This is a genomic window from Pantoea sp. 18069 (genome assembly GCF_902706035.1).
Taxonomy (GTDB): Bacteria; Pseudomonadota; Gammaproteobacteria; order Burkholderiales; family Burkholderiaceae_C; genus Comamonas.
Window position 1 is genome coordinate 55237 of the sequence record NZ_CACSJA010000004.1, and the last position, 56211, is coordinate 111447.

The window sequence follows — 56211 nt, forward strand, 5'->3', positions numbered from 1 at the left end:
CATCCTTACGGGAGCCGCCGAGCATGCAAGAGCAGACCCTGGCATTGAAACGGGCGAAACGGCAGGCGCTGGGCCTGCTGATCGCGGTCGCGCTGGTGTTTGCCGTCACAAGCTTTCTGACGCCCAGCCTCTGGGTGCGCTGTGTGCAGGCCGTGGCCGAAGCGGCGATGGTCGGGGCCCTGGCCGACTGGTTTGCGGTGACGGCGCTGTTCCGGCGCATTCCCCTGCCCTGGGTGGGCCGGCACACGGCCATCATTCCGCGCAACAAGGACCGTATTGGCGACAACCTCGCGCACTTCGTGCGCGACCGTTTTCTCGACCCGGCGTCGCTGCTGGCGCTGATCCGCAAGCACGATCCCGCGCAGTGGCTGGCCGGCTGGCTCACGGCGCCGGCGCACAGCGTGCTGCTGGGGCGGCAGGTCGCACGGCTGGCGCTGGCGGCGCTCGAACTCGTGCAGGACCGGCAGGTGCAGCGATTTCTCACGCAGTCGCTGCGCGCCGTGCTGTCGCAGGTCGACCTGTCGCGCGCCGCGGCCTCGCTGCTGACGGCGCTGACCCAGGGCGGGCGCCACCAGGCGCTGCTCGACGACGTGCTGGCGCGCATCGCCGCCGTTTTGCAGACCGCGAACACGCGCGAATTCATCGCCGCGAGCATCATCGAGTGGCTCAAGCGCGAGCACCCGCTCAAGGAGAAGATGCTGCCCAGCGACTGGCTAGGCGACAAGGGCGCGGAGCTGATCGCGCAGGCGCTCGAAAGCCTGTTCGACGACATCGCCCACAACCCCGCGCACCGCGTGCGCGAAGCGCTCGACGCGGCCGTGGCGCGGCTCATCGGGCGTCTTCAGACCGACCCGGACTTCGCCGCCCAGGCCGAGCAGTTGCGCCACTACCTGCTGCACGACGAAAAGCTCGCGGGCTACCTGCAGGCGCTGTGGACGCAGCTGCGCCAGCGCCTGCAGGCCGACCTCGCCGACGAGCACTCGCACATCGCGCGCAAGGCCGCGGCCATGGGCCGCTGGCTCGGGCAGTCGCTGGCCGCCGACCCGGCGCTGCGCGCGTCCATGAACGCGCGTCTCGAGCGCTGGGCCGTGACGCTCGCGCCCGATGTCGCGCAGTTCCTGGCCGAGCACATCAGCGACACCGTCAAGCGCTGGGATGCCGGGGAGCTGTCGCACCTGGTCGAGCTGCACATCGGCAAGGACCTGCAGTTCATCCGCATCAACGGCACGCTGGTGGGCGGCGCCATCGGCCTGCTGCTGTTCGTGCTGGCCCAGCTGCCGCAGTGGTGGAGTGCGCTCTGAACGGTGGCATGCAGGAGCGCAGTGCCAACAGGACTGCGCACGACGGCTGCGCTGATCGTGCTCGCTGTTCACGCAGCAAAGCAAATTCGATGGCGCATGGATGGCCATTAAGGGTTGACGACAACCATGGAGCCTCTCGAGAAGCAGCTTTTTTGTCAAATACATCAAGGACGTGGAAGGCTGCCCATTCGAGAGAACAGCGGCGATGGATGGTCTGCTCTCAAAAGACCGACCCTTCGACAAACCAGCAACGCCTGATGCACCACAGGGCGCCGCATGACCAATGTGCAGGAGGCCTGCTTCTAGCCTCGTGCATCCCCCTGCGGCACATCCGCATCGCGCTGCTGCAGATGCTTTGCAATTTGTGCCCAGGCCTGGGCGGCTTCATCGTTTTGCGCCCAGGCATGGCAGCTGGCCGCCATCATGGCCGTGGGCGCATGGTCGGGTGCGAGATCGAAGGCGCGCTCGCACTGGGCCGCGGCATTGGTCCACATCACGGCCGCGTGGGCCGAGCCTTGCTTTTGCAGCGCATGGGCTTCGGCCATCCAGGCCTGGCCCAGGCGCAGCGCGGCCGCGTGCTGGTCGGGGTCGGCCTGGTGGGCTTTGGCAAAGAAGGCGCCGGCCTGTTGCCACAGCGCACGCGCCTGCGCGAAGTCCTGGGTGGCCAGGGCCTGGGCCTGGGCGACCAGGTCGTTGCCGGATTGGAGAAGGTGGGCGTAGTCAGCAGCAGTCATGGCGGGCAGAAGATCGGCGAAACGGAAATGCCGCCGATTGTCCGCCAAAGCGGCCGGGCCGAGCGCAGCTGGGGTTTCGCGCGCCGCGGGCCTGGCGCGGCATTGCCTAGGGGGCCGCAGCGGGGCGCAAAATGCCGTTCAAGAGCGGCTCCACCGCACGGGCGCATCCGCGGCCCACGCGCTCTCCCATCCATGCAGAGGACCATTGCCCCATGCCCCACGATCTTTACTTCCCACAAGACCATTTGCTGGCGCTGGCCCAAGCTGCGGGCACGCAGCTGGGCCTGAGCCCGGCGCATGCCCAGGCCATTGCCCAGGTGGTGGTCGCGGGTCAGCGTGACGAATGCCATTCGCACGGGCTTTACCGCCTGCTCACCGTGGCCCAGACGATACGCGCCGGCAAGGTGCGCTGCGATGCCGTGCCGGTGATGACGCAGCGGGGGCGGTCCATCATCCGCGTGGATGCACAGTTCGGCTTCTCGCCGCTGGCTTTTGAAACCGGCCTGCCGGCGCTGGTCGCGGCAGCCAGGGAAAACGGCCTGGCCGCGCTGGCCATCAACCACTGCGTGCACTTCACGGCCTTGTGGCCTGAAATCGAGGCGCTTACCGCCCATGGGCTCGCGGCCCTGGCCTTGACGCCCTCGCACGCGTGGGTGGCGCCGGCCGGGGGCAAGCAGCCGGTGTTTGGCACCAACCCCATTGCCTTCGGCTGGCCGCGCCCCGGCCCCTACCCCTACGTGTTCGACTTCGCGACCAGCGCCATCGCGCGTGGTGATCTGGAGCTGCACCGGCGGGCCGGCACGCAGTTGCCGGCGGGCTGCGGCGTGGATGCCCAGGGCGCGCCTTCGCGCGATCCGCTGGAGATCATGCAGGGCGCCATGCTCACCTTTGGCGGGCACAAGGGGTCGGCGCTGGCGACCATGGTGGAGCTGATGGCCGGTGCCTTGATCGGCGACTGGAACAGCCAGCAATCCCTGGCGCATGACGCGGGCGCGGGCGCCGCCCCGGCCCATGGCGAATTGATCCTGGCCTTCGATCCCGTGGCCTTTGGCAACCGTCCCTTGCCCGAGTTGCAGCAGATGGCCGAAAGCCTGTTTTCCTCGATAGAGGTGCAGGGCGCGCGGCTGCCGTCGCAACGCCGGTTTGCGGCGCGCGAACGCAGCGCGCAGGCAGGGATTGCGGTATCCGCCGGGCTCTATGCGGAGATCCAGGCGTTGCGGTCTTCGCCCTGATCCCCGGACACCGTGCGCGGGTTCAGTGCAGCTTGAGCCGTGGCTCGGTCCTGCGGCCGATGCGGTCGCTGAGCATCAGCAAGGCGGTGCGGAACACGCCGCACAGCGCGACCTGGTGCATGCGGTACAGCGAGATGTAGAACATGCGCGCGAGCCAGCCTTCGACCTTGACCGTGCCCATCAGGTTGCCCATCAGATTGCCCACGGCCGAGAAGTGCGACAGCGATACCAGCGAGCCGTAGTCGCGGTAGCGGTAGTGGGGCAGGGGCTCGCCGCGCAGGCGCCTGGGCAGCGACTGCGCGAGCAGCGAGGCCTGCTGGTGCGCGGCCTGGGCGCGCGGCGGCACGTTCTTGCCGCTGCCGTCGTCCATGGGGCAGGCCGCGCAGTCGCCGAGCACGAAGATGTCGTCGTCCAGCGTGGTCTGCAGCGTGGTGCGCACGACCAGCTGGTTGATGCGGTTGCTTTCCAGCCCGTCGAGGCTCTGCAGGAAGTCCGGGGCCTTGATGCCCGCGGCCCAGACCTTGATGCTGGCCGGAATCACGCGCCCGTCGGCGGTTTCTAGCTGGTCGGCGGTGACGCGGCTCACGGCGGCTTCGGTGATGACCTGCACGCCGAGCTTTTCCAGCGTCTGGTGGGCATCGCGGCCTATGCGCTCGGGCAGCGCGGGCAGCACGCGCTTGCCCGCGTCGAGCACGGTGATGTGCAGGTTCCCGGGCGCGATATTGCCCAGGCCGTAGTCGGCGAGCTGCTGGGCGGCATTGCGCAATTCGGCCGCGAGTTCGACCCCCGTGGCGCCCGCGCCGACGATGGCGATGCGCAGCTGGGCCTGCTTGTCGTCGCCCGCATGGGCCGCGAGGTACTTGCCCAGCAGCAGGCGGTGAAAGCGCTCGGCCTGCTCGGGCGCGTCCAGGAAGATGCAGTGCTCGGCCGCGCCGGGCGTGCTGAAGTCATTGGTCACGCTGCCTATGGCCATGACCAGCGTGTCATAGGCCAGCTTGCGTGCCGGTGCGGCCTGGCTGCCATCGTCGTGCAGCAGCGGCGCGAGCTCTATGGTCTTGCTCTTGCGATCGAGGCCGCACATCCGGCCCATCTGGAACTGGAAGTGCTTCCACTTGGCCTGGGCGATGTAGTTGAACTCGTTGTCCGACAGGCTCAGCGAACCCGCGGCGACTTCGTGCAGCAGCGGCTTCCACATGTGGCTCAGGTGGCTGTCGACGAGAATGATCTCGGCCTGGCGGCTTTTGCCCAGGCGCTGCCCCAGCCGGGTCGCCAGCTCCAGTCCGCCGGCGCCGCCGCCGACGATCACGATGCGATGGGTCATGGATGATTTCCTTGGTTGCCGCCCGCGTCCGGCGGGCCGGCACAGGCTCGGGCGCTGGCCCTGGGCCGGGTCTCGAGCGGATTCCTGCGCGGCGCGGGGCTTGCCCGCGTGCAGCCCCAGAAGATAAGCCCAGATGGCTTGTGCCCCGATGTTTGCCGCCATTGCCCCGGAAGGGTGTAAGGGAAAACCCTGTGTTTCCGTGCGCCTCAATCCAGTGTGATTTCCACCATGGTCTCGCCCGCGCCGCTGTGGATGCGCAAGGCCGCGCCTATGGTGCGCGCGCGCTCCTGCAGCGACAGCAGGCCATTGCGCACCGGCCGGCCGGTGTCGAAGCCCTGGCCGTTGTCGACGATGCGGATCACCACGCCCGCGGCGCGGGCCTTGGCCTCGATGCGCAACCGGCTGGCCCGCGCATGCTGCAGCACGTTCGACAGCGACTCGAACACCATGTACTGCAGATGCCGCATGCCGGCCGCGTCCAGGCGCTCGACGGGCGCGAGCCAGTCGACATCCCACAGCAGCTCGATATCGGCCGCGGACAGCTTGGGCTCCAGCCGGTAGCGCAGATTGGCCAAAAGGCCCGTCACATCGCCCGCGGGCAGGTGCATGGCGTCTATCGACAGCTTGATCTGGTCCAGCGAGTCACGCAGCGTCAGCAGCACGTCGTCGTGGCTGGCCTTGCCCGACTCGAGCTGGCGTATGGCCGCGCTGATATGCGCACCCACGCCGTCGTGCAGGTCGCGCAGGATGCGCGTGCGCTCGGTGACGCGCTCCTGCTCGCGCGCCAGCAGTTCCACCTGCGCATAGCTCGCCTGCAGCGCACGCTCCTTGGCCGCGACCTGCGCCGCCATGGTCGACAGCAGGTGGCGCACCTGCGCGGCGACTTCGCGAAAGCGCCGCAGCACGATGTAGATCAGCAGCAGGCCGAACAGCAGCGAGGAATAGCGCATCAGGGAGTTGCCGCCCAGCGCCATCTGCAGCCGGAACACCGCCCAGTCGCGCACGCCCACGCAGACGTTGAGGATCAGCGCCGCGGCGATCAGGCGATGCACCAGGGAGCCGCCGCGCACCGCGGCCCAGGTGTACTCGGCGACGAAGGCCAGCGCGACGATGCCCAGGCAGGCATACCAGCCGGTCAGCAGCCACAGATGGCCCCATTGCGCGCCCACGGCGCAGCCTATGCCCAGCACCAGCAGGACGCCCAGGGTCTTCTGGAGGGCGGCCAGGGAGAAGCGCCCGCGCCAGTCCACGGCCAGCGCGCTGAACATCAGCATGGCCGCGATCCAGACGCCGATGGCTTCGGTGAACAGGATGTCCCACCAGAAGCGGGGCAACGGCGACTGGGCGAACAGCACGTTGCCCACGCGCAGGCTCCACATGTATTCGGCGATGGCCGCGAACAGATACAGCGGCTCTCTTTGCCGGCCCGCGGGCAGCGACGGGTTTACCTGGGTCCACCACAGCGCCAGCGCCACGGTGCCGACCAGCAGGCCCATGATGACGGCGAACTGCGTGCCCGTGACGCGCTGCAGGTATTCCTGTTCGTACAGCGGCATGATCTCGGCGCGCGTGCCGACCCACGGGCTGGCCAGGCCCGCGCGCCGCGCGCGGTCGGCGCGTATCCGCACCTCGAGCCGGTTGTCGTGGCCGAGCACGCCGGCCGGAATCGTCATCAGCCGCGGCACCATGGCGTAGTCGTTGCCGTCGAAGCGGTCTAGCCGCCCGCGCCTGTCGAGCAGGTTGCCGTTGAGCCGCACTTCATAGGCATTGCCCAGGCGCATGAAATATACGAGTACCGGTTCGGTCGGCACTTCGGCCAGCTGCAGCGCGATCTCGAACACCGCCTGTCCCTGCCGGCCCTTGTGCCAGCGGTCCCAGACATAGGGCAGGGTGGCGTCGAACGACTGCTCGGCGCCATCGATCACGACGCTTGCCCGCGCCTGCGTCAGCAACTGCGGCTCGGCGCGCGCGCCGGCCGCCAGGCCCAGCCACAGCAGCCAGCCGAATGCGCAGCCGGTGAGCGCCCTAAGCAGGCCAGCGCTCACCATCTTCAGCCCAGCGGCTGCGGGCCATAGCTGGGCAGCAGGCCGAGCTTGGCGGCCTCGAACACCGCCTCGTTCTTGGAGTGCACGGCGAGCTTGCCGTAAAGGCTCTTGATGTGCGAGCGCACGGTGTGCACGCTCACGTTCTGCAGCCGCGCGGTCTCGGCATAGGAGAAGCCGCGCGCGATCAGCTCGAGCACCTGCTGCTCCTTGGCCGACAGCGGCGCCGAGCCGGCTGCCGCGGCACCGGACGCCGCGGGTGTGGACGGCACCGGCAGCGCGCGCGTGGCGTGCAGGCTCAGGTACTTGGAGAGCACGCGCCGGGCGATCATCGGCGAGATCGGCGACGCGCCGAGCTTCATCTGCACCACCGCGTCGGCAACGTTCTCGGGCGTCGAGTCCTTGTGGATATAGCCGAGCGCGCCGGCCTCTATGCTGGCCAGCACGTTGTCCTCGTCGCCGAACATGGAGATCACCAGCGGCTCGCATTCCGGATGCGCTTGCCGAGCGAAGCGTATCACTTCGAGGCCGCTGCCATCGGGCAGGCCCAGGTCGATGAGCAGCACATCGACCGCATTGCCGGGCGTGGCGAGCCAGGCACGCGCTTCGGCCACGCTGCCCAGGCTGGCCGCGAGCGCGAGCTGTGCGCAATGGGACACGCTGGCCGCGAAGAACTCGCGGGTCTGCACGTCATCTTCGACAATCAACACACGCCACATCGCGCACTCCTTGCACCGCAACCCGCTTGAACATGTAACCTCGGCGCAGCATAAACGCAGCCTGTGCAAACCGCCAGCCGTCCGGCGGGCGGGCGCGGCAAAGCGGGTTTTTTTCCCATATTCATGGGGCCCGCAGGGCGCTCAGAATCTGGGCAGATCCGGGTGGCTGATCTGCCCGCCGCGCACCAGCATCTTGCCGTATTCGGCGCAGCGGTTGAGCGTGGGAATCACCTTGCCCGGGTTGAGCAGGCCCAGCGGGTCGAACGCGGCCTTGAGCGCGAACATCTGCGCGTTTTCCTCGGCGCTGAACTGGGTGCACATGGAGTTGAGCTTTTCCACGCCCACGCCGTGCTCGCCCGTCACCGTGCCGCCCATCGCGACGCTGGTCTCGAGGATGTCGGCGCCGAACAATTCGCAGCGGTGCAGCTGGTCGGCATCGTTGGCATCGAACAGGATCAGCGGGTGCAGGTTGCCGTCGCCCGCGTGAAAGACGTTGGCGCAGCGCAGCTGGTATTTCTGCTCCATCGCCTGGATGGCCAGCAGGATGTCGGCCAGGCGCTTGCGCGGAATGGTCGAGTCCATGCACATGTAGTCGGGGCTGATGCGCCCGCTCGCGGGAAACGCGTTCTTGCGCCCGCTCCAAAAGCGCAGGCGCTCGGCCTCGTTCTCGCTCACGGTGATGGCCGTCGCGCCCGCGTCGCGCAGCACGGCGCTCATGCGCTCGATTTCCTCGGCCACCTCTTCGGGCGTGCCGTCGGACTCGCACAGCAAAATGGCTTCGGCCGTGAGGTCGTAGCCGGCCTGGACGAAGTCCTCCACGGCCGCGGTCATGGGCTTGTCCATCATCTCGAGCCCGGCCGGAATGATGCCCGCGGCGATCACCGCCGCCACCGCGGCGCCGGCCTTGCGCACGTCGTCGAAGCTGGCCATGATGCAGCGCGCGAGCTGGGGCTTGGGGATCAGCCGCACCGTGACTTCGGTGACCACGGCCAGCATGCCTTCGCTGCCTATCACCGCGGCCAGCAGGTCGTAGCCCGGCGTGTCCAGCGCCTGGCTGCCGAAAGTGACGGGCTCGCCGGCCATGGTGAAGCCCTTGACTTCGAGCACGTTGTGCACCGTCAGCCCGTACTTGAGGCAATGCACGCCGCCCGAGTTCTCGGCGACGTTGCCGCCTATGGTGCAGGCGATCTGGCTTGAAGGATCGGGCGCGTAGTACAGGCCGTAAGGCGCTGCGGCCTCGCTGATCGCGAGGTTGCGCACGCCGCACTGCACGACCGCCGTGCGGCTGTAGGCATCGACCTGGAGAATGCGGTTGAACTTGGCCAGCGACAGCACCACGCCCAGTGCATGGGGCATGGCGCCGCCCGACAGCCCCGTGCCCGCGCCGCGCGCGACCACAGGCACTTCCAAGGCATGGCAGGCCTGCAGCACCGCCTGGACTTGGGGCTCGGTTTCGGGCAGGCAGACCACGAGCGGGCGCTGGCGGTAGGCCGTGAGGCCGTCGCACTCGTAGGGCGTGGTGTCTTCGCTGTGCCACAGCAGCGCGTGGGCTGGCACATGCGCGCCCAGCGCCTGGACTATCTGGGCCTGGCGGCGCGCGCGCTCGGAGGGCGTGGCGGTGGCAATGCGGTCGGTGTTCATGGCTTCAGACTGTAGGCCAAGGCGTGGCGCAGTGGCGTGAGTTTTCTTGCAGGCCGGCATGAAAATTACCGCGGTCGCGTGGCGGCCGTTTCTCTCAGGCTGTCCATCAGCAGCTCGCTGGCCGGTGTTTTTGCCCGCCCGCGCAGCGTGATGATGCCCACATGCGGCAGCTCTATGGGCACCTTGAGCTTGAGGATGCGCACCAGCCCTTGCTGCGCGAAGTGCTCGGCGACGCTGCGCGCCAGAAAGCCTATCGCGGGCCGCTGGTGCATGCCCGACAGCGTGGCCAGGAACGACGAGGTCTCGATGATGTCCGCGGGCGGCTCAAGGAAATGCTTGTGGAACATCTGCGCCAGCTTGGAGCGCGACGAGGCCCAGGGTGGGGGCACGACCCAGGGCAGTTCGGCGAGCATGGCCCAGCTGGGCTTGGCCGCGCCGGCCAAGGGGTGGCCGGGGCTGACCACGATGCACATGGGCTCGGCGTAGAGCGACTCGGTCTCGAGATCGGGCGAGGCATAGCCGGGCTCGAGCCGCCCGACGATCAGGTCGAGCTCGCCCACGCGCAGCCGCGGCAGCAGCCGCGTCAGATCGCCTTCCTCGACCATCACCGTTGTGCGCCGCGAGCGCTGCTTGACGCGCAGGATGGCCGGCATCAGCAGGCTGGGCAGCGCGACCACCATCGCGCCCACGCTGGTGCGGCCCACGCCGCCGCTGTCGGCGGCGCTGATCTCGTCACGCGTGCGCTGGTAGTCGGCCAGCACCGAGCGCGCGAAGCGCACCACCGTGACGCCGTGGGCCGTGGGCTCGGTGCCGCGCGTGGAGCGCGAGAACAGCTGCAGCTCGAACATCTTCTCGATTTCCACGAGCATCTTGGAGACGGCAGGCTGGGTGATCGACAGGAATTCCGAGGCTCGCCCGAGATGGCGGAACTCGTCGAGCGCGACCAGCAATTGCAGATGGCGCAGCTTGAGGTTGGAACGAAGAACGCGATCGATCTGGCTCATGGGGCAGGGGCAGCGCTTCTTTCTTCATAACTTATTCATTATGAAGACAGTCCGCTATTTCATTGGAAAGCAATCATTATCTTCAGAATAATCGGCGTGGCTGACCCTATAACAACCATTCGGAGACAACGATGAAGACTTCCCGTTCCCTGGCACGGCGCCAATTCGTGCTCGGCGGCCTGAGCGCCGCTGCCCTGTCCGCAGCGCCCACCCGCGTTCTTGCCTCCGCATACCCCGAGCGCCCGATCACGTTCATCTGTCCCTGGCCCGCGGGCGGCACGGCCGACCGCTCGATGCGCATCATCTGCCAGATCGCGGCGCGTGAGCTGGGTCAGCCTATCGCGCTGGAAAACCGCGCAGGGGCCTCCGGCATGATAGGCACCAAGGCGCTGTCCTCGGCGCGGCCCGACGGCTACACCATAGGCCAGATCCCGATCTCGGTGACGCGCTTCTCGCAACTGGGCACGGTGCAGCTCGACCCGCTCAAGGACTTCACCTATCTCGCGCGCACCTCGGGCCAGACCTTCGGCATTGCCGTGCCCGCGCGTTCTCCCTTCAAGACCCTGGCCGACGTGGTCGCCCGCGCCAAGGCCCAGCCCGGCACCGTGACCTATGCGCACGCCGGCATAGGCGGCGCGACCCATGTGGGCATGGAGCAGTTCGCCCAGGCCGCGGGCGTGCAGTTCAATGCGATTGCCTACAAGGGCGGCTCGGCCGCGTTGCAGGACGTGCTGGGCGAACAGGTCGAACTGCTGGCCGACAGCAGTTCCTGGGCGCCGCATGTCGAAGCCGGCAAGATGCGTCTGCTCGCGACCTGGGGCGAGGCGCGCACGCCGCGTTTCCAGGACACGCCCACGCTCAAGGAGCTCGGCTTCGACGTGGTCGTGGAAGCGCCCAACGGCATAGGCGCGCCCAAGGGCCTGCCGCCCGCGATCGAGAAGCGCCTGCGCGATGCCTTCCGCGCGGCCGTCAACAGCGAGGAATTCCGCAAGGTCGCCGAGAGCATAGACGCGCCGGTCATGTACCAGGACGGCCCCGACTACCAGAAGTACATCCAGACCGTCTACCAGCAGGAGACTGACCTGATTCGCAAGCTCAATCTCAAGGAGCTGATGGCCAGGGGTTGAGTCCCTGTCCGTTGGTTTTTTCCACTTCGCTTGCCGTTTCACCATGAACCACAGTCCCCTGCTTCGCCTGCATCCCAACGACAACGTGCTGGTTGCCAAGACTGCCATTGCCCTGGGCGAGGCGATCGCCGAATTCGGCGTGCGCGCCCGCGCGCAGATTCCCGCGGGCCACAAGATCGCGGCGCGCGCCATTGCCGCCGGCCAGGAGGTGCTCAAGTACGACACCGTGATCGGCGTCGCTTCGCGCGACCTCGAGGCCGGCGACTATGTGCACAGCCACAACCTGACGCTGGTCGACAGCTACCGCGACCCGGGCTTTTGCCAGGACGTGCGCCCCGTGGACTTCGTGCCCGAGGACCAGCGCGCGACCTTCATGGGCTTCGAGCGCGCGGGCGGCGGCGTGGGCACGCGCAACTTCATCGGCATCCTGTCGTCGGTGAACTGCTCGTCCACGGTGATCACGCGCATTGCCGCGCACTTCACGCCCGAGCGCCTGGCGGCGTTTCCCAATGTCGACGGCGTGGTCGCGTTCGCGCAGACCAGCGGCTGCGGCATGTCGTCGCCCAGCGAGCATTTCGACGTGCTGCGGCGCACGCTCGCGGGCTATGCGCGCCATCCGAATCTCGCCGGCGTGCTGATCGTGGGCCTGGGCTGCGAGCGCAACCAGGTCAGCGCGCTGGTCGACTCGCAAGGGCTTGAAGCCGGCCGCCTGATGCGCACCATGGTGATGCAGGAGGTGGGTGGTACGCGCCAGACCATAGAAGCCGGCATACGCGCGATCGAGGAAATGCTGCCCGAGGCCAATGCCGCGCAGCGCACGCGCGTGAGCGCGCAGCACCTCAAGATCGGCCTCGAATGCGGCGGATCGGACGGCTTCTCGGCGATCACCGCGAATCCCGCGCTGGGCGCGGCCATGGACATCCTGGTGCGCCACGGCGGCACGGCCATCCTGTCCGAGACGCCGGAAATCCACGGCGTGGAGTTCATGCTCACGCGCCGCGCGATCACGCCCGAAGTCGGGCAAAAGCTGCTCGACCGCCTGGCCTGGTGGGAGCGCTACGCGGCCGGCCAGAACGCGCAGTTCAACGGTGTCGTAGGCCACGGCAACCAGGCCGGCGGCCTGGCCAATATCTTCGAGAAGTCGCTGGGCTCGGCCATGAAGGGCGGCACCACGCCGCTGCGCGCGGTCTACGAATATGCCGAGCCGATCACCGAGCCGGGCTTCGTGTTCATGGACTCGCCGGGCTACGACCCGGTCGCGGCCACCGGCCAGATCGCCAGCGGCGCGCAGCTGATCTGCTTTACCACCGGGCGCGGCTCGATGTTCGGCAGCAAGCCCGCGCCGACGATCAAGCTCGCGAGCAACACGCCCATGTTTCTCCGCCTGGAGGAAGACATGGACATCAATTGCGGCGTGGTGATCGACGGCGAGCTGTCCGTGCCCGAACTGGGCCAGCGCATTTTCGCGCAGATCCTCCGGCACGCTTCGGGCGAGCCCACCAAGAGCGAACTGCTGGGCCTGGGCGACAACGAGTTCGTGCCCTGGCATCTGGGCATCGTGAGCTGATGGCCGGACCCTTCCACCCCTATTTTCCAGACCCGCCATGCCTCTGACCCTTTCACGCCCCGATTTGCAACGCACGGCCAACTTCATCGCCGGCCAATGGCTTGCGCCCGAGCCCGGCCGCAGCTTCGATGTGACCGACCCGGCGACCGGCGCCGTGATCGCCGCCGTGCCCGACTCCAACGCCGCCGACGCGCGCGCCGCCGTGGATGCCGCGCATGCGGCCTTTCCCGCCTGGCGCCGGGCGCCGGCCAAGCAGCGCGCGCAGATTCTCAAGCGCTGGAACGATCTGGTGCTGGCCCACCAGGAAGACCTGGGCCGGCTGATCTCGCGCGAGCAGGGCAAGCCCCTGGCCGAAGGCCGGGGCGAGGTCGCCTATGCGGCCAGCTACATCGAATGGTTTGCCGAGGAGGCCACGCGCGCCAACGGCGAAGTGATTCCCGCGCCTGTGCCCGGGCGGCGCATGTTCGCGCTGCGCGAGCCCGTTGGCGTGGTCGCGGCGATCACGCCCTGGAACTTCCCCGCGGCAATGATCGCGCGCAAGATCGCGCCCGCGCTGGCAGCGGGCTGCACCGTGGTCTGCAAGCCCGCCGAGGACACGCCGCTGACCTCGCTGGCGCTGGTCGCGCTGGCGCACGAAGCGGGCGTGCCGCCGGGCGTGCTCAACATCGTCAGCGCCTCGCGCGAACGCACGCCCGAAGTGGTCGATGTGTGGCTGGCCGACGCGCGCGTGCGCAAGATCACGTTCACCGGCTCCACGCCCGTGGGCAAGCACCTCGCGCGGCGCTCGGCCGACACGCTCAAGAAGCTGTCGCTGGAACTCGGCGGCAATGCGCCGTTCATCGTGTTCGAGGACGCCGACCTCGAAGCCGCCGTCGAAGGCCTGATGGCGGCCAAGTTCCGCAACGGTGGCCAGACCTGCGTGTGCCCCAACCGCGTGTTCGTGCATGCGTCGGTGCATGACCGCTTTGCCGCACTGCTGGTGGCGCGCGTCGCCGCGCTGAAAGTCGGCCCGGCCACCGATCCGGCTTCGCAGATCGGCCCGATGATCAACGACCGCGCGGTCGAGAAGATCGAGCGCCATGTGCAGGACGCGGTGGCGCGCGGCGCGCGCGTGCTGACCGGCGGCGTGCGCCTCACGGCGCTGGGCGCCAACTACTTTGCGCCCACGGTGCTGGCCGACGCCGATGCAAGCATGGCCTGCGCCTGCGAAGAGACGTTCGGGCCGGTCGCGCCGCTGACGCGCTTCAGCGACGAGGCCGAAGTCATTGCCGCGGCCAACGACACGCCGTTCGGCCTGGCCGCCTATTTCTATTCGCGCGATGCGCGCCGCATCTGGCGCGTGGCCGATGCGCTGGAGACCGGCATTGTCGGCATCAACGAAGGCGCGCTGGCCGCCGAGGCTGCTCCTTTTGGTGGCGTGAAGGATTCGGGCTATGGCCGTGAAGGCTCGGTGCACGGGCTCGATGACTACCTGCACACCAAGTACGTCTGCCAGGGAGGGCTGGACGCCTGAGCCGGCGGCCGCAGCGATACGGCCCGCCCGCCCCTGCCTGACGTAACGAGCAAGCCAAGACCACAGCACCGAGATCCAACGCAGAGCCCGCAGCATGGAGCGGGGCTCTGCGCACCCGGGGAACCGCCCCATGCCGCAAGAGCAATCACAACAGGAGACAAGCACCATGAATTCTTCCACCTCTTCCCGACTGAGCCGCCGTGGCCTGCTGCTGTGCGCCGCAGCCCTGGCCTGCCCGCTGGGCGTGCCGCTGGCCCACGCCGAAAGCGCCTACCCCGCCAAGCCGGTCACTCTGCTCGTGCCCTACCCCGCCGGAGGCGCCAACGACGCGGTGGCGCGGCTCATCGGCCTGAAGATGGGCGAGAACCTCAAGCAGCCCGTGGTCATCGACAACCGGCCCGGCGCGGGCACAACCATAGGCACGGCGTTGGCAGCCAAGGCACAGGCCGACGGCTATACCCTGGTGCTGGGCTCGCTGGCCAGCCATGCCGTCAGCCCGCATCTGTACGCCCGCCCCGGCTACGACGCGGTGGCCGACTTCGCGCCCATCGGCATGATCGGCGTGGTCCCCCTGGTCCTGGTCGTGGCCCAGGACTCGCCCTACACCGACCTGAAGTCCCTGGTGGAGGCGGCGCGCAAGCAGCCGGGCCACCTCAACTACGGCTCCTCCGGCAACGGATCGCCCCTGCACCTGGGCGCCGAGCTGTTCAAGCAGCGCGCCCAGCTGCAGATCAACCATGTGCCTTACAAGGGCGGCAACGCCCACACCATGGACCTGATGGGCGGGCGGCTGGACATGATCATGGACACCTTGACCAGCGCCTCGCCGCTGCTCAAGAGCGGCAAGGTGCGCGCCCTGGCCGTGGCTTCGGCATCACGTCTGCCCGAGCTGCAGAATGTGCCCACCTTCGCCGAGGCCGGCTATCCGGGCTTCGAGGTCAACGCCTGGTATGCGCTGTACGCCCCGGCCAAGACCGGCAAGGAAGTGCTGACGCGCCTGAACGCCTCGCTCACCCAGGTGCTCAAGCTGCCTGACGTCCAGGAGAAATTCGCCCTGCTCGGCGTGCGCACCCGGGCCGGCTCGCCCCAGGAGCTGGCCAGCTTCACCACGGACGAATGGAGCCGCTACGGCAAGGTGATCCAATCGGCAGGCATCCGCATCGACTGAGCTTTGCACCCATGTCCCCACACTTCCACGTTCTCGTCACCGCGCCGCACTGGGCCGAGCCCGCGCAACGCATCATTGAGCAGGCCGGTGGCCAGTTGCATTTTCTGCCCGGCAGCCTCACCGAAGACGCGCTGGCCGCACGCCTGGCCGAGACCGGCGCGCAGGCCATCGTGCTGCGCGGCTCCCCTCCCATCACCGACCGTGTGCTGACAGCGTCGCCGCAGCTGCGCATCGTGGCCAAGAACGGCGCCGGCGTGGACAGCGTGGACCTGGAGGCGGCGCGCGCACACGGCATTGCCGTGGCCGTGGCACCCGGCGCCAATGCCGGCGCAGTGGCCGAGCATGCCGTGGCCCTGATGCTGGCGCTCACGCGCCAACTGCCGCAGCTGGACCGCATGGTGCGCGCCGGCGAATGGGCCGGCAGCACCTGGCAGGGCCGCGACTTCCGCGGCGCCACGGTGGGCATCATCGGTTACGGCAGCATTGGCCGCGCGACCGCGCAGCTGGCCAGTGCCCTGGGCGCCCGGGTGCTGGTGCTGCGGCCCCAGGGCCAGGCCGACGGCTTTGCCACCGAGGCCGAGCTGCACCGCCTGCTGCCCCAACTCGACATCCTGAGCCTGCACTGCCCGCTGACCGAGCGCAGCCGGGGTCTGATCGGCGCACGCGAGCTGGCCCTGCTTCCACGCGGCAGCCTGCTCATCAACACCGCGCGCGGTCCCGTCGTGGACGAGGCCGCACTCATCGAGGCATTGCGCAGCGGCCAGCTCGGCGGCGCCGGGCTGGACACCTTCGATACCGAGCCCCTGCCCGCCGACCATCCACTGGCAGCACTGGCCCAGGTGCTGCTCACCCCCCATGTGGCGGGCGTGACGCGCGATGCAGCCCTGCAGGTCGCCACCATGACCGCGCACAACATCGTGGACCATCTGGCCCACACCACACTGCCCGCCCTCCACCGGGTTGCCTGAGACGCTTTTGCGCCCGAACTCCACCAACCGATCACATGCCCGCAAAAAACCTCTTCAAGGCCGCACTGGCCGCTCAGCAGCCCCAGGTCGGCCTCTGGCTTTCCATGGCGGATCCCTACATGGCCGAAGTCAGCGCCAGCACAGGCTTCGACTGGCTGCTGATCGATGGCGAACACGCGCCCAACGACCTGAAGTCGACGCTGGGCGCGCTGCAGGCCGTCGCGCCGCACCGGGCCCACCCAGTGGTGCGCGCGGTGCAGGGCGATACGGCGCTGATCAAGCAACTGCTGGACATAGGCGCGACGACGCTGCTCGTGCCCATGGTCGATACCGCCGAGCAGGCGCGCGCCCTGGTCTCGGCCACGCGCTATCCGCCGCTGGGCATTCGCGGAGTCGGCAGTGCCGTGGGCCGTGCCTCGCAGTGGAGCGCGCGTGCCGACTATCTCGACGTCGCCGATGACGAAGTCTGCCTGCTGGTGCAGGCCGAGACCGTGGCGGCGCTGGACAATCTCGAAGAAATCTGCGCGGTCGATGGCGTGCATGGCGTGTTCATAGGCCCGGCCGATCTTGCCGCGTCCATGGGCTTTCGCGGCCGGCCTGGCCACCCCGAAGTGCAGGCCGCGATAGAAAACGCGATGCGCACCATCATTGCTTGCGGCAAGGCCGCCGGTACACTCACTTCCGACCCGGCGCTGGCCCGCCGCTATCTCGATCTCGGCTGCACGTTTGTTGCGGTCGGTGTCGACGTGCTGCTCTACGCCAAGGCGGCGCGCAGCCTCGCGGGCGATTTCCTGGGCAGCCCGGCCGAAACACCGGCGGCAGCCGACACACGCGGAGCGTATTGAAAATGTCCCCCATTAGCCCAACTCCCTACGCACTGGTGCTCGAAGGCCTGCGCGCCATCGTCGGCGAGAAAGCCTGCATTGAAGTCGCCAGCGACATGCAGCCGTTCACCACCGACTACCGCAAGCTCTACCACGGCAAGGCGCTGGCCGTGGTGCTGCCTGCCAACACGCAGCAGGTCAGCGAAGTGCTGGCGCTGTGCTTCCAGCACAACGTGCCGGTGGTGCCGCAAGGCGGCAATACCTCGCTGATGGGCGGGGCCGTGCCCGACGCCGCGGGCGATGCCGTGGTGCTCAACCTGCGGCGCATGAACCAGGTGCAGGAAATCGACACCGTCAACGACACCATGACGCTGCAGGCCGGCGTGACGCTGCAGGCCGCGCGTGCCGCGGCCGAGGACGCCGGGCGCCTGTTTCCGCTGCGCATAGGCTCCGAAGGCTCGTGCCAGATCGGCGGCAATCTCTCGACGAATGCCGGCGGCACGGCCGTGCTGCGCTACGGCAACATGCGCGACCTGACGCTGGGCATAGAAGCCGTGCTGCCCGATGGCCGCATCTACTCGTCGCTGCGTGGCCTGCGCAAGGACAACACCGGCTACGACCTCAAGCAGCTGTTCATAGGCTCCGAAGGCACGCTGGGCATCATCACCGCCGCCGTGCTCAAGCTGATGCCGCTGCCCAGCGCCAGCGCCGTGGCCTGGATTGCCGTGAAGGACCCGCATGCGGCCGTGGAACTGCTGACCGAAGCCAAGCGCGCGGCCGGCCAGGCCGTGACGGCCTTCGAGCTGATCTCGGGTCCGGCGCTGGCGCTGGTGCTCGAATCCATGCCGCAATTCAATGCGCCGCTGCCCGGCGCGCACGACTGGATGGTGCTGATCGAGCTGACCTCGGGCGGCGACTCGCAAGGCCTGGACGCGATGCTGATGTCCATTCTCGAGCAGGGCATGGAGCGCGGCCTGGTGACCGACGCGGCCATTGCCGCGAGCATTGCCGACGCGCGCGCGTTCTGGCAACTGCGCGAAGAGATCTCGGATGCCCAGACGCGCGAAGGCGGCAGCATCAAGTGCGACATCTCCATTCCGCTGTCGAAGATCGCCGACTTCATCGCCGACGCATCGGCCCAGGTGCTGGCGCTCGCGCCCGATGCACGCATGGTGATCTACGGCCACATGGGCGACGGCAACGTGCACTTCAACCCCTTGCGACCCAAGGGCGCGCCCGCGGCGGCGTTCCTCGCCGAAAACTACGCACGCGTCTCGCATGCGGTCGACGGCCTCGCGACGCGGCAAAACGGTTCGATCTCGGCCGAGCACGGCATTGGCGTGGCCAAGCGCGACGACCTGGTTCAGTGCAAGTCGCCGGTGGAGCTGGAACTGATGTGGCAGATCAAGCGCGCGCTCGATCCGCGCAATCTGCTCAATCCGGGGAAGGTGTTGCCGGCGTCGGAGGGCGGGGCGTAACGCGGCACAGATGGCTTGCGGAAGTCTGCTGAGGGCGTGCGGTTTGATTTGGCGTGACGCTTACTCTCCCGTTCGTCCTGAGCTTGTCGAAGGATGAACGCACGGCGTCCAGTCTTGGCGCAATCTGTTTTGCGGCGCAGTCACGGGCTTGCCGCAACGCCCTGAAACGCCCTTCGACGGGCCCGCCCAGGGAGGCTCAGGGCGAACGGTATTTATGTGCGTGAAGCTGTTCCCGTCAGCTCAGGGCGAACGGTGTTTATTTGCGTGAAGCTTCAGGAAACCGCCTGGCTCAACCATTGCGCAAAAGCCGCACATTCCCATCTATCCATGGTCCCCGTATGCCAGCACAGGTAATGCGCATGCGGGCTGGCCACGTCAAGCGGGAACAGCCGCACCAGCGTGCCGTTGTCCAGCCAGGGCGCGCCCAGCTTGAGGCGCACGGGGGCAATGCCCATGCCTGCGGCCGCGGCGTCGCACAGCAGGCCGATGTCGTGGAACTGCGAGCCTTCCACGGGTTCGGGCCAGGCCAGGCCCGCGGCGTCGAACCAGCCGCGCCAGGGCTCGAGCGGGCTGCGCAGCAGCGGCAGGCCTTCGAGGTCGGCGGGCTGCTCGAACGGGCCGTGGGCGCGCACGAACGCGGGCGAGGCCAGCGGCGTCATCACGTCGCGCGCGATTTCCACATGTTCCATGTCGGCGTAATGGCCCGGGCCGAAGCGCACGATCAGGTCGGCGTTTTCAGCGACCACGTCGAGCAGCGGAATGCTCACATGCAGTTCCAGGTCGATTTCGGGATAGGCGTCGGTGAACTGGCTCAGCCGTGGAATCAGCATGCAGCGCGCAAACGTCGGCGTGACCGCGAGCTTGAGGCGCCGGCGCCCCGGCACGGCCGAGCTGCCGGGAAAGCGCTGCAGCGCGCCCAGCCCCTCACGCACATGCGACAGATAGGCGCTGCCTTCGCTGGTCAGCGAAAAATCGGCGCGCCCGAACAGCCGGCTGCCGAGCATCTGCTCGAGCTGGCGCACGCGGTGGCTCACGGCGCTGGGCGTCACGCACAGCTCCTCGGCGGTCTGCGTCACGCTGCGCAGCCGGGCGAGCGCCTCGAACGTCAGCAGGCACTGGATGGGCGGAATGCGCCGCGCGGCAGTGGCCGCCACCGCTTTCGGCGCAGCCGGGCTGGCGGGAGGCGTGGGGGCTGCGGGCGGCATGGGGCGAGATCAGCGGAAGACGACGGTCTTGTGGCCGTTGAGGATCACGCGGCGTTCGCTGTGCCACTTGACGGCGCGTGCCAGCACCTGGCTTTCGGTGTCGCGGCCGCGGGCCGTGAGGTCTTCGACGGTGTCGGTGTGGTCGGCGCGGGCCACGTCCTGCTCGATGATCGGGCCTTCGTCGAGGTCGGCCGTGACGTAGTGGGCCGTGGCGCCGATCAGCTTCACGCCGCGGTCATGCGCCTGGTAGTAGGGCTTGGCGCCCTTGAAGCTGGGCAGGAAGCTGTGGTGGATGTTGATGGCCCGGCCCGCGAGCTTGGTGCACAGATCGTTCGAAAGCACCTGCATGTAGCGCGCCAACACCACGAGTTCGGCGCCTTCTGCCTCGATAATCTCGAACTGCCGCGCTTCGGCCTGGGCCTTGGTGGCCGCCGTGACGGGAATATGGTGGAAAGGCACGTTGTAGCTGGCCGCGAGCTGGTAGAAGTCGCGGTGGTTGCTGATGATGGCCCGGATGTCGATCGGCAGCAGGCCGGACTTCCAGCGGAACAGCAGATCGTTGAGGCAATGGCCTTCCTTGCTGACGAGCAGCACGGTCTTCATGTTCTCGGACTGGGAATGCAGGCTCCAGCGCATCTCGAAGCGCGCCGCGAGTTCGGCCAGCGCCGTCTTGAGCGTCGCCGCGTCGGTGTCGGTGCAGACGAACTGCACGCGCATGAAGAACAGGCCGGTGGCGCTGTCGTTGAACTGTGCGGCTTCTTCGATGTTGCCGCCCTGTTCGAGCAGGAAGCCGGAAACAGCGTGCACCAGCCCGCGACGGTCGGGGCAGGATAGGGTAAGAATATAGGCTTGGGTCATAGCCTTGCGATTGTCGCAGCAAGGGCCGTTGATTGTGGATTGAGGAAATACATGCAAAAAGAGGGCGCAGCCCAGCCGGTCTGGCCATACTGGATTCTGGCGCTGTACACGCTGACCGCGCTGCTGTGGCTCGCGGGCAGTGAGCGATTGCTGACGCAATGGACCCAGGATGCGTCGCAGGTCGCACGCTGGAAGGACTGGCAGGGCTATGTCTCCATCTTCCTGAATGCGCTGATGGCCGGCTGGCTGCTGCAGCGTCTGCTGCGCGCCGAGGCGGTGCGCCGCGCCGCGCTCGAGCGCAGCGCCAGGCTGCAGCGCGAGCAGGAAGAGCGCCAGCGCCTCGCGGCGACGGTGGTCGACAACACCATCGAAGGCGTGGTCGTGACCGATGCGAACAGCACCATCTTGTCGGTCAACGCGGCCTTCACGCGCCTGCTGGGCTTTACCGAAGAGGAAATGCTGGGCCAGACACCGCGCATGTTCAAGTCGGGCCTGCACGGCCAGGCGTTCTACGAAGCCATGTGGGACAGCATGCGCCGCACCGGCCACTGGCAGGGCGAGATCTGGAACCGGCGCAAGAATGGCGAAGTGTTTCCCGAGCGCATGTCGCTGAGCGCGGTGCATGACGACCATGGCCGCGTCACGCATTACGTCTGCATGTTCACCGACATTTCCGCGGAAAAGGCCCAGCAAAAGCGCCTCGAGTACCTCTCGCGCAAGGACCCGCTGACCGGGCTGGACAACCGCGCGTGGTTCGGCAGCCGGCTTGAAAAGGCCTTGGAGACGGCCGGGACCAAGGCCGGCCAGCTCGCGGTCATGCTGATCAACATCAGCCGCCTGCGCGATTTCAACGACAGCTACGGCCACGCCGTCGGCGACCAGGTGCTGTGCCATGTCGCGGCGCGCGTGCAGGCGGTGCTGCGGCCCGGGGACCTGATAGGGCGCATGGCCGGCGACGAGATTGCCGTTGCCGCGCTCGACCTGAGCAGCGAAATCGACGCCGCGCAGCTCGCCCAGCGGCTGATCGCGGCGGCCGCGCAACCCTGGCATACGCCCGACGGCATGGAAGTGATCACCGGCGTGAGCATAGGCATGTGCCTTTATCCACAGCATGCGGGCACGGCCGAAGGCCTGCTGCAGGGCGCGCATTCGGCGGTGCATGTCGCCAAGCAGCACAGCGGCGCCGATGCCTGGTGCTTTTTCCAGGAAGACATGACCCAGGCCGCGCGCGAGCGCCTGGAGCTCGAGGCACGGCTGCGCCAGGCGCTTGCCGACGGCCACCTGCGGCTGTACTACCAGCCGCAGATCGATATCGCGACCGGCCGCCTCACGGGCGCCGAGGCGCTGCTGCGCTGGCTCGATCCGGTCGAAGGCCTGATTTCCCCGGCGCGCTTCATTCCCGTGGCCGAAAGCTCGGGCGTGATCGGCCCCGTGGGCGAGTGGGTGATACGCGAAGCCTGTGCCCAGGGCCAGCGCTGGCGCGCGCTGGAGCTGCCCGATATCACGCTGGCGGTGAATGTGTCGCCGCACCAGTTCATGCTCACCGACATCGTTGGTAGCACGCAGGCGGCGCTGGCCGATGCGGGCTTTCCGGCCGCGCAGCTCGAGCTCGAGATCACCGAAAGCGCGCTGGCCCAGCAGCCCGAAGAGGCCTTGCAGGTGTTGCGCCGGCTGCGCCAGCTGGGCCTGCGGCTGGCGATCGATGATTTCGGCACCGGCTATTCCTCGCTGGCCCACCTCAAGCGTTTTCCCATCGATGTGCTCAAGATCGACCAGGGCTTCATACGCGACATCCCGCAAAGCGCCGACGACATGGCGATCAGCGCGGCCGTGATCGCCATGGGCCACAGCATGGGCCTGGCGGTGCTGGCCGAAGGCGTGGAAACCGCCGAGCAGCTCGATTTCCTGCGCGCGCGCGGCTGTGACCAGTTCCAGGGCTATCTGTGCAGCCGGCCGTTGCCCGCCGACGCGTTCGAGGCGCTGCTGCGCCGCAGCAGCCAAGGACCGCTGGTGGCCATGCCGCCTGCGGGCCGGGCATGAGCGGCGGCCCGGCCGCGGTGCGCATGAATTTTGCCTTGCGCGTGCTGCTGACCGGAGCCGGTGCCTGGGCCGCGGCCCAATTGTGTCTCTGGTGGCATACGCCCTTGCCGTGGATGCTGGGGCCCCTGATTGCGACCTCGCTGGCGTCAATGGGCGGCGCGCCGACCGCGAGCTGGGGCGTGGCGCGCAACGCCGCGCAGTGGACCATAGGCGCGGCGCTCGGGCTTTATTTCACGCCCGCCGTGACCGCGCTCGTGGCCAGCATGTGGTGGGTCATCCTGCTGGGCATTGTCTGGGCGCTGTGGCTGGGCTGGCTGTTCAGCGTCTGGCTCTACCGCGTGCACGCGCCGCGCATGCCCGAGGTGCCCGCGCAGCAGTTGCGCGCGACCTGCTATTTCGCGGGTGCGATCGGCGCGGCGTCGGAGATGACGCTGCTGTCCGAGCGCGAGAACGCGCGCACCGAACTGGTCGCCTCCAGCCACAGCCTGCGGCTGGTGATCGTCACGGTGCTGATTCCGTTTGCGCTGCAGTGGACCGGTCTGCACGGCTCGGGTGAATGGGGGGCGGTGCGCGTGGTGCATGCGCCGGGCCTGGCGCTGCTGGTGCTGTGCACGGGCCTGGGCGCCTGGCTGATGCTGCGCCTCAAGCGCGCCAATCCCTGGTTTCTGGGCGCACTGCTCGCGTCCATGGGCTTGGCGATGTCGGGACTCGACCTGTCGGCCGTGCCCCAGTGGATGATGAATGCGGCCCAGATGCTGATCGGCGTGAGCCTGGGCGTGCGCTTCAGACGCGACTTCCTGCGCACCGCGCCGCTGTGGCTGGGAACGGTGGCGCTGGGCAGCCTGGGGCTGATGGCGCTGTGCGCGGTCTTCGCGGCCGCCGTGGCCTGGGCCACGGGGCTGCCCTGGGTGACCATGGTGCTGGCCACGGCGCCCGGCGGCATCGCCGAAATGGCGATCACCGCCAAGGTGCTGCAACTGGGCGTTCCCGTCGTGACGGCGCTGCAGGTCTGCCGGCTGATGGCCGTGCTGCTGGTGGTCGAGCCGCTGTACCGGCGGCTTTACAAGTCGGCGGGACAGGCGGCGTAAAGCCGCCTATCCTGAGCCGTATGCTCAGTGCACCAATACCGGGTTCTGCGCCAGCCCGGCATAGCTGTCCAGCGTGCTTTCCACTTCTTCCTGGGTGGGCGTCTGCTGTTGCCAGCCGAGAATGATCTTCTGGAACATTTCGGCCCAGGAACCGTCGAGGTAGACCTCTTTGCCCGAACGCTTGTCGACGATTTCGAAACCGTGGCGTGGCATCTGCATCTGTGCGTGGTGAAGCTCTTGCGCGGGGGCGGATTCGCCCTCGGCCATGGCCGGCAGGTCGGGCCGGATATGGAGCACCGCAAAAGTGTCAGAGTCGTATAGCGTTTGCATGGTGATCCCCCCCTGTTGCAAAGTCTTGCCGTTGACAGTCATATGGCTGCCAGGCAGCAGACTTCAAGAGCCGCCGGCGGGGTCGCCGGCAAAAGGCCCTTGGCACCAGTATTCCACGGATTCGATCTCCGTGCGGCGCGCGGCGTTTCGCCCGTCAGGGCGCCGCGTGCGACTGCAGGCGCAGGTCGGCGAAGTCGCCGTTGGCCTGGGTCAGCCGTATGCGCGCCGGCAGGTAGTCGAGCGACGGCGCGAGCCACAGCGTTGCCTGCTGGTCGCCGGCGCGGCGCGGCAGGCGCTCGAGCCGCAGCGCCGCCACGGCGCCCAGCGGCAGCTCCAGCGTTTCGCTGTCGTGCACGCGGAAGGTCCAGCGCTCGGCGTCGTTGCTGCCTACGGTGGTGAACGTGATTTCGCTGCCCGCGGGATAGCGCCCGGGCGCGGCGGCGAGCAGGGCCGACAGCTGCAGGAACACGCTGAGCCGATCCTGCGCGCCTGCGCCTATGGGCGCGGGCGGGGCCGCGGGCGTGAAGCGCGCCTGTTCGGCCGCAAAGTCGAAGTCCGCGCTTTTCTCGCTGCGGCCCTGGTCGCTGAAGCGCTGCGGCACCAGGCCCGCGGCCGTGACCTGGCCGCTGCTGGTCTGCGAACGCGAGCCGATCAGAAAGGCCTTGATCTGCTGGCGCACCTGGTAGCTGTGGCCGTCGTGCTGCCACAGCAGCTCGGCGCTTGCCCGGTACTCGAAGCGCTTGGCCTGGCCCGTGACGTCGAATGACAGCCGCGTGGGTGGGGGCAGTTGCACCGGCAGCGCGCCGTCCGCCGGCAGCGGCTGTCCGCCGGGCGCGGCGATCTGCACGCCCTGCAGGGTTTCGGGCCGGGGAGGCGGCGGCGGCTCGGCGGGTGGCGGCGCTTCGGCAGGGGCAGGCGGTTCAGGCGGCGGTTCTGGCGGCGGCTCTGGCGCCGCCGTGGGAATCGCTTCTTGCGCAGGGGCTGGGGCCGGCGCTTCCTCTGGCGCGTCGGCCGGGAGATCGTCGGGAATTTCCGCCGGAATTTCTACGGGCGCGGGCATGGCGCGCACCGGGGCCGGGCGGGGCCTGGCCTGCGGCCGGGGCGCGGGCGCGGGTGCAGGCGCCGCGGCCACAGGCGCCGGCTTGGCTGCGGGGGGTGGGGTAGGCGCGGGCGGCGCGATGCTGCGCGTCGTGAACGCGGGCTCGGTGTGCGCCGGGTCCGGCGCTTGGGGCGCGCTCGACCTTGTCGGCAACTGCCACAGCAGCCAGACGTGCGCGGCGAGCACGGCGGCGGTCAGGGGCAGCAGCAGTACCGGCGTTCGCATGGCGGGCGCCCGCAGGCCTCAGTGGCCGGCGTGGCCGAGGTCGGCGGAAAGCTGCTGGGCGGTGGCGCGCAGCGCGGTGTCGATCGCGCCCTCGTAGGCCGGGTCGAAGGTCGCGACCGAGCCCAGCGTGGTGATGCCCATCACGATATGGCCCGACGAGTCGAACACCGGCGTGCAGAAGGCGACGATGCCCGGCAGCAGCGTGTCGACCACGCGCGCCGTTCCATGCGCGCGCACTTCGGCGAGCATGGCGCGCACGCCGTCGGGCGTGAGCGGCAGGTCGCTGCGGCCGATCTGGCGCGCGCGCTGCATCTCGGCGTCGAGCATGCGCTGCGTGGTTTCACTCGGCAGGTAGGCGGCGAAGCAGCGGCCCGTGGCCGACGACAGCAGCGGCATCACATCGCCCAGGCGCAGGTTGGCCGTGACCGACTGCGCCGATTCCTCCCAATGCACGATGGTCGGGCCGTGGTTGCCCCAGACGGCCAGCGCGACCGTGTGCTGCAGCGCCTCGAGCAGCGCCGGCATGCGCTCGCGCGCCAGGCGCACGGGGTCGAGCCGGGTCAGCGCGGCCAGGCCCAGCTTGAGGCTGGCCGGCCCGAGGTCATAGCGCGAAGTGCGGCTGTCCTGCGTCACCAGCCCCAGGCGCTGGAAGCTCACCAAATAGCGGTGCGCCTTCGCGGCGCTCATCCCGGCCGAGGCCGCGACTTCCTTGAGCATCAGCGGCGCGCGCGCGCGCGCCAGGCCTTCCAGCAACGCAAAACCGACCTCGACGGACTGTATGCCTGCACGTTCCTTTTCCATATGCACTAAAATCCACTTGTTTTGTTTAGGTAAACTCATTTACCCTATCGTAATTCGATCGCCGCCTTTTCGGGCAGCGCCTTTTTGTCCCTGCATTCAAGTTCCAGCCACCATGAAACTCGCTACTTACAAAGACGGCTCGCGCGACGGCCAACTGGTTGTTGTCTCCCGCGATCTGGGCCTGGCCCATTATGCGACCGGCATTGCCAGCCGCATGCAGCAGGTGCTGGACGACTGGACCTTCATGGCGCCGCAGCTGCAGGACCTGTACCAGCAGCTCAACGCCGGCAAGGCGCCGCATGCGTTCGCGTTCAATCCCGAGCAGTGCATGGCGCCGCTGCCGCGCGCCTACCAGTGGGCCGATGGTTCGGCCTACCTCAACCATGTGGAGCTGGTGCGCCAGGCGCGCAACTCCGAAGTGCCGGCCACGTTCTACACCGACCCGCTGATGTACCAGGGCGGCGCCGACGACTTCATCGGCCCCTGCGATGACGTGGTCGTGCCCAGCGAAGCCATGGGAATCGACTTCGAGGCCGAAATCGCCGTGGTCACCACCGACGTGCCCATGGGCAGCACGCCCGCGCAGGCGCTGCAGGGCATTCGGCTGGTGATGCTGGCCAACGACGTCTCGCTGCGCAACCTGATTCCCGCCGAACTCGCCAAGGGCTTCGGCTTCTTCCAGAGCAAGCCGGCCACGGCGTTCAGCCCGGTCGCGGTCACGCTCGACGAACTCGGCGATGCCTGGGACGCGGGCCGCCTGCACCTGACGCTGCAATCGATCTGGAACGGCCGCAAGGTCGGCATGTGCGACGCCGGCCCCGAAATGACCTTCCACTTCGGCCAGCTGATCGCCCACATCTGCAAGACACGCAATGTGCGCGCCGGCACCATCGTCGGCAGCGGCACGGTGAGCAACAAGGGCGTGGGCGAAGGCAGCGCGATGCAATGGCCCAAGGGCTACAGCTGCATCGCCGAGAAGCGCTGCATCGAGACCATACAGACCGGCCAGCCCGTGACCGAGTTCATGAAGTTTGGTGACACCATCCGCATCGAAATGAAGGGCCGCGACGGCCAGAGCATTTTCGGCGCGATCGACCAGACGATCGCCGCGCCCGAATCCGCCGTCTGACGCCCCGGGCGCGTGCGGGACCGGCACCACCGAAGTGCCGGCCAGCGCCATGGACGCTCTACACGCATTCCACCGGCCCGCTCCAGGCGACGCCGGTTCTTTCCCCAGGAGACAAAAAAATGGACCGCAGACATTTTCTGGCCGCGATGACGGCCACCGCCGCCGCGCCTTTCTCAGCGCTGGCACAAGCCCAGACCTGGCCCGACCAGGCGATACGCTGGGTCGTTCCCTACCCGCCGGGCGGCGGCACCGACGTGCTCGCGCGCACCGTGGCCGAAGCCATGCGCCAGGGCCTGGGCCAGACCATCGTCATCGAGAACAAGCCCGGCGCGGCTACGAATATCGGCGCCCAGCAGGTGGCCACGGCCAAGGCCGACGGCTACACCATCATGTCGGCCGACAACGCCGTGCTGGCCTACAACGAGCATCTGTTCAGCAAGCTGCCGTTCAGCCCCGAAAAGGACTTCACCTATGTGGGCGGCCTGAGCCGCTTCCCGCTGGCGCTGGTGGTGAACCCGGCGTTCGAAGCGAAGACGCTGCAGGAGTTCCTTGCCTACGCGCGCGCCAACCCCGGCAAGATCAACTATGCGTCGCCGGGCAATGGCTCGCCGCACCACCTGGCGATGGAAATGTTCAAGGCCCGCACGGGCACCTTCCTCACGCACATTCCCTACCGCGGCGCGGCGCCGGCCGTCGCCGACGTGATGGGCGGCCAGGTGCCGTGCATGTTTCTTGATCTGGCGTCGGGCCTGCCCATCATCCAGTCGGGCAAGGTGCGCGCGCTGGCCATTGGCTCGGCCCAGCGCATGGCCAACCTGCCGCAGCTGCCGACACTGGCCGAAGCCGGCGTGTCGAACTCCGAAGTCTTCGCGTTCCAGGGCATCCTGGCGCCCAAGAGCCTGCCCGCGCCCGTCACCCAGCGCCTGAACGCCGAACTCAACAAGGCGCTGGCCAGCCCGGCCGTGGTCAAGCGCATGCAGGACTTCGGCATGGAAGCCCTGCCCGGCACGCCGGAACAGTTTCGCGCGATGGCGCGCGCCGAGGCCAAGCGCTGGGGCGAGATCATCCAGCAGGCGGGCATCAAGCTCGACTGAGCACGCTGTCCTGCAAAATGGTGCTTGAGCGGGGCTGGTCTGCATGACCTCCCCGCGACCCCATTCCAAGGAGAGCCACGATGCAGAATTTTGATTTCAGCAACCCCACGCGCATTGTTTTCGGCGAGGGTGTGATCGCCAAGCTCGGCAAGCTGCTGCCCGAGACGGCGCAGGTGCTGATCGTCGTCGGCGGCGGCAGCGCCGAGAAGAACGGCACGCTGGCCGAAGTGCGCAGCGCCCTGGGCGCGCGCCGGCACGCGACGTTCTCGGGCATAGAGCCCAATCCCACGCTGGAAACCTCGATGCGCGCCGTCGCGCAGTTCCAGGAAGGCGGCTTCGACTTCCTGCTGGCCGTGGGCGGCGGCTCGGTGATCGACGCCGTCAAGTTCATCGCCGCGGCCGTGCGCCTTCCCGGTGCCGACCCGGTCGCCGCCTGGGAGCTGGTGCGCAAGGGCGGACGCAGCGTGGCCCAGGCCGCGCCGCTGGGCGTGGTGCTGACGCTGCCGGCCACGGGCTCGGAAATGAACAACGGCGGCGTGCTGACCCATGCGGGCGAAGGCGCGAAGCTGCCGTTTTCCAGCCGCCTGCTGTTCCCGCAGTTCGCGCTGCTCGACCCGAGCAAGACCTATACCCTGCCCACGCGCCAGCTTGCCAACGGCGTGGTCGATGCGTTCGTGCACACCATGGAGCAGTATCTGACCTACCCCGTGGACGCGCGCGTGCAGGACCGCTTTGCCGAAGGCCTGCTGCAGACGCTGATCGAGATCGGCCCGCGCATCGTGGAAAGCGAAACGCCCGACTACGCCGACCGCGCGAACCTGGTCTGGAGCGCGACGCTGGCGCTCAACGGCCTGATAGGCGCGGGCGTGCCCCAGGATTGGGCGACGCACATGATCGGCCACGAACTCACGGCGCTCTACGGCATAGACCATGCGCGCACGCTGGCCGTGGTGCTGCCGGCGATGATGGACGCGCGCCGCGAGCAAAAGCATGCCAAGCTCCTGCAGTACGCCGAGCGCGTCTGGGGCATCACCGAAGGCTCGGAAGAGGGCCGTATCAACGCCGCGATCACGCAGACGCGCAACTTCTTCGAAGGACTGGGCGTGCCCACGCGCCTGTCGGCCTATGACCTGGGCGCCGAAGCCGTGGACGCGGCCGTGGCGCAGCTTGAAAAGCACGGCATGGTTGCGCTGTCGGAGCACCGGGATATCGATGCGGCCAAGGCGCGCGAAATCCTGGGGCTGGCGATCTGAACCAGGGGCTCAGCGCAGTTTCTCTACCGCCCGCGCGATGCGTGTCAGCGCCTCTTGCAGCACTTGTGCGGACGTGGCGATCGACAGGCGGAAATAGGGCGACAGACCGTAGGCGCTGCCGGCCACCACCGCGACGCCTTCGCTGTCGAGCAGGTGCAGCACCAGGTCCATGTCGTCGGCCAGTACCTTGCCTTGGGGCGTGCGCTTGCCGATCAGGCCTGCGCAGTGGACGAACAGGTAGAACGCGCCATCGGGCGCGCGGCAGCCCAGCCCCGGGATCTGTCGCAGGCCCGCGAGCATGAGGTCGCGCCTTTGGCGGTAGATGGCCGCGCTTTCGCGCACGAAGGACTGGTCGCCGCGCAAGGCCGCGACGGCCGCCGCCTGGCTCACCGAGCACGCATTGCCGCTGGTCTGCGACTGCAGCGTTTCCATGGCCTGAATCAGCGCCAGCGGCCCGGCGGCGTAGCCTATGCGCCAGCCCGTCATCGCATACGACTTGGAGACGCCATTGATCGCCAGCGTGCGCGCGCGCAGCTGTGGCGCGGCGGCGAGCAGGTGCACGCCGGGCGCGTCGGTGAACTGGATGTGTTCGTAGATGTCGTCGGTCATCACCATGACCTGGGGATGGCGCGCCAGCACCTGGGCCAGGGCGCGGTATTCCCCGGCGGTATAGCAGGCGCCCGTCGGGTTGCTCGGCGAGTTCAGCAGCAGCCAGCGGGTGCGGGGCGTGATCGCCGCTTCGAGCTGCTGCGCCGTGAGCTTGAAGCCCTGGTCCTCGGGGCAGGGCAGGACCACGGGCAGCGCGTCGCAGGCCAGCACCATGTCGGGGTAGGACACCCAGAACGGCGCCGGGATCAGCACTTCATCGCCCGGCCCCAGCGTGGCGGCGAAAGCGCAGTAGATCGCGCTCTTGGCGCCGTTGGTGACGATGATTTCGCGCGCGTCATAGGTCAGCGCGTTCTCGCGCAGCAGCTTTTCGGCGATGGCTTCGCGCAGCTGCGCGCTGCCGGCGATGGGCGTATAGCGGGTGGCGCCCGCGGCGATGGCCTGCAGCGCCGCCGCGCGGATATGCGCCGGCGTGTCGAAATCCGGCTCGCCCGCGACCAGGTTGACGATGGAGCGGCCGCTGCGCTGCAGGGCCTGGGCGCGGTCGGCGGCGCTGGTGCTCGGAGATGGTTTGATGCGCCGCAGGCGTGCGGCCAAGGTGATCGCGGTCATGGTGGGGTTCCAGCGAAGTGAGGGAAAAAAGCGATCAGGTGCGGGCGCTGGCGTGCAGGCCGCCGGCGCGCTGTTGCCTGAGATACCACTGCAGCCGCAGCGACAGGCCGGTGTTGGCGACGGCCAGCGCGGCCAGCAGCCACAGCGTGCTGCGCGCGCCCCACTGCGACAGGATGAAGCCGCAGACCAGCGGCGTCAGCGCCTGGCACACCAGCGACGACCGGGCCAGGCGGCCCATCACCAGCGCATACGCATGCGCGGGCACCAGCGCCAGCGGCAGCGTGCCGCGCACCAGCGCGCGCAGGCCGTTGCCCACGCCATAGCAGACGATGCCCAGCGCCGCGGCGGCGGGCGCCGCGGCGGCCGAAGCCGTGCTGATGAGCAGCATGCCCAGCGCGACGAAGGCCGCCGAGAACAGCGCCATCCAGATGGCATGCAGGTTCCTGAAGGCCAGGTTGAGCACGCGCACGCCCACCATGCTCGGGCCGATGAGGGCGCTGAGCGCAATCGCCGCGGTCATGCTGTGCCCCGTGCCTTGCAGCAGCAGGATGATCTGCAGGGAGACCGCCGTCATCAGAATGGCCGCGATGCAGAACACCAGCGACAGCAGCCGCATCAGCCTGGGGTCGACGTCGGCGAGCGCCTGGCGGTCGGTGCCGGGGCCGGGCGCAGTGGCCTGCGCGGGGGCGGCATCGGGCGGCAGCGCCAGCAGGTAAAGAGGCGTCATCACCACGGCCATGAAGGCCGCATAGACCAGGCAGGTGGTGCGCCAGCCCAGTGCGGGTTCTAGCCAGGCGAGCGCCGGCCAGGTGATGGTGGAGGCGAAGCCGCCGATCAGCGTCACCACATAGATGGCGCCGCGTGCCTGCTGGCCCCAGCGCGCGCCCAGCACGGCGAACAACGGGTCGTACAGGCCGCCGGCCATGCCCAGGCCGATCACCGCCCAGCCGGCCACGAACACGCTGTAGTGGGGCGCCAGCGCCAGAACCACCAGTCCCGCGGCCACCAGCCAGCTCGACAGCACCAGCATGTGCCGGCCCCGGCCCCGGGCGATGCGCCGGCTGGCCCAGGGGGACAGCAGCCCGGAGACCAGCGCGCCCACGGTCAAGGCGCCGTAGACCCCGGTCAGCGACCAGCCCGTGTCCACATGGATGGGTGCGGCCAGCACCGTCAGCAGAAAGAACGAGCCGCCCCAGATCACGATCTGCGCCACGCCCAGCAGGGCGCTGGACGCCATGGAGGGCGCGCCGGGGCTCATGCGCGCAGCTCCAGCTGCACCAGGGCCTGGCCGTATTGCACCCATTGTCCGGCGGCTGCGCACAGCGCCGTGACGGTGCCGGCCGCGGGCGCGGGCAGCGCCGTGAGAATGCCGCAGACTTCGATGAAGCCCAGCGCCTCGCCGGCCTGCACCTGGCGCCCGACCTGGGCGCCGAGCTGCGGCTGCAGCGGATGCAGGGGGTGGAATACGCCAAATCCGCTGGCGCAGACCGTGGTGGTGGTGGCGGGCGTGCGCGGCGCGGCAACGGCTGGCAGCACCACGCGCAGCGTGGCCTGCCCCAGCGTGCATTCGAGCCGCGTGATGGCGCTGCGCGGCATGCGCTGCAGCCACTGCGCGATGCGTTCAATCTGCATGGCGTGCTCCCGCGGTCTGGAGCCGGTCCAGCGAATTTTCGAGGTAATGGATGTCGGTGCCGCCCTGCCGGAAGCCTTCGTCGGCCAGCACGGCCTGCAGCAGCGGCGCGCCGTGGTCTATGCCTTGCAGCCGCATGGTCTGCAGCGCCTGCTGCATGCGTGCGATGGCCTGGTCGCGGGTGTCGCCATGCGCAATGACCTTGGCCACCAGCGAGTCGTACCAGGGCGGCACTTCGGCGCCGTCCACCAGATGCGTGTCGACGCGAATGCCGGCGCCGTGCGGCGCCTGCCATTGCGCCACGATGCCCGGCGAGGGGCGAAACGTCCAGGGGTGCTCGGCATTGATGCGGCATTCGATGGCGTGGCCCTGGGGCTGGATGTCCTGCTGGCGCAAGGCCAGTGGCAGCCCCTGGGCAATGTGCAACTGCTGGGCCACGATGTCTATGCCGGTCACGGCCTCGGTCACCGGATGCTCGACCTGCACGCGCGTGTTCATTTCGATGAAATAGAACTGGCCGTTCTCGAACAGGAATTCGAAGGTGCCCGCGCCCCGGTAGCCCATCTGCACGCAGGCCCGGGCGCAGCGCTCGCCTATCGCCGCGATCGCGGCGCGCGCTATGCCCGGCGCCGGCGACTCCTCCAGCACTTTCTGGTGGCGCCGCTGCATGGAGCAGTCGCGCTCGCCAAGCCAGACCGCGTGGCCCTGGCCGTCGGCCAGCACCTGGATTTCGACATGGCGCGGATGGATCAGGAACTTCTCCATATAGACCGCGGCGCTGCCGAAGGCGCGCGCGGCTTCCTCGCGCGTGAGCCGCAACGCGGCCGGCAGCTCGCCCGGCGCATGCACGACGCGCATGCCGCGCCCGCCGCCGCCCGCGGCTGCCTTGATGATGACCGGGTAGCCTATCTCCTGCGCCTGGGCCTGCACGCGCGCCAGATCCTGCGGCAGCTCCCCTTGGGACCCCGGCACGCAGGGCACGCCGGCCTGGAGCATCGCGGCCTTGGCCGCGATCTTGTCGCCCATGCGCCGAATGGTCTCGCCGCGCGGGCCGACGAACACCAGGCCCGCTGCTTCCACGGCATCGGCGAACTGCGCGTTCTCCGACAGAAAGCCGTAGCCCGGGTGCACCGCGCCCGCGCCCGTGGCCTGGGCCGCGAGCAGGATTTCCGCCTGATTCAGATAGCTTTGCGTCGCGGGGGCCGGGCCTATGCAGACGCTCTCGTCGGCCATGCGCACGTGCAGCTGACCGGCGTCGGCCAGCGAATGGATGGCCACGGTCTTCAATCCCGCGGCCTGGCAGGCGCGGATGACGCGCACCGCGATCTCGCCGCGGTTGGCAATGAGCAGCTTGTCAAACATGGGCGCTCTCCAGCGCTTCGATCACGAGCAGCGCGGCGCCGGCCTGCACGGCCTGGCCGTTGGCGATCGCGAACGAAATGATCCGGCCCGCGTGCTCGGCTTCGACTTCGTTGAGCATCTTCATGGTTTCGATCAGGCCCAGCACCTGACCTTGCTCGACGATGGCGCCGACCTGCGCGAACGGCGCAGCGTCAGGCGCGCTGGCGCGGTAGAAATTGCCGCTCAGCGGGGCCGCCATTGCATGCCGGGCCGGGCCCGCCTGCGGCGGCGTTTCCTGCGCGGCGGGTGTGGAGGGCGCGGGCAGGGCCGGCGTCACGGGCCGCGCATCGCTGCCAGCGCGTGTGAGCCGCAGGCTGCCCTCGGGGCCGAGGTATTCCATCTCCAGTGCGCCCGACTGCTCGAACAGGTCGAAAAGGCGTTCCACGAAAGGGTGTTCCATGGCGCGCTCCTCAGGCAAAGGCCTGGACCGCGACACCCGCTTCTTCGAGCAGGGCGCGCACCCGCGCGGCCATCTCGATGGCACCGGGCGTGTCGCTGTGCACGCAGATCGAGTCTATGGGCGTGGGCACGGTCTTGCCTTCGCAGGTTTCCACGCCGCCGGCGGCGAGCATGCGCAGGATGCGGTCCGCGGCCTGCTGCGGGTCCTTGAGCAGCGCGCCGGGCAGGCTGCGGGCGATCAGGAAGCCGGTCTCGTCATAGCCGCGGTCGGCATAGATCTCGGCCTTGGAGACCAGGCCCATGTCGCGCGCCACGCGGTCCTGCTGGCCGTTGGCGATCGACAGCAGGACCAGTGACGGGTCCACGGCCTTGACGGCGCGGCACACGGCCGTCGCCACGGCTTCGCTGTGATAGGTCTGGTGGCCCATCGCGCCATGGCACTTGACGTACTTGATCGGGTTGCCGGCATAGGTCGACAAGGCCATGGCCGCGCCGACCTGGTAGGCCACGAGGCGCTCGATCTGCCCGGGAGTGAACGCCATGTCACGCCGCCCGAACCCCCAGAGGTCGGGGTAGCCGGGATGCGCGCCCACGCAGACGTTCTGCGCCTTGGCATCGGCAAAGGTGCGGGCCATGATTTCGGGATCGCCCGCGTGAAAGCCGCAGGCAATGTTGGCGGAGGTGACGATCTTCAGGATGGCCTGGTCGTCACCCATGCGGTAGGCGCCGAAACCTTCTCCCATGTCTGAATTCAAGTCGACGGTTCTGCTCATGTGGAGGTCCTTTTTGCTGGCGGTGGGGTGAAGTGCTGCCTGCCTGCCGCGCGCGCGGGCCGGCGGCAGGCGTGGGAAATTGGGAAATGGGGAAATGCGTTCAGTGCACGCGGGTCGCGACCAGCGGCAGGTTCGCGGCCATGGCCCGCCAGGCCGCATGCTGGGCGCGCAATGCGCCGACGGCTTCGGTCACATCGACGCGTTCGAAGCGCAGCGCGCAGCCGGCCGGCACCTGGCCCAGGCGCCAGTGGTCGGCCTCGATGACCGTCGCGATCTTGGGGTAGCCGCCGCAGGTATTGGCTTCGGCGAGCTGGATGATGGGCTGGCCCGCGGGCGGCACCTGCACCGTGCCCGGCACCAGGCCGTGGGACAGCAGCTCGCGGCGGCGCTCCATCTGCAGCGCCTGCGCGCCCTGCAGCCGGTAGCCCTGGCGGTTCGAGTCCGGCGTGACCTGCCAGGGCGTGCCCTCGAAATGCTGGCGCGAGGCCGCGCTGAATTCCTCGTACTCGGCGGCCGGCAGCACGCGCACGCTGACGCAGCCCTGGGCAATCTGCGCGAGCAGCGCGGGCACCTCGCGCGGCACGCAGCCCAGGCCCGCGCCGCGTTGCGCGGCGGCGCCGGCTTCGCCCAGCGGCAGGACGTCCAGGCGCTTGAGTCCGCGCCCACCCAGGCCGCCCAGGCCGGCCTTGAGGTCGGTGCTGCGCGAGCCCAGCACGGGCGGCACGTCCACGCCGCCGGCCACGCCGAGATAGACGCGCATGCCGCGCGCGGGGCGCTGGATCGTCAGTGTCTGGCCGGCCCGGGCGCGGCAGCTCCACCAGGGCGCGATCAGCTGGCCGTCGAGTTCGATGCGCGCATCGGCGCCCGTGCAGGCAAAGACGCTGTCGCGCTCGAAGCGCACGCGAAAAGGGAAGATCGCCAGTTCGATGCCGGCGGCGTCGGGCGCATTTCCCACCAGGCTGTTGGCGTAGCGCAGCGCCAGCGGGTCCATGGCCCCGCTGGCGCACACGCCCAGGTGCAGCTGGCCGCTGCGGCCCGCGTCCTGCACCAGATTCATCGCGCCCGAAGTCAGGACCTGCATCATGCGATCACCTCCCGGGCCACGAAGCGCACGGTGTCGCCGGGCTCGAACAGGCAGGGCGCGGCGCGCGTGGCGTCGAACACCGCCGCCGAAGTCACTCCCAGGATATGCCAGCCCGAAGGCGCGGCTTCGGGCATGACGCCGGCCTGCACGCCGCCTATGACCACCGAGCCGCGGGGAATGCGCAGCCGCGGCACCGAGCGGCGCGGCGCATGCAGGCGCTCGGGCAGGCCCGACAGGTAGCTGAAGCCTGGCGTGGAGCCTATGCACATCACCTGGAACTGCGCGCTGCTGTGCAGCGCGACGTAGTCGTGCACTCCCAGGCCTGCGCGCTGGGCCTGCTCCTGCAGGTCGATGCCGCCGTCGCCGCCGTAGATGACAGGAATGTCCACGACCCGCGGCGCGGATGCGGCGGCCGTGGCCTGCTCCCACTGCGCGAGCACCCAGTCGCGCACGGCGTGGGGAGCGAGCTGCAGGGGGTCGAACAGCACCAGGATGTTGTTCACGCCCGGCACGATCTCGCGGATGCCGTCGAGATGCGCCGGTCCGCGCAAGGCCTTGGCCAGCGCCCAGATGCGCTGCTGTATGCCCACGTCGATCCGGGCATCGCCGCAATCGAGATAGATGCCGCCGGCGCCGGCGAAATGGATGCGCGGTGCGCCGCTGCGTGGCGCGCTGGCTGCGTGTTCTGCCGCTTGGACTGTCGTCATTTTGGGTCTTCCTGGATGCCGTTGCAGCGACATTTCCTGCCGCGATGAAGTGATCATCCAAACTTCACCGCGCTGCGGCAAACGACTTTTTTTCGACGAAAAAAGCCAATTTTTCTTCAGGCGCGCAGGCCGCGGGCGCGTGCCCATTGGTAACGCCAACGGGCAAGGGGCACGGATTTTGCAAGTCTGCCGGCGTGAACACCCGCTTTCTCGAAACCCTCATCGTCCTGGCCCGCGTGGGCAGCTTCCGCGAGGCCGCCGAGGCCATGCACGTCACGCAGACGGCCGTGTCGCAGCGCATCGCCAATCTCGAGGACGACCTGGGAATCGAGCTGATAGACCGCAGCGCGCGCCAGCTCAAGCTCACGCCCCATGGGCAGGAAGTGGTCGAGCAGTCGCGCAAGATCGTGGCGCTGACCAAGGGCCTGCACCAGCTGTCGCAGCGTGACGCGCCCGTGGCCGGCCCGGTGCGCATAGGCGCCGTGGAAACCGTGGTCAAGACCTGGCTGTCGCCGCTGATCAAGGAGATCTCGACGGCCTGCCCGTTGATCGATCTCGAGATCTCGGTGGATACCTCGCGCAATCTGCAGGAGATGTTCATGCGCCGGCACATCGATGTCATGTTCCAGGACATGCACTTCCTGCCCGCGACCGAGTCGACGGGATACCTGGTGCGCCAGATTTGCGCCTATCCGGTGCACTGGATTTCACGCCCCGACCTGTGCAGCGGCCTGCCGCCAGCGCATGCGTTGAAGGAAATCATCTCCCACCGGATACTGACTTTTTCCCGCTTCTCGCTGCCCCATGCCAACTTGCAGACCTTTCTGATGGACCACGCGCTGGAAAACGCGCGCATCACCAACCTGCCGTCGGTCGAATCCATCCTGCAACTGCTGCACGATGGCTACGGCGTGGCCGCCATCCCGCCGATGTTCGTCATCGCCTCCTTGCAGCAGGGCGGGCTGACGCTGTGGGACTGCCCCGCGCCCCAGCCCATCACCATGCTGGGCGTTGCGCGCCGCGGCGCGTCCGCCGGCGTGCTCGAAGTACTGCGGCGCGCGCTGGGCGTGGCGCACGCCACGGCCGAGCGGGTGCAGCAAGATGCGGGCCGGCCGTGGATGCGCTCGCTGGGGGAATGAACCTGGCCCCCACGCTTGCTCGCTGCGCGTAGCTGCGCCTGGGAGGGCAAAGCCCCCATCGCGTTTTTCCTTGGGGCGGCCCGGCGATGAAAAAAGCCCCCGGGCCGGGGCCAGGGGGCGGGGAGCGGTGAGGCTTGGCGCGGCTATTTCATCGCATTTGGCAGCCACAGCACGATGTCGGGGAACACCGTCACGACGGCCGTCGCGGCGACCAGGATCAGGAAGAAGGGGAAGGACTTCTTGATCAGGAACCACAGGCTGTGCTTGGTGATGTTCTGGATCACGAACAGGTTGAAGCCCACGGGCGGCGTGATCTGCGCCATCTCCACGATCAGGATCAGGTAGATGCCGAACCAGATCGGGTCTATGCCTGCGGCCAGCACCGCCGGCATCAGCACCGAGGTGGTCAGCACCACGATGGAAATGCCTTCGAGAAACGCGCCCAGGATGATGAAGAAGATCGACAGCACCAGGATCAGCCCGTACTGGCTCAGGCCCAGCGAGGAAATCCAGGTGGCGAGATTGGACGGCAGCCCCGAGAAGCTCATGGCCGCGGTCAGGCAGCCCGCGCCGACCATGATGAAGGCGATCATGCAGGTGGTGCGCACCGCGCCCATCAGGCTGTCGGTAAAGCTCGCCCGCGTGAGCGAGCCGCTCAGGCCGGCAATGCCCAGGGCGCCGGCGACGCCGATCACCGCCGCCTCGGTGGCCGTGGCCACGCCGGTGTAGATCGTGCCTATCACCAGCGCGATCAGCGCCAGCACGGGCAGCAGCAGGCGCAGGCGATAGACCATCTCGCGCAGCGGCATGGGCGGATCCGCTGGCGGCACCTTGCCGGGGTTGCGCCAGGACCAGTAGGCGATATAGCCCGAGAACATCACCATCAGCATGATCCCCGGGACGATGCCGGCGATGAACAGCTTGACCACGGAGGCCTGCGCCGCGACACCGTAGACGATCATCACGATGGACGGCGGTATCAGCAGCCCCAGCGTGCCCGCGCCCGCGAGCGAGCCCACGGCCAGGCCTTCGTCGTAGCCGCGCTTCTTGAGCTCGGGCAGCGAGATCTTGCCTATGGTCGCGGCCGTCGCGGCCGAAGACCCGCTCACGGCCGCGAAGATGCCGCAGCCGACCACATTGACGTGCACCAGGCGCCCGGGCAGCATGCGCATCCACGGGCCCAGGCCGGCGAACATGTCCTGCGACAGCCGGGTGCGAAACAGGATCTCGCCCATCCAGATGAACATCGGCAACGCGACCAGCCCCCAGTTGGCGGCCGAATCCCAGGCCTTGGTGGGCAGCACGATGTCGGCCGGCACGTCGGTGAAGAAGATCACGCTGAGCACGCCGCAGGCCAGCAGGCCCAGCGATACCCACAGGCCCGCGGCCAGCATCAGCAGCAGCAGCGCGACCACGAAAACCGCTTGCAGTACGTCACCCATGGCCTTCCTCCGTCCAGTAGTTGCCGCGCACGGCGCACACCAGGCGCCCGAGCAGCATCACGAACATGCCCCACATGCCGATGGGCATCGACAGCTGCGGGATCCACATTGGCAGGATCACCATGCCCTGCGACAGCTCGTTGCCGACGAAGGACTCATGCACGAAGAGCGTGCAATGCTTTGCGGCCCAGCCCACGAGCACCAGCGCGGCGACGGTGGACAGCACCTCGCAGGCCTGCCTGGCCCGGGCAGGCAGTACCTGCAGCAGCAGCGTGACGCGGATGTGCGCGCCCTGGCGCAAGGTATAGGGCAGCGCCAGGAACACGGTGGCGGCCATGGACCAGGCCGCGAAATCGTCGGCCCCGGGAATCTGCGTGCCGATCAGGCGGGCCACCACCTGGGCCGCGACCAGCGCCGCAGTGCACAGCAGGGAAATGCCGCCGAGCGCACCCGACAGCCAGGCAACGGCATCGAGCGTGCGGTCCATCCACTGCATGGCGTTCAGCCTGGGCGCGGCGCCGTGTGCGGCGTCCGTGTCACGGATGGTTGCGGTAGGCATTGAGCACCTCCAGCGCCTGCGGGTCGGCCTTCTTGGCCCATTCGTCGGCCAATGTCTTGGCGACGGACTTCATCTGTTCGGCCAGCCTGGGCGGCATGGGCATGACCTTGATGCCCTTGGCGGTCAGCGTGTCCATGTATTTCTGGTCCGCGGCCTTGGCCAGCACCCAGCCGCGTTCCTCGGCCTTGGCGGCCGCCTCCATCAGGCCCTTGCGCTGCGGCTCGGTCAAGGCATTGAAGGCGCGCTTGTTCATGTAGGCCACATGGAAGGGGGCGGCCGCCTGCAGGTTGTAGAAGTACTGCGTGTAGTCCCAGGCACTGGTGTCCACCCCGGTGGCCGAGGAGGTCATCATCATGTCGATCATGTTGGTCGAGAAGGCCTGCGGCACTTCGGCGATCTGCACCGTGGTCGGCACGGCGCCCATGAGCGTGGCCATGCGCGAGGCCGAGGCATTGACGGCGCGCAGCTTCATGCCCTTGAAGTCATCGAGAGATTCCACGGGCTTCTTGGTGTAGATGCCCTGCGTGGGCCAGGGGCTGCCGTACAGCAGGATGAGATTGCTTTTCTCCAGGCGCTGCGCGATCAGCGGGCGCGCGGTCTGCCAGAGCAGGAGGGTCTTGTCGAAGGACGGCGCGAGAAACGGAATGTTGTCGATCTCGAAGATCGGGTCGTCGTTGCCCATGGCCGCGAGCAGCACGTCGGCCACGGGCACCAGGCCTTGCTGTACGCCGCGCTTGACTTCCGGGCGCTTGAGCAAGAGCGAGTTGGGCTGCACTTTCAGCTCCAGCGCTCCGGCGGTCGCCGTCTTGACGTCCTGGGCGAAGCTGCGTGCATTTTCCGTGTGGTAGTTGGTGTCGGGCTGCTCGGCCGACATGGTCAGCGTGACGGCGTGGGCGAGCCCCGTACACAGGGCCACTGCTGCGATGGCCGAAACGACGGCGGTGCGAAGGGGTTGCATCGTGACTTTTCCTCAAAGAAGTGTCTGAACCATTGGCCTGGCGCGGGGAGCGCAGGCCGGGCTTGGAAAGCCGTGCAATCACTGTGCATCAGCTGCCAAAATGGTGTCAAAGCAGTTTTTTTTGTCAAAGTCCGCAATTTTTCTTGAGCGCTCCAGAGGGGGGCGCGCCGCCCTTTTAGGGTGCTTCGCCGTCCCGTGGGCAGGCAAGAAAACCGCCGGTTGCACCAGGGGCGTGCGGCCCGGGGCACTTGCGCCGTCTACGCCGCCTGCACCTGCACCGTGCAGTCGTAGAAGCTCGGCGCGCGGCCGATGTCGGTCAGGTGCTGGTGGGTCAGCTCGTTGACGTTGGTGCCGTTGGCGCCGTCCTTGCGCCACCAGATGCCCAGGCCCACGACCAGGCCTTCGCGCGCGCGGCCGTTGACGCTCGCGTGGCACAGGTGTTCGCCGCGCGCGTTGAACACGCGCACCAGCGCGCCGTCCCGGATGCCGCGCGTGGCCGCGTCCTGCGGGTGCATCTCGAGCAGAGGCCGGCCTTCGGCGTTGCGCAGCTTCTGCACGTTGACGAAGGTGCTGTTGAGGAAGTTGCGCGCCGGCGGCGAGATCATCGCCAGCGGATAGGGGCCCTGCGGGTCGGGCTGTTCGTGGTTGGGCAGGTAGTCGGGCAGCGGGTTGATGCCCAGGGCTTCGAGGCTGGCGCTGAGAAATTCGCACTTGCCCGAAGGCGTGGCGAAGCCGCCGTCGGCAAATGGCGCGTCGGGCACGGGCAGGTGGGCGAAGCCGGTCTCCAGGAGCTGGTCGAAATCGACCTGCGAGGATTCGATGGCCTGGCGGCACAGCGCCTCGTCGCCGTCTGCAAAGCAGGGCGCCGCGAACGCCGGGTCCAGCGCGGCCATGCGCGCGGCGAGGTCGCGGAAGATCTGCGCATTGCTCCTGGCCTCGCCCACGGGCGCGATCGCGGGGCGGTTGAGCAGCACGTCGGTGTGGCCGTAGCTGCCGTGGATGTCCCAGTGCTCGAGCTGGGTCGTGGCCGGCAGCACGTAGTCTGCGTGGTCGGCGGTGTCCGTGAGGAAATGCTCGATGACCACCGTGAACAGGTCGTCGCGCGCAAAGCCCTGCGCCACCTTGGCCGATTCGGGCGCCACGGCCACGGGGTTGCTGTTGTAGACCACGACGGCCTCGATGCGCGCACCGAAGGCGCCGCCGCCGGGCTCGAGCAGCGCATTGCCTATGGTGCTCATGTTCACGGTGCGCGGGCGGCGCGCGCCCAGCAGCTGGGGCAGCTGCAGCGCGGCGCGGCGCGCGGGCAGCGCGGCCGACGACGACAGCAGCAGGCCGCCCGCGCGGTGGCGCCAGGCGCCGGTGAGCGCGGGCAGGCAGGCGATGGCGCGCACCGCGTTGCCGCCGCCGCGCGCGCGCTGCACGCCGTAGTTCAGGCGTATCGCCGCGCGCTCGGTCGTGCCGTAGGCGCGCGCGAGTTCGAGGATCTGCTCCACGGGCAGGCCGCAGACTTCGGCCGCGCGTTCGGGCGGCCATTCGAGCGCGCGCTCGCGCAGCGCGTCCCAGCCCAGCGTGTGGCGCGCGAGGTAGTCGTGGTCCAGCCAGTCGTTGCGGATCAGCGCGTGCATCAGCGCCAGCGCCAGCGCGGCGTCGGTGCCGGGGCGCAGCTGCAGATGTTCATGGCATTTGTCGGCGGTCTCGGTCTTGCGTGGGTCTATGCAGACCAGGCGCGCGCCGGCGCGCTTGGCGGCCTGGGCGTAGCGCCAGAAATGCAGGTTGCTGCCTATGCTGTTGCTGCCCCAGATGATGATCAGCTGGCTTTCGGCGAAGAACTGCACGCGCATGCCCACCTTGCCGCCGTAGGTGTGCACCAGCGCTTCGCCACCGGCGCTCGAGCAGATGGTGCGGTCGAGCAGCGAGGCGCCCAGCTGGTGGAAAAAGCGCCGGTCCATGCTCTCGCCCTGCACCAGCCCCATGGTGCCCGCATAGCTGTAGGGCAGGACAGCTTCGGGCGCGCGCTGCGCGATGGCGTGCAATCGCTGCGCGATGTCGGTCAGCGCCTCGTCCCAGGACACGGGCGTGAACTGGCCGCTGCCCTTGGGGCCGGAGCGCCTGAGCGGCGTCAGCACGCGCTCGGCGTGGTAGGTGCGTTCGGGGTATTTGCTGACCTTGGCGCAGAGCACGCCGTCGGTCTGCGGGTGTGCGGGATTGCCCTGGACCTTTGTTGCCACGCCGTCGACCACCGTGGTCAGCAGCGCGCAGGTGTCGGGGCAGTCGTGCGGGCAGGCGCCGCGCACGACGGTGGCTGCGCCGGGCGCGGGGGACAGGCTGTCGGAAGAGGACATGGCGTTCGTGGGGCTGAAAGTCTGGCGGTGCGCCGCAGGTGCGCGGCGCCCTGCGCCATTGTCTCGCAGCCGGCCCGGCTGCGCGCGCAACCACTGTCCATGCCGGGGTTGTCGCTTGGGATACCGGCTTGCGGCCACAATGGACGGCAGGAGGTTTCTGTCCATGTCGCTGATTGAAGAGATTGTTGCGCAGGCCGATGAGCTGGCTGCCCTGCGCCGAGACATCCATGCCCACCCCGAGCTGTGCTTCGAAGAGGTGCGCACGGCCGATGTGATCGCCGCCAAGCTGACCGAATGGGGCATTGCCGTGCGCCGCGGCCTGGGCAAGACCGGGGTGGTCGGCATCGTGCACGGGCGCGACGCCGGCGCGAGCGGCCGGGCCCTGGGCCTGCGCGCCGACATGGACGCGCTGCCCATGCAGGAAGGCAATACCTTTGCGCATGCAAGCCGCCATGCGGGCAGGATGCATGGCTGCGGCCACGACGGCCATGTCGCGATGCTGCTGGCCGCGGCCCGGCACCTGGCGCGCCACCGCGATTTCGACGGCACGATCTACCTGATCTTCCAGCCGGCCGAGGAAGGCGGCGGCGGCGCGCGCGCGATGATACGCGACGGCCTGTTCACGCGCTTTCCGATGCAGGCCGTGTTTGGCATGCACAACTGGCCCGGCATGGCCGAAGGCCGGATGGCCGTGAGCCCGGGGCCGGTCATGGCGTCGAGCAACGAGTTCAAGATCACGGTGCGCGGCAAGGGCGGCCATGCGGCCATGCCGCACCTGGTGCTGGACCCCGTGCCCGTGGCGGCGCAAATCATCATGGGCTTGCAGACCATCGTCAGCCGCAACCTCAAGCCAGTGGATGCGGGCGTGATTTCCGTGACCATGGTGCATGGCGGCGAGGCCAGCAACGTCGTGCCCGACACCGTGGAACTCGAAGGCACGGTGCGCACGTTCTCGGTCGCGGTGCTCGACATGATAGAGCAGCGCATGCAGCAGGTGATCGACGGCATCTGCGCCAGCCATGGCGTGCAGCATGCGTTCGTGTTCGAGCGCAATTACCCGCCGACCATCAACGCCGCGCCCGAGGCCGCGCTCGCGCGCAAGGTGATGGAGCGCGTGGTGGGCGCGGCCCAGGTGCTGGACCAGGAGCCGACCATGGGCGCCGAAGACTTCGCCTACATGCTCGAAGAGAAGCCCGGAGCGTACTGCTTCATCGCCAATGGCGAAGGCGACCACCGCGCGATCGGCCATGGCGGCGGGCCCTGCATGCTGCACAACCCGAGCTATGACTTCAACGACCGGCTGATTCCGCTGGGCGCGACGTTCTGGGTCGAGCTGGCCAAGGAATGGCTGGCGCATCCGACGCGCAACTGAGCCGCGTCACGCGTGCGCGCGGCATCCGGGGCGATTCAGCGGGAGCGCACAAAGCTGTGCCAGATTCCCACGGCCGTGACAATGCCCAGGCAGATGCCCGACAGCAGGTCGCCAAAACCGCCGTCGCTGAACAGTGCGCAGACCAGGCCGATGCCGGTCAGCACGCCCAACGCAATCGGCCAGCCCCAGAGGGCAAGAAAGCGGTTCTTCGCACGCGTCGCGGTCATGGTGTGGCCTCTTGAGGGGAAGTTGTCATGGCAGCGGGCTTGGCGGCGGTGCGGCCTTTCCTGAGCCACAGGTAGAGCCCAGTGCCCAGCACGAAGATGCTGGCGATGTCCAGCAGTGCCCAGAGGATCTGCATCGCCCGCCCGCCATAGTCGCCAAAGTGCAGCGGCTGGGACACCAGCAAGGCCGTGAGGTACCAGGGAATCTGCGGCGCCGCGGTGACCGCCGAGGTCTTGGCATCGACCAGCACGGGGTGCAGCAGGCGCGATGTCAGCGGCTCGTTGCCGCGCAGGAACACGGTGTTGTGGTGCGGGCTGGAATAGCTGGTGCCGGGAAAGGCAATGAAGGACAGCTTGGAGCCGGGCACTTGCTGCATCGCCGCGTCCAGCGACTGCTGCACGGGCGCGCGCTCGGCCAGGGCCACGGTGGGCTGGCCCTGGTAGGGGGCCAGCACGCTGCTGAGCTGGTCATGCTGCCAGTACTTGATCACCAGGTCGGCCCAGGTATTGATCATGCCCGTGGCGCCGACGACAAACAGCCAGACCAGGGTCACGATGCCCAGCAGATTGTGCAGGTCCAGCCATTTCACGCGCGCCGTGCGGTCGCGGCGCACGGTGCCGAAATCGAGCTTGCGCATGAAGGGCGCGTAGAGCACCACGCCGCTGACGATGGCGACCAGCAGCAGCAAACCCATGAAGCCCAGGAACAGCTTGCCCGGCAGGCCGGCAAACAGGTCCACGTGCAGCTTGAACATGACCCACATGAAGCCTTCATCGAAGCGCAGCTGCGGGGCCAGCAGTTCGGTGGTGCGCGCATCGACGATCACCGTGCGGAAGTCGTCGGTGTTCGCGGGCGTATGCGTCATGGTGACGTACCAGATGTCGTCGGTCTCGTCGGACTTGGAGACGAACTGCACGATGCGATCCGGATGCTGGGCGCGCGCCAGGTCCAGCACCTTGTCCAGGCTCGCATGCGGCGTGTCCTTGGGCATGGCCGGGGCTTCGACTTCGGTGCCCAGCAGATGGCCGATCTCATGGTGAAAGATCAGCGGCAGGCCGGTCAGGCACAGCAGCAGCATGAATACGGTGCAGACCAGACTGCTCCATTTGTGCACCCAGGCCCAGATCTTGATGGTGTGGCTTTGCATTGGCTTCGTTGCTTTGGATGAAAAGTCAAAGGCACCGCCCAGGCGTCTTGGCCCTGGCGGTGCCCTGCGGACTCAGAGTGGCTAACACGACCCAGCAAATCGAAGATTTGCGGTTGTTACTAGGCGCGGAGCCGCAGGCAGTGCGAGTAGCACGACAAGGCGACGCAACGACGTAGCAAGGGTTGTGTTAGCCACACTTAGGCGATCAGAAGTCGATCTGGGCCGATAGCACCAGCGTGCGCGGCGCGCCCACGGTCACATAGCTGGGGTTGGTGCTGGTCACCCAGTACGCCTTGTTGGCCGCGTTTTCCAGGCTGGCGCGCAGAACCACGGGCTGGTTGCCGGCCTTGGTGGTGTAGCGCGCGCCGAGGTCAACGCGGCTCCAGCCGGGCATGCGCAGTTGGTTGGCCGCGTCAAAGTACATCGACGAGGTGCTGATCACGCGGCCGTTGAGGCTCAGGCCGGGCACCCAGGGGGTCTCCCAGTCGAGGCCGACGTTGAAGGTGCGCGCGGGCACGCCGTTGGCATCGTTGCCCTGATTGACGCCGCCGTCGGTGCGCGTCAGCTTGGCGTCGAGGAAGGCCGCGCTGGCCATCAGACGCAGGCCGCGTTGCACTTCGCCATAGGCCGTCAGTTCCAGGCCGCGGTTGCGCTGTTCGCCGCCAAAGCTGAACACGTTGCCTTCGGTGGTGGTCGAGGGCTGGGTGATCTGGAACAGCGCGGCTTGCGTCATCAGCATGCCCCAGTCCTTTTTCACGCCGACTTCGATCTGCCTGGTCTTCCGCGGTGCGAACACCTGGCCGGCGTTGGCATAGGTCGGGCCGGCGGTCGAGCCGGCCTTCAGGCCCGCGGTGTAGTTGGTGTAGATCGAGGTGTCGCGCGAAGCCTTGAGCACCAGGCCGGCCAGGGGCGTCACCGCGCTGGCCTTGTAGGGGGTCGAACCGTTGACGCTCTTCTGGTTGATGCTCTGGTCACGCAGGCCCAGCGTCAGCAGCACGCGGTTGCCGGCAAAGGCCATGGTGTCGGCAATCGCCACGCTCTGCTGCTCCAGCTCGGCCGTCTTGCTGGCCGGGCCGCGCGGCGTCTCGAGGACCGGCAGCGGCGACGGGTTGTAGAGGCTGGACGGGGTGGACGTCGCGCTGGCGGCGTAGAAGTAGCCGGTCTCGCGCGCCATGTGGTTGGCGGACAGCACCAGCGTATGGGCTACGCTGCCGGTCGTGAAGCGCGTGCGCAGGCCTGCATCGGCCGACAGGGTCTTGTTGTACTCGTCGTAGTAGCCGTTGGAGACAGTGAAGTTGCCCTGCGCATCAGGCTCGGTGCCCCAGGCGCCGGGGAAATGCTGGAAGGACTTGGTGTTGCTGTAGCCGATGCCGCCATAGACCGTGGTGGCGTCGTTCAGGTCGTATTCGAGGCGCGACATCACGGTCTTGGCCCGGTCGGTCAGCTGCGTGCCCGGGTAGAAGTTCAGGCGCGCGTGCGGCACGGCGGGCACGCTGGTGGTGCCGCTGCGAAAGCCGATCTGCGGGCGCACTTCGTTGGTCTTGCCTTCGGTGGCCAGCGCATCCAACGACCAGCGCAGCTTGTCGCCGGCGTAATCCAGACCCAGCGAGCCCAGGCCCAGGCGCTGGCGGCCGCCGTCGATGTTGCCCTCGCCATTGCGCCACACGCCGTTGGCGCGCACGCCCCACTGGTTGTCGCTGCCGAAGCGCCGGCCCACATCGAGGTGGGTGCCCACCTGGCCCTGGCCCATGTAGGTGCCCGTGACGCGCGTCAGCGGCTCGTCGCCGGCACGCTTGGTCACCAGGTTGATGTTGCCGCCGACGCTGCCGCTGGGGCCCACGCCGTTGGTCAGCGAGCCCGGACCCTTGAGCACTTCGACGCGTTCGATCACCTCCAATGGCACGCGCGTGGCGGGCACGAGGCCGTAGAGGCCGTTGAACGAGACGTCACGCATGCCGAGGCTGAAGCCGCGGATCTGGAAGTCTTCGCCGAAGCCGCCGCGCGCCTGCAGCGTGCGCACCGAAGCGTCGCTCATCACCACGTCGGAGATGTTCAGCGCCTGCTGGTTCTCGATATAGGCCGAGGTGTAGTTGGTGGTGCTGAACGGCACGTTCATCAGGTCGGTGCGGCCCAGGATGCCCAGGTCGCCGCCGCGCGCCAGCTGGCCGCCCGAATAGTTCTTTTGCAGGCCGCCAATGGCCGCGGCCTGGTCGCTGACAACCACTTCCTGCAGCGCCTTGTCGGTGGTCTGGGCGCCAGCGCCCAGGGAGGCCATGGCCAGGCCGGTGCCCAGGCATTGCGCCATCAGGCGCACGAGAGGCTTGGCGGCAAAGCGCCGGGAATCGGAGTAAGAACGATTTTTCATCACATTCACGTCACAGGTTATGGAAAAGAAAAACGGGGCGGCAGGTCTGCCGGGTGTCAGAAGTTCGCGCGCAGCGTCAGCGTGAGGTTGCGCGGGTCGCCGTAGTAGTTGTTGAAGTAGCTGCTGTTGGGCGAGAACTTGGCGTAATGGACCTTGTCGAACAGGTTGTTGACGTTGAGCTGCAGCGCGTAGGTGGAATCGATGCGCCAGGCCAGCAGCGCGTCAAAAAGCGCATAACCACCCTGGCGGGTGGTCACATCGCCTACGCTGGCGTAGGTGCGGCTTTGCAGCCGTACCCCTGCGCCCAGGGTCCACCCCGGCCAGGGGCCGGCCAGCTGGTGGCTGGTGAACAGGCGCAAGGCGTGCCGGGGGTCTGCCGAGCGCAGGGGCTGGCCGACCAGGGCGGCCGTGGCGTCGCGCAGGGTGCGGGTGTGGGTCTGGGTGTAGCTGGCCATGAGCTGCCAGCCCGGCGCGGGCTCGCCCGACAGCTCGACTTCCCAGCCCCGGCTGCGGCTCTTGCCGCCGGCCAGATAGCAGTGGCCGGCGAGGTAGTGGGGCAGGCAGGGCATGGGCGAGGCGGTGTCTTCCATGGCACCGCCCAGGTACTGGATGTGGAAGGCCGACAGCGTGCCCTGCAGCCGGCCATCGAGGAAATCGCCCTTGAATCCGGCTTCCAGATCCTGGCCGCGTATGTGCGCCAGCAGGCTGCCGTCGGTCTGCTTCTTGTTCTGGGAGCTGAAGATCTTGCTGTAGCTGGCGTAGGCGCTGATGTGGTCCGACAGTTCATGGATCAGGCCGGCGTAAGGCGTCAGCTCGCGGCGCACGCCGTAGCTGCTGCCCGGGGTCGCGGGCTCGTGGTAGTCCCACCAGCTCAGGCGCGCGCCGGCAACTGCCGTGAGGGAGTCGCTCAGCGACAGGCGCGCGCGCGCGAAGCCGCCATGCTGGTGCACATGCGAGGTGGGGGCGGAGTAGGCATTGCCATTGCCTTCGCGGTAGGCGGGCTCCGGGTAGCTGGTGTAGGGGTTCCAGCTGCGGATATCCACGCCGTAAAGCGGGCTCACCCCCCAGTAGCCTGACGTTCCGATGGCGCGCACACGTTGCAGGTCCACGCCCAGCGCGAGTTCATGTTTGCGGCCCAGCGCCTCGAACGGGCCCGTGGCCTGCAGGCTCAGTGCACTCTGGCTGCTGGCTTCGCCGTCGTAGATCGAGGTGTTGACGTCGGCGAGGTAGGGGTTCGTGTCGCTGGCACTGGAAAACGAGGTCTGCTTGAAGCCGTCGGAGCGAAAGTAGGTGCGCGCGGCTTGCGCCTTGAGCTTCCAGCCGTTGTCCAGGCCATGGTCCAGTTCGACGGACCATTGCCGGTTGCTGCGGTTCCAGGCATTCCAGGGCGTTCCCAGATAGGTGTTGCGCGGCAGATCGAGCTGGCTGCCGTCCAGCGCCGCGGGCAGCCCTCCCCAGGCGCCGGTGGCGCCCAGCGCCGTGTGCTGCACGCTGGTGGTGAGGCGCGTGCGCGGGCCCAGGTCTGCCTCGAGCACGGCATAGAGGCTTTGGCGATCCTCATGGCGCGCGGTCTGGAACGAGGCCTTGTCATCGCCCAGGGCCACCAGCCGCGCGCGCAGCGTGCCGGCGGCGTTGACCGGGCCCGACAGGTCGGTTTCCAGCCGCTGCCGGTTCCATGAACCCAGCGTCAGCGCCGCCGACCCCTGGAATTCCTGGGTGGGGCGCTTGCGCACCATGTTCACCACGGCGGACGGATTGCCCGCGCCGCGCAGCAGGCCCGAAGCACCGCGCAGTACTTCCACGCGGTCGAGCATGGCGGTGTCGGGCTGTATGAAGGTGGCGGCCGAAGTGACCTGGTTGATGCCCAGTCCATCGACCTGCAGCGAGTCGATCTGGTAGCCGCGGGCGTAGTAGTTGATGCGCTCGCTGTCGATGTAGTCCACGGTCACGCCGGTGGTGTTTTTCAGCACCGCGTGCAGGTCGGGCAGGGCCTGGTCGTCCAGCCACTGGCGTGTGAGCACGGTCACGGGCTGGGGAATTTCGCGTGCCAGCTGCTGCCCGATATTGCCGGTGACCGGGCCGGCGGCATAGCTGCCCGAGTTTTCGGTGGTGGCGCCGATCTCGGCCTTGGCGCTGACCGTGACGTTCTCCAGCAGGTTCCCGGCACTGCCGGTCTGGCCAGAATGGGGGCGCAAGGTATAGACGCCGCTGGACTCGCGCTGGGCCTGCAGGTCCGTGCCTTCGAGCAGCCGGGCGAAACCGTCTTTCACCGAGTAGCGGCCCTGAAGCCCCGGCGAGCGGCGCGGGCCGATCTGGGCGGCATCGAAAGACAGGGCTATGCCGGCCTGATTGGCGTATTGGGCAATGACATGGGCAAGAGGGCCGGCGGCAATCGAAAAGCTGAGCAACTGCGCCCGCGCCTCGCTGGCCGGCTGCGGCGCAGCGGCGACGGCGCCCGGCGCGGCCAGCAGCATCCACCCCGCCCATGCGGCCGCAGGCCAGGCACGCCAACGCAGCAGCCGCGCGGCGGCAAGGCGGTCGTCCCGGGGCAGTGGCGTGGATGGGCGTGGCATGGTGTCGGAGAAAAGTGGCGGTGTTTTCTCGTATGCCGGACAAGCCCTGCCCATCCTGCAAGTGCAGCTGCAGATTTTTTCCGATCAGGCGCTGATTTTCCCGGTGTTTTTTGCCTCAAACCCAGAAACTGTTTGTGCCAGATGCTATGGTTTTATTTTTTTGATCGGGCGCACAAGAGGCTCATGAAGCCGCATCCCGCGCCTCCACGCGCACCCAGTAGCGGGTGTGGCTGCGCAGCTGCAGGGGAAAGCGGCTGACCAGCGCGGCCAGCGCGCGGTCGGTGTCATCGACCGGGAAGGCGCCCGAGACTTTGAGCTGCGCCACTTCAGGCGCGCATCCCAGGTAGCCACGCCGGTAGCGCGACAGCGCGGCGATCAGATCGCCCAGCGCAATGTCCACCGCCACCAGGCCGCCCTCATGCCAGCTCGCGGCGAAGGGATCGGCCGTCGTGGGTGCTTGCGCCGTATCGGCGCTGAACCAGGCCTGCTCGCCCGCAGCCAACTGCTGCGGCGCGCCGGCCGCCGGCAACAGGCGCACCGCTTTTTCCTCGACCTGGACATGGCTCAGGCCGTTGTCGTCGAGCCGCACCATGAAGCGGGTGCCCAGGGCCAGTACCCTGCCCTGCGGGGTCTGGACGCTGAAAGGGCGCCCCAAGGGATCGAAATCGGTGGAGACCAGTATGCGGCCGCTGTGCAGGCGCACAAGGCGCTCGCGGTCGTTGAAGTCGACGTCCACGCCGCTGGCCGTATCCAGTGCCAGCAGCGAGCCGTCGGGCAGCGTGATGTCCCGGCGTTCGCCGGTGCCTGTGCTGTGGGCGGCCCGCCATTCCTGCCAGGGCAGGCCTTGCCAGCCCATCCAGGCGGTGGTGCCGGCGCCCAGGCCCACGGCCAGGCTGCGCAGCACGTTGCGCCGTGTCCTATGGGGGCGCTTGCCCAGCGCCTGGCTCGCCAGGGTCGGGGGCAGGAAGGCAAGCTGCGCATGCACGGCCTGAACGCGCTGCCAGGCGCGCTGGTGGGCCGGGTCGGCCACATGCCAGTCCTCCCAGCCTTGCCGCGCGTCGTGGGCGTCGGCCGCAGCCGCGGTGTCGCGCAGCCGCACATGCCACCTGACGGCTTCGTGCAGGGCCCGGCGTTCGGCGTCGTCGACAGGCTTCATGCCAGGGCCAGGCAGCAATGTTCCATGGCCCGCGTCAGGTAGTTGCTCACCGTGCGCAGCGAGATGCCCAGGCGTTGGGCGATCTCGGGGTAGCTCAGCTCCTCGAACTGCGCCAGCACAAAGGCTTCGCGCACCTTGGGCGGCAGGCCTTGCAGCATGCGGTCCACTTCCAGCAGCGTCTGCTGGACGATGAGCTGTTCCTCGGCGGACGGCGCAAGTGCCTGCGGCAATGTGGCGAGATATTCCAGATAGGCTCTCTCCAGCGAGCGGCGGCGAAACAGATCTGCCGTCAGGCCTTTGGCAATGGTGGCCAGATAGCGCCGGGGGTCGCGGATTTCCTCCTGCGGCATGGGCGCACGCAGCAGGCGCACGAAGGTGTCCTGTGCGAGGTCGGCCGCATCTTCGCGGTTGCTCAGACGCTTGCGCAGCAGGCTTTGCAGCCAGGGATGGTGGTCTTGGTAGAGGCTATGCACAGCAAGGGCGTGGCATGCGCAACAAGGCCACGGAGCTAGATGATTTGAATATTGAGAATCATTATCAATTATCTTGTGCTTGCCCCGAAATGTGGTTCTGGGCACATACTTCGTTGTATTCCTGCGACGGAAACGGTCTGTCAGGACTTGGCCAGCAGCGCGTCGAACTGCGCGTTGAGCTTGGCTTCTATGCTGTCCTTGAACATCGCCGCGAGAAAGCCCAGCTCGGCCTGCAGTTCGAGCGCGCTCGCGGTGACCACGAGCTGGCCGTCGACGCCATTGCCGCTGAAGCGCAGCACATCCTGGGTGTCGCCGGATTCATATTCGCACTGCACGCCGAATTTCTCGGCGGCCTTTTCGCCCCAGCGCTGGGCGTGTTGGCGGGCGGCGGGCAGGCCCAGCGTATGGGTGCGGGAAAGCTGGATGTCAGGCAAGGGTTAGTCCGGGTGAGGTGGCGTGAAGGGCGGTGGGCTGCGATGACTACACTGGGCCGATCGCATCCACTGATTTTAAGGAGCAACCTGCATGTCCGAACTGAACGCCGCTTTCGAAGCCGCCGTGGCCCAATCCAAGACGCTCAGCGAGCGGCCCGACAACGCCACGCTGCTCAAGATCTATGCGCTGTACAAGCAGGCGACGCAGGGCGACAACGAAGAGAAGAAACCCAGCTTCACCGACATGGTGGGCCGCGCCAAGTGGGATGCCTGGGAAAAGCTCAAGGGCACGGACGGCGATGCGGCGCGCCAGCAATACATTGATCTCATCGAATCGCTGAGCTGACGGTGTCTGGCGCGGCGTCGCCGCAGGCTGCGGGGCGCTCGGGCATCAGCGCGCACAGCGCCTGCAGGCGCCCGGCCTCGGGCTGGCGCGCAAGCCGCTGCACTGCGCCATGGAAGGCCGGCCAGGGCGCGGCTTCGCCCGCCTGCTGCGCGAACAGCGCTTCAAACGCCGGCACCCACAGGTCATAGGCCGACAGCGCGCCGAAAGACGCATTGTTGGCCTCGGCCACCCAGCGGTCCAGGCGCTGCAGCGACTGCTCGGCCGCTTGCGGGCGCGTGGCGAGCTCGGGCGAGGCCAGCCACTGCGCGCGCAGGTCCTGGTAGCGCGCGTGAAAGTCCTGCAGGATGCTGGCCTTGGCTTGGGCCAGCGTGTTGGGCGGTGGTGCGGCATAGAGGGCTTCAAGCGCCTGCCGCGTGCGCTGCGTGAGTGCGCGAAACTCGCCGCGCCGGCGCTGTGCGGCCTGCCAGGCGGGTGCGGCCGCCGCCGCCGTGGCCGACTGCCGCAGCCAGGCCTGGGTGCCCAGCCGCTCGACGGCCGTTGCATACGATTCGTTGAATGCCATGTCGCCGGCCAGATAGACGCGCTGGTGCGACAGCTCATGGAACAGCAGGCCCACGAGCTCGCCTTCGGGCCAGCGCACGAAGGTGTCGAGCAGCGGGTCGCCGCCCAGCCAGTTGAGGTAACCCAGCGTCGAATACGCGGGCACGGGGTAGACATGGACGTCGAAGCCCTTCGCCGCGAGCGGCCGCGCCTGGGCCTGCGCATCGGCGAGCGCGAAGTAGCCGCGGTAGCCGACGCAGCCCGCAACCGGAAAGCACCAGCGGTGGAGTTCCAGCGAATCAGGCGGCGCGGCCGTGACGTTCCAGACCGCGGCCGGACGCTCGAGCGCGGCGTAGCGGCGGTAGCTCGCGTTGTCGGGCAGGGCCAGCGCCTGGCTCGCGAAGTCACGCGCGCGTTGGGCCAGCTGCAGCTGGCTGCGCAGCGCGGGCGCAAGCCCGGGGTCCTGGAGCCAGTCCGTGACCGGCCGGGCCGCGTGCAGCATCTGCAGCTGGCCGCGCGCACTCTGCCAGTAGTAGCCTGCGTCGGGCAGCGCGCAGCCGCCGACCAGGGCGCAAAGGGCCAGGCAGGCCAGGCGCAGGGCGTGCCGGGAGGGCCGCTGCGCACGCAGTCGCAACGGGCTGACTACACTCATGGCTTCATTCACGCTGTTTCTCCCGATCCGATGGACTTCTTTACGCTGGCAATCATTGTCACCATTGCCGTTTATGTGCTCAAGCGGCAGGACCAGCGGCGGCGCACGCGCCTGCTCGCCGAACACCTGGGCCGCCTGCAGATCGAGAAACTCATGGGCAGCCTGATCGAAGGTTACCTGCGCGCCTTGGGTGAAAGCGATCTGCAGCGCCGCACCCAGATCTGGGCACTGCTCGAAGGCACGGAAAAAAGCCTGGCCGAGCAGTTCCAGCGCTTCGCCGAACATTTCTCCGGCGTCGACGAGACCGAAGTGCGCGTGAGCACGCTGCCGCTGGCGCTGCCCTACATCGAACGGGTTTATCCACAGGGCAGCTTCGACATGCGCGAAATGGTGAAGATCCATGCGCGCGGCATCGCTGCGGCCCAGGTGTTTGCGGGGCAGGACGACGACGAGCGCCGCCAGCGGGCATTCACGCTCACGGCCGAGATCTTCCTGATGCAGCACAGCTGCCACTGGTTTTGCAAGTCGCTGACCATCGCGTCGGTGCGGCTGCTCGCGCGCCACCAGACCAGCTATGAACAGGTCCAGGCCGCGGTGTCGACGGCCACGCGCAACGCCTATCTGCGGTTGATCGGCAAGCGCTAAAAAAGCGCTCGGTCTGCAGGACAAGACCGATTATTGAAGCAGGTGCCATGCTATTGCCGTCTTTTGTATGAAAGCGAAAAATGGTAAGTGCCATGAAACATCTGATTCACACGCTAGAGGGCCGGCTGGCCCCTTTGCCGGTGGCCGTTGCCGTGGAGCTGCCTTCGGGCGAGCGGGTCGGCAAGACCCCGACTGAAGTCATGCTGCGGTTCCGCTCGCTCGCGCCGCTCGCGGCCCTGGCCGCAGGCCATATCGGCACGCTGGGCGCGGCCGTGGTCGAAGGCCAGGTGGAACTCGAAGGGCGGGTGCGCGACATCATGCGCGCGGCGTCGGCGCTGCTGCAGTCCGATCCGGTGCGCGGCACGTCGAGCTGGTGGTCGCAGATCATGGCGCGCACGCGCTCGATGGCGCTGCACACCGTGGCGCGCGACGCCGAGCAGATCGAATTCCATTACGACCTGTCCGATGATTTCTACGCGCTGTGGCTCGACCCGCGGCGCGTCTACTCCTGCGCCTACTTCCGCACGCCGGAGATGGACCTGGCCCAGGCCCAGGAAGCCAAGCTCGACCATATCTGCCGCAAGCTGCAGCTGCGCGCGGGCGAGCGTTTTCTCGACATCGGCGCGGGCTGGGGCGGGCTGCTGCTCTGGGCGGCCGAGCGCTACGGCGTGCAGGCCCAGGGCATCACGCTGTCGCGCAACCAGCATGCCTACGTGAGCCAGCTGATCCAGGCGCGCGGCCTGCAGGACCGGGTGCGCATCGACCTGCGCGACTACCGCGCGCTGCAGCCCGACACGCCGTTCGACAAGATCGCCTCGGTCGGCATGTTCGAGCATGTGGGCCTGGCGCAGATGCCGGCCTATGGCGACA

Annotated in this window: 51 protein-coding genes (1 of these 51 only partly in view); 20 read left to right on the forward strand and 31 right to left on the reverse strand. The window is 68.2% G+C overall.

The window, feature by feature from the left end; translation table 11 throughout:
• Window positions 1-23: 23 nt before the first annotated feature.
• Window positions 24-1301, forward strand: a complete 1278-nt coding sequence (locus GVL12_RS05090; protein ID WP_200843504.1) for a DUF445 domain-containing protein — start codon at window positions 24-26, stop codon at window positions 1299-1301.
• Between the two features lie 302 nt (window positions 1302-1603).
• Here the strand turns inward: GVL12_RS05090 and GVL12_RS05095 are convergent, their stop codons facing one another.
• Window positions 1604-2035, reverse strand: a complete 432-nt coding sequence (locus tag GVL12_RS05095) for a hypothetical protein (protein WP_159911580.1) — start codon at window positions 2033-2035, stop codon at window positions 1604-1606.
• A 212-nt stretch (window positions 2036-2247) separates the two neighbouring features.
• Between GVL12_RS05095 and GVL12_RS05100 the strand changes: the two genes are divergently transcribed.
• Window positions 2248-3267: an Ldh family oxidoreductase gene (locus GVL12_RS05100; protein ID WP_159911581.1), complete on the forward strand. Its 1020-nt coding sequence runs from the start codon at window positions 2248-2250 to the stop codon at window positions 3265-3267.
• Between the two features lie 22 nt (window positions 3268-3289).
• On the opposite strand, the gene GVL12_RS05105 is transcribed toward GVL12_RS05100, so the two are convergent.
• The 5 genes from GVL12_RS05105 to GVL12_RS05125 all read right to left on the reverse strand — a co-directional run bounded on the left by GVL12_RS05105 (window position 3290) and on the right by GVL12_RS05125 (window position 9994).
• Window positions 3290-4588 (reverse strand): NAD(P)/FAD-dependent oxidoreductase, encoded by a 1299-nt coding sequence (locus tag GVL12_RS05105; protein WP_159911582.1) that lies wholly within the window; start codon window positions 4586-4588, stop codon window positions 3290-3292.
• 206 nt (window positions 4589-4794) lie between these two features.
• Window positions 4795-6633, reverse strand: coding sequence for a sensor histidine kinase (locus tag GVL12_RS05110; protein ID WP_159911583.1), 1839 nt, complete (start codon window positions 6631-6633; stop codon window positions 4795-4797).
• Between the two features lie 5 nt (window positions 6634-6638).
• Window positions 6639-7349 carry a response regulator transcription factor gene (locus GVL12_RS05115; RefSeq protein WP_159911584.1) on the reverse strand — a complete coding sequence of 237 codons (711 nt, stop codon included), beginning with the start codon at window positions 7347-7349 and terminating at the stop codon, window positions 6639-6641.
• A 141-nt stretch (window positions 7350-7490) separates the two neighbouring features.
• Window positions 7491-8990 carry an FAD-linked oxidase C-terminal domain-containing protein gene (locus GVL12_RS05120; protein WP_159911585.1) on the reverse strand — a complete coding sequence of 500 codons (1500 nt, stop codon included), beginning with the start codon at window positions 8988-8990 and terminating at the stop codon, window positions 7491-7493.
• A gap of 65 nt (window positions 8991-9055) precedes the next feature.
• The gene (locus GVL12_RS05125) at window positions 9056-9994 is read right to left on the reverse strand and encodes a LysR family transcriptional regulator (protein WP_159911586.1); all 939 of its coding nucleotides are present in this window, start codon (window positions 9992-9994) and stop codon (window positions 9056-9058) included.
• 131 nt (window positions 9995-10125) lie between these two features.
• Here GVL12_RS05125 and GVL12_RS05130 point away from each other — a divergent pair, with 131 nt between their 5' ends.
• The 7 genes from GVL12_RS05130 to GVL12_RS05160 all read left to right on the forward strand — a co-directional run bounded on the left by GVL12_RS05130 (window position 10126) and on the right by GVL12_RS05160 (window position 18639).
• Window positions 10126-11121: a tripartite tricarboxylate transporter substrate binding protein gene (locus tag GVL12_RS05130; protein WP_159911587.1), complete on the forward strand. Its 996-nt coding sequence runs from the start codon at window positions 10126-10128 to the stop codon at window positions 11119-11121.
• Between the two features lie 43 nt (window positions 11122-11164).
• Window positions 11165-12688 carry a UxaA family hydrolase gene (locus GVL12_RS05135; RefSeq protein WP_159911588.1) on the forward strand — a complete coding sequence of 508 codons (1524 nt, stop codon included), beginning with the start codon at window positions 11165-11167 and terminating at the stop codon, window positions 12686-12688.
• Window positions 12689-12725: 37 nt separating this feature from the next.
• Window positions 12726-14201 (forward strand): NAD-dependent succinate-semialdehyde dehydrogenase, encoded by a 1476-nt coding sequence (locus tag GVL12_RS05140; RefSeq protein ID WP_159911589.1) that lies wholly within the window; start codon window positions 12726-12728, stop codon window positions 14199-14201.
• A 166-nt stretch (window positions 14202-14367) separates the two neighbouring features.
• Window positions 14368-15369, forward strand: coding sequence for a tripartite tricarboxylate transporter substrate binding protein (locus GVL12_RS05145; RefSeq protein ID WP_159911590.1), 1002 nt, complete (start codon window positions 14368-14370; stop codon window positions 15367-15369).
• Window positions 15370-15380: 11 nt separating this feature from the next.
• Window positions 15381-16337 (forward strand): hydroxyacid dehydrogenase, encoded by a 957-nt coding sequence (locus GVL12_RS05150; protein ID WP_159911591.1) that lies wholly within the window; start codon window positions 15381-15383, stop codon window positions 16335-16337.
• Between the two features lie 35 nt (window positions 16338-16372).
• A complete protein-coding gene (gene hpaI / locus GVL12_RS05155) occupies window positions 16373-17182 on the forward strand; it encodes a 4-hydroxy-2-oxoheptanedioate aldolase (protein ID WP_159911592.1) in 810 nt (269 codons plus the stop codon).
• Between the two features lie 2 nt (window positions 17183-17184).
• Window positions 17185-18639: an FAD-binding oxidoreductase gene (locus tag GVL12_RS05160; RefSeq protein WP_159911593.1), complete on the forward strand. Its 1455-nt coding sequence runs from the start codon at window positions 17185-17187 to the stop codon at window positions 18637-18639.
• A 272-nt stretch (window positions 18640-18911) separates the two neighbouring features.
• Here GVL12_RS05160 and GVL12_RS05165 read toward each other — a convergent pair whose 3' ends face one another.
• Together GVL12_RS05165 and purU are read right to left on the reverse strand one after the other, a co-directional pair.
• A complete protein-coding gene (locus GVL12_RS05165; protein ID WP_159911594.1) occupies window positions 18912-19844 on the reverse strand; it encodes a LysR substrate-binding domain-containing protein in 933 nt (310 codons plus the stop codon).
• 9 nt (window positions 19845-19853) lie between these two features.
• On the reverse strand, window positions 19854-20702 hold the full coding sequence (purU, locus tag GVL12_RS05170; protein WP_159911595.1) for a formyltetrahydrofolate deformylase: 849 nt from the start codon (window positions 20700-20702) through the stop codon (window positions 19854-19856).
• 51 nt (window positions 20703-20753) lie between these two features.
• On the opposite strand from purU, the gene GVL12_RS05175 reads away from it, so the two are divergent.
• Window positions 20754-22742, forward strand: a complete 1989-nt coding sequence (locus GVL12_RS05175) for a bifunctional diguanylate cyclase/phosphodiesterase (RefSeq protein ID WP_159911596.1) — start codon at window positions 20754-20756, stop codon at window positions 22740-22742.
• A 23-nt stretch (window positions 22743-22765) separates the two neighbouring features.
• Window positions 22766-23830 carry an AbrB family transcriptional regulator gene (locus GVL12_RS05180; protein WP_159911597.1) on the forward strand — a complete coding sequence of 355 codons (1065 nt, stop codon included), beginning with the start codon at window positions 22766-22768 and terminating at the stop codon, window positions 23828-23830.
• Between the two features lie 24 nt (window positions 23831-23854).
• On the opposite strand, the gene GVL12_RS05185 is transcribed toward GVL12_RS05180, so the two are convergent.
• From GVL12_RS05185 to GVL12_RS05195, 3 genes are all read right to left on the reverse strand, one after another.
• Window positions 23855-24202 (reverse strand): DUF3567 domain-containing protein, encoded by a 348-nt coding sequence (locus tag GVL12_RS05185; RefSeq protein WP_200843505.1) that lies wholly within the window; start codon window positions 24200-24202, stop codon window positions 23855-23857.
• Between the two features lie 112 nt (window positions 24203-24314).
• Window positions 24315-25484 (reverse strand): DUF3108 domain-containing protein, encoded by a 1170-nt coding sequence (locus tag GVL12_RS05190; protein WP_159911598.1) that lies wholly within the window; start codon window positions 25482-25484, stop codon window positions 24315-24317.
• Between the two features lie 18 nt (window positions 25485-25502).
• Window positions 25503-26285 carry an IclR family transcriptional regulator gene (locus GVL12_RS05195; protein ID WP_159911599.1) on the reverse strand — a complete coding sequence of 261 codons (783 nt, stop codon included), beginning with the start codon at window positions 26283-26285 and terminating at the stop codon, window positions 25503-25505.
• A gap of 112 nt (window positions 26286-26397) precedes the next feature.
• Between GVL12_RS05195 and GVL12_RS05200 the strand changes: the two genes are divergently transcribed.
• The 3 genes from GVL12_RS05200 (at window position 26398) to GVL12_RS05210 (ending at window position 29761) form a co-directional block, all read left to right on the forward strand.
• On the forward strand, window positions 26398-27414 hold the full coding sequence (locus GVL12_RS05200) for a fumarylacetoacetate hydrolase family protein (RefSeq protein ID WP_159911600.1): 1017 nt from the start codon (window positions 26398-26400) through the stop codon (window positions 27412-27414).
• 119 nt (window positions 27415-27533) lie between these two features.
• On the forward strand, window positions 27534-28508 hold the full coding sequence (locus GVL12_RS05205) for a tripartite tricarboxylate transporter substrate binding protein (RefSeq protein WP_159911601.1): 975 nt from the start codon (window positions 27534-27536) through the stop codon (window positions 28506-28508).
• 80 nt (window positions 28509-28588) lie between these two features.
• Window positions 28589-29761 (forward strand): iron-containing alcohol dehydrogenase, encoded by a 1173-nt coding sequence (locus GVL12_RS05210; protein ID WP_159911602.1) that lies wholly within the window; start codon window positions 28589-28591, stop codon window positions 29759-29761.
• Between the two features lie 9 nt (window positions 29762-29770).
• On the opposite strand, the gene GVL12_RS05215 is transcribed toward GVL12_RS05210, so the two are convergent.
• From GVL12_RS05215 to pxpB, 8 genes are all read right to left on the reverse strand, one after another.
• A complete protein-coding gene (locus GVL12_RS05215) occupies window positions 29771-30979 on the reverse strand; it encodes an aspartate transaminase (protein WP_159911603.1) in 1209 nt (402 codons plus the stop codon).
• 34 nt (window positions 30980-31013) lie between these two features.
• Window positions 31014-32237: an MFS transporter gene (locus tag GVL12_RS05220; RefSeq protein ID WP_159911604.1), complete on the reverse strand. Its 1224-nt coding sequence runs from the start codon at window positions 32235-32237 to the stop codon at window positions 31014-31016.
• The gene (locus tag GVL12_RS05225; RefSeq protein ID WP_159911605.1) at window positions 32234-32611 is read right to left on the reverse strand and encodes a biotin/lipoyl-containing protein; all 378 of its coding nucleotides are present in this window, start codon (window positions 32609-32611) and stop codon (window positions 32234-32236) included. The genes GVL12_RS05220 and GVL12_RS05225 overlap by 4 nt, the downstream gene beginning before the upstream one ends.
• Entirely contained in the window at window positions 32601-33971 is a 1371-nt protein-coding gene (gene accC, locus GVL12_RS05230; protein WP_159911606.1) for an acetyl-CoA carboxylase biotin carboxylase subunit, read from the reverse strand. Before accC ends, GVL12_RS05225 begins: the two co-directional genes overlap by 11 nt.
• Window positions 33964-34410, reverse strand: a complete 447-nt coding sequence (locus tag GVL12_RS05235) for an acetyl-CoA carboxylase (protein WP_159911607.1) — start codon at window positions 34408-34410, stop codon at window positions 33964-33966. Before GVL12_RS05235 ends, accC begins: the two co-directional genes overlap by 8 nt.
• A 10-nt stretch (window positions 34411-34420) precedes the next feature.
• Complete coding sequence (locus tag GVL12_RS05240; RefSeq protein WP_159911608.1) at window positions 34421-35182, reverse strand: LamB/YcsF family protein; 762 nt, start codon at window positions 35180-35182, stop codon at window positions 34421-34423.
• 100 nt (window positions 35183-35282) lie between these two features.
• Entirely contained in the window at window positions 35283-36266 is a 984-nt protein-coding gene (locus GVL12_RS05245) for a biotin-dependent carboxyltransferase family protein (protein ID WP_159911609.1), read from the reverse strand.
• Window positions 36263-36973: a 5-oxoprolinase subunit PxpB gene (gene pxpB, locus GVL12_RS05250; RefSeq protein ID WP_159911610.1), complete on the reverse strand. Its 711-nt coding sequence runs from the start codon at window positions 36971-36973 to the stop codon at window positions 36263-36265. The genes GVL12_RS05245 and pxpB overlap by 4 nt, the downstream gene beginning before the upstream one ends.
• Window positions 36974-37167: 194 nt before the next feature.
• Between pxpB and GVL12_RS05255 the strand changes: the two genes are divergently transcribed.
• Window positions 37168-38112: a LysR family transcriptional regulator gene (locus tag GVL12_RS05255; protein ID WP_159911611.1), complete on the forward strand. Its 945-nt coding sequence runs from the start codon at window positions 37168-37170 to the stop codon at window positions 38110-38112.
• A gap of 143 nt (window positions 38113-38255) precedes the next feature.
• On the opposite strand, the gene GVL12_RS05260 is transcribed toward GVL12_RS05255, so the two are convergent.
• The 4 genes from GVL12_RS05260 to GVL12_RS05275 all read right to left on the reverse strand — a co-directional run bounded on the left by GVL12_RS05260 (window position 38256) and on the right by GVL12_RS05275 (window position 43413).
• Complete coding sequence (locus GVL12_RS05260; protein WP_159911612.1) at window positions 38256-39554, reverse strand: TRAP transporter large permease; 1299 nt, start codon at window positions 39552-39554, stop codon at window positions 38256-38258.
• Window positions 39547-40113, reverse strand: a complete 567-nt coding sequence (locus GVL12_RS05265; RefSeq protein ID WP_200843506.1) for a TRAP transporter small permease — start codon at window positions 40111-40113, stop codon at window positions 39547-39549. Before GVL12_RS05265 ends, GVL12_RS05260 begins: the two co-directional genes overlap by 8 nt.
• Window positions 40091-41071, reverse strand: coding sequence for a TRAP transporter substrate-binding protein (locus tag GVL12_RS05270; protein ID WP_159911613.1), 981 nt, complete (start codon window positions 41069-41071; stop codon window positions 40091-40093). The genes GVL12_RS05265 and GVL12_RS05270 overlap by 23 nt, the downstream gene beginning before the upstream one ends.
• 257 nt (window positions 41072-41328) lie before the next feature.
• Window positions 41329-43413 carry a molybdopterin-dependent oxidoreductase gene (locus tag GVL12_RS05275; protein ID WP_159911614.1) on the reverse strand — a complete coding sequence of 695 codons (2085 nt, stop codon included), beginning with the start codon at window positions 43411-43413 and terminating at the stop codon, window positions 41329-41331.
• Between the two features lie 163 nt (window positions 43414-43576).
• Here GVL12_RS05275 and GVL12_RS05280 point away from each other — a divergent pair, with 163 nt between their 5' ends.
• A complete protein-coding gene (locus GVL12_RS05280) occupies window positions 43577-44785 on the forward strand; it encodes a M20 aminoacylase family protein (RefSeq protein WP_159911615.1) in 1209 nt (402 codons plus the stop codon).
• Window positions 44786-44820: 35 nt separating this feature from the next.
• Here the strand turns inward: GVL12_RS05280 and GVL12_RS05285 are convergent, their stop codons facing one another.
• The 4 genes from GVL12_RS05285 to GVL12_RS05300 form a co-directional block, all read right to left on the reverse strand.
• Window positions 44821-45012 carry a hypothetical protein gene (locus GVL12_RS05285; RefSeq protein WP_159911616.1) on the reverse strand — a complete coding sequence of 64 codons (192 nt, stop codon included), beginning with the start codon at window positions 45010-45012 and terminating at the stop codon, window positions 44821-44823.
• A complete protein-coding gene (locus GVL12_RS05290) occupies window positions 45009-46157 on the reverse strand; it encodes a PepSY domain-containing protein (protein WP_159911617.1) in 1149 nt (382 codons plus the stop codon). Before GVL12_RS05290 ends, GVL12_RS05285 begins: the two co-directional genes overlap by 4 nt.
• Window positions 46158-46362: 205 nt before the next feature.
• The gene (locus GVL12_RS05295; protein ID WP_159911618.1) at window positions 46363-48522 is read right to left on the reverse strand and encodes a TonB-dependent siderophore receptor; all 2160 of its coding nucleotides are present in this window, start codon (window positions 48520-48522) and stop codon (window positions 46363-46365) included.
• A gap of 56 nt (window positions 48523-48578) precedes the next feature.
• Window positions 48579-51095: a TonB-dependent receptor gene (locus tag GVL12_RS05300; RefSeq protein WP_159911619.1), complete on the reverse strand. Its 2517-nt coding sequence runs from the start codon at window positions 51093-51095 to the stop codon at window positions 48579-48581.
• Between GVL12_RS05300 and GVL12_RS05305 the strand changes: the two genes are divergently transcribed.
• Entirely contained in the window at window positions 51094-51282 is a 189-nt protein-coding gene (locus GVL12_RS05305; protein ID WP_159911620.1) for a hypothetical protein, read from the forward strand. The two genes, GVL12_RS05300 and GVL12_RS05305, sit on opposite strands and share 2 nt — an antisense overlap.
• Here the strand turns inward: GVL12_RS05305 and GVL12_RS05310 are convergent.
• The 3 genes from GVL12_RS05310 to GVL12_RS05320 all read right to left on the reverse strand — a co-directional run bounded on the left by GVL12_RS05310 (window position 51277) and on the right by GVL12_RS05320 (window position 53158).
• Window positions 51277-52251 (reverse strand): FecR domain-containing protein, encoded by a 975-nt coding sequence (locus tag GVL12_RS05310; protein WP_159911621.1) that lies wholly within the window; start codon window positions 52249-52251, stop codon window positions 51277-51279. The genes GVL12_RS05305 and GVL12_RS05310 overlap by 6 nt on opposite strands.
• On the reverse strand, window positions 52248-52724 hold the full coding sequence (locus GVL12_RS05315) for a sigma-70 family RNA polymerase sigma factor (protein ID WP_159911622.1): 477 nt from the start codon (window positions 52722-52724) through the stop codon (window positions 52248-52250). The genes GVL12_RS05310 and GVL12_RS05315 overlap by 4 nt, the downstream gene beginning before the upstream one ends.
• Before the next feature lie 140 nt (window positions 52725-52864).
• Entirely contained in the window at window positions 52865-53158 is a 294-nt protein-coding gene (locus GVL12_RS05320; protein ID WP_159911623.1) for a polyhydroxyalkanoic acid system family protein, read from the reverse strand.
• Between the two features lie 91 nt (window positions 53159-53249).
• Between GVL12_RS05320 and GVL12_RS05325 the strand changes: the two genes are divergently transcribed.
• Window positions 53250-53504: an acyl-CoA-binding protein gene (locus tag GVL12_RS05325; protein ID WP_159911624.1), complete on the forward strand. Its 255-nt coding sequence runs from the start codon at window positions 53250-53252 to the stop codon at window positions 53502-53504.
• On the opposite strand, the gene GVL12_RS05330 is transcribed toward GVL12_RS05325, so the two are convergent.
• A complete protein-coding gene (locus tag GVL12_RS05330) occupies window positions 53485-54696 on the reverse strand; it encodes an aminopeptidase (protein ID WP_159911625.1) in 1212 nt (403 codons plus the stop codon). The genes GVL12_RS05325 and GVL12_RS05330 overlap by 20 nt on opposite strands.
• Window positions 54697-54726: 30 nt before the next feature.
• On the opposite strand from GVL12_RS05330, the gene GVL12_RS05335 reads away from it, so the two are divergent.
• Together GVL12_RS05335 and GVL12_RS05340 are read left to right on the forward strand one after the other, a co-directional pair.
• Complete coding sequence (locus GVL12_RS05335) at window positions 54727-55341, forward strand: hypothetical protein (protein ID WP_159911626.1); 615 nt, start codon at window positions 54727-54729, stop codon at window positions 55339-55341.
• A gap of 92 nt (window positions 55342-55433) precedes the next feature.
• Window positions 55434-56211: the 5' portion of a class I SAM-dependent methyltransferase gene (locus GVL12_RS05340; protein ID WP_159911627.1), read on the forward strand. The gene runs 533 nt beyond the window's last position; only the first 778 of its 1311 coding nucleotides appear in the window; its start codon is at window positions 55434-55436; its stop codon lies off the right edge, out of view.

Coding starts and splice junctions, on each gene's coding strand:
- GVL12_RS05190 (WP_159911598.1), bottom strand. CDS start 25,484: ATGCGAACGCCGGTACTGCTGCTGCCCCTGACCGCCGCCGTGCTCGCC.
- GVL12_RS05135 (WP_159911588.1), top strand. CDS start 11,165: ATGAACCACAGTCCCCTGCTTCGCCTGCATCCCAACGACAACGTGCTG.
- GVL12_RS05140 (WP_159911589.1), top strand. CDS start 12,726: ATGCCTCTGACCCTTTCACGCCCCGATTTGCAACGCACGGCCAACTTC.
- purU (WP_159911595.1), bottom strand. CDS start 20,702: ATGACCCAAGCCTATATTCTTACCCTATCCTGCCCCGACCGTCGCGGG.
- GVL12_RS05120 (WP_159911585.1), bottom strand. CDS start 8,990: ATGAACACCGACCGCATTGCCACCGCCACGCCCTCCGAGCGCGCGCGC.
- GVL12_RS05150 (WP_159911591.1), top strand. CDS start 15,381: ATGTCCCCACACTTCCACGTTCTCGTCACCGCGCCGCACTGGGCCGAG.
- GVL12_RS05300 (WP_159911619.1), bottom strand. CDS start 51,095: ATGCCACGCCCATCCACGCCACTGCCCCGGGACGACCGCCTTGCCGCC.
- pxpB (WP_159911610.1), bottom strand. CDS start 36,973: ATGACGACAGTCCAAGCGGCAGAACACGCAGCCAGCGCGCCACGCAGC.
- GVL12_RS05265 (WP_200843506.1), bottom strand. CDS start 40,113: ATGCCTACCGCAACCATCCGTGACACGGACGCCGCACACGGCGCCGCG.
- GVL12_RS05185 (WP_200843505.1), bottom strand. CDS start 24,202: ATGACTGTCAACGGCAAGACTTTGCAACAGGGGGGGATCACCATGCAA.
- GVL12_RS05205 (WP_159911601.1), top strand. CDS start 27,534: ATGGACCGCAGACATTTTCTGGCCGCGATGACGGCCACCGCCGCCGCG.
- GVL12_RS05160 (WP_159911593.1), top strand. CDS start 17,185: ATGTCCCCCATTAGCCCAACTCCCTACGCACTGGTGCTCGAAGGCCTG.
- GVL12_RS05270 (WP_159911613.1), bottom strand. CDS start 41,071: ATGCAACCCCTTCGCACCGCCGTCGTTTCGGCCATCGCAGCAGTGGCC.
- GVL12_RS05130 (WP_159911587.1), top strand. CDS start 10,126: ATGAAGACTTCCCGTTCCCTGGCACGGCGCCAATTCGTGCTCGGCGGC.
- hpaI (WP_159911592.1), top strand. CDS start 16,373: ATGCCCGCAAAAAACCTCTTCAAGGCCGCACTGGCCGCTCAGCAGCCC.
- GVL12_RS05295 (WP_159911618.1), bottom strand. CDS start 48,522: ATGAAAAATCGTTCTTACTCCGATTCCCGGCGCTTTGCCGCCAAGCCT.
- GVL12_RS05215 (WP_159911603.1), bottom strand. CDS start 30,979: ATGACCGCGATCACCTTGGCCGCACGCCTGCGGCGCATCAAACCATCT.
- GVL12_RS05220 (WP_159911604.1), bottom strand. CDS start 32,237: ATGAGCCCCGGCGCGCCCTCCATGGCGTCCAGCGCCCTGCTGGGCGTG.
- GVL12_RS05105 (WP_159911582.1), bottom strand. CDS start 4,588: ATGACCCATCGCATCGTGATCGTCGGCGGCGGCGCCGGCGGACTGGAG.
- GVL12_RS05325 (WP_159911624.1), top strand. CDS start 53,250: ATGTCCGAACTGAACGCCGCTTTCGAAGCCGCCGTGGCCCAATCCAAG.
- GVL12_RS05335 (WP_159911626.1), top strand. CDS start 54,727: ATGGACTTCTTTACGCTGGCAATCATTGTCACCATTGCCGTTTATGTG.
- GVL12_RS05330 (WP_159911625.1), bottom strand. CDS start 54,696: ATGAGTGTAGTCAGCCCGTTGCGACTGCGTGCGCAGCGGCCCTCCCGG.
- GVL12_RS05175 (WP_159911596.1), top strand. CDS start 20,754: ATGCAAAAAGAGGGCGCAGCCCAGCCGGTCTGGCCATACTGGATTCTG.
- accC (WP_159911606.1), bottom strand. CDS start 33,971: ATGTTTGACAAGCTGCTCATTGCCAACCGCGGCGAGATCGCGGTGCGC.
- GVL12_RS05235 (WP_159911607.1), bottom strand. CDS start 34,410: ATGGAACACCCTTTCGTGGAACGCCTTTTCGACCTGTTCGAGCAGTCG.
- GVL12_RS05245 (WP_159911609.1), bottom strand. CDS start 36,266: ATGATGCAGGTCCTGACTTCGGGCGCGATGAATCTGGTGCAGGACGCG.
- GVL12_RS05200 (WP_159911600.1), top strand. CDS start 26,398: ATGAAACTCGCTACTTACAAAGACGGCTCGCGCGACGGCCAACTGGTT.
- GVL12_RS05285 (WP_159911616.1), bottom strand. CDS start 45,012: ATGACCGCGACGCGTGCGAAGAACCGCTTTCTTGCCCTCTGGGGCTGG.
- GVL12_RS05115 (WP_159911584.1), bottom strand. CDS start 7,349: ATGTGGCGTGTGTTGATTGTCGAAGATGACGTGCAGACCCGCGAGTTC.
- GVL12_RS05210 (WP_159911602.1), top strand. CDS start 28,589: ATGCAGAATTTTGATTTCAGCAACCCCACGCGCATTGTTTTCGGCGAG.
- GVL12_RS05225 (WP_159911605.1), bottom strand. CDS start 32,611: ATGCAGATTGAACGCATCGCGCAGTGGCTGCAGCGCATGCCGCGCAGC.
- GVL12_RS05305 (WP_159911620.1), top strand. CDS start 51,094: ATGGTGTCGGAGAAAAGTGGCGGTGTTTTCTCGTATGCCGGACAAGCC.
- GVL12_RS05310 (WP_159911621.1), bottom strand. CDS start 52,251: ATGAAGCCTGTCGACGACGCCGAACGCCGGGCCCTGCACGAAGCCGTC.
- GVL12_RS05260 (WP_159911612.1), bottom strand. CDS start 39,554: ATGGGTGACGTACTGCAAGCGGTTTTCGTGGTCGCGCTGCTGCTGCTG.
- GVL12_RS05095 (WP_159911580.1), bottom strand. CDS start 2,035: ATGACTGCTGCTGACTACGCCCACCTTCTCCAATCCGGCAACGACCTG.
- GVL12_RS05280 (WP_159911615.1), top strand. CDS start 43,577: ATGTCGCTGATTGAAGAGATTGTTGCGCAGGCCGATGAGCTGGCTGCC.
- GVL12_RS05195 (WP_159911599.1), bottom strand. CDS start 26,285: ATGGAAAAGGAACGTGCAGGCATACAGTCCGTCGAGGTCGGTTTTGCG.
- GVL12_RS05240 (WP_159911608.1), bottom strand. CDS start 35,182: ATGAGCAGAACCGTCGACTTGAATTCAGACATGGGAGAAGGTTTCGGC.
- GVL12_RS05145 (WP_159911590.1), top strand. CDS start 14,368: ATGAATTCTTCCACCTCTTCCCGACTGAGCCGCCGTGGCCTGCTGCTG.
- GVL12_RS05165 (WP_159911594.1), bottom strand. CDS start 19,844: ATGCCGCCCGCAGCCCCCACGCCTCCCGCCAGCCCGGCTGCGCCGAAA.
- GVL12_RS05180 (WP_159911597.1), top strand. CDS start 22,766: ATGAATTTTGCCTTGCGCGTGCTGCTGACCGGAGCCGGTGCCTGGGCC.
- GVL12_RS05100 (WP_159911581.1), top strand. CDS start 2,248: ATGCCCCACGATCTTTACTTCCCACAAGACCATTTGCTGGCGCTGGCC.
- GVL12_RS05290 (WP_159911617.1), bottom strand. CDS start 46,157: ATGCAAAGCCACACCATCAAGATCTGGGCCTGGGTGCACAAATGGAGC.
- GVL12_RS05090 (WP_200843504.1), top strand. CDS start 24: ATGCAAGAGCAGACCCTGGCATTGAAACGGGCGAAACGGCAGGCGCTG.
- GVL12_RS05275 (WP_159911614.1), bottom strand. CDS start 43,413: ATGTCCTCTTCCGACAGCCTGTCCCCCGCGCCCGGCGCAGCCACCGTC.
- GVL12_RS05125 (WP_159911586.1), bottom strand. CDS start 9,994: ATGAGCCAGATCGATCGCGTTCTTCGTTCCAACCTCAAGCTGCGCCAT.